General features: G+C 71.7%; 52 protein-coding genes and 2 tRNA genes (1 of these 54 only partly in view). 45 read left to right on the top strand and 9 right to left on the bottom strand.

From position 1 onward, the window contains the following. From ACIGXP_RS26130 to ACIGXP_RS26110, 5 genes are all read left to right on the top strand, one after another. Positions 1-92, top strand: partial view of a hypothetical protein gene (locus ACIGXP_RS26130; protein ID WP_363218440.1) — the 3' portion only. It extends 334 nt beyond the left edge of the window; the window shows 92 of its 426 coding nt (coding positions 335-426); its start codon lies off the left edge, out of view; its stop codon occupies positions 90-92. Between the two features lie 128 nt (positions 93-220). Further along, positions 221-1186 (top strand): teichoic acid biosynthesis protein C, encoded by a 966-nt coding sequence (locus ACIGXP_RS26125; protein WP_399772077.1) that lies wholly within the window; start codon positions 221-223, stop codon positions 1184-1186. Positions 1187-1314: 128 nt separating this feature from the next. Continuing rightward, positions 1315-2601 (top strand): glutamate-5-semialdehyde dehydrogenase, encoded by a 1287-nt coding sequence (locus ACIGXP_RS26120; RefSeq protein WP_363218438.1) that lies wholly within the window; start codon positions 1315-1317, stop codon positions 2599-2601. A gap of 72 nt (positions 2602-2673) precedes the next feature. Beyond that, positions 2674-3267, top strand: coding sequence for a hypothetical protein (locus tag ACIGXP_RS26115; protein ID WP_363218437.1), 594 nt, complete (start codon positions 2674-2676; stop codon positions 3265-3267). Between the two features lie 88 nt (positions 3268-3355). After that, positions 3356-4426 (top strand): hypothetical protein, encoded by a 1071-nt coding sequence (locus tag ACIGXP_RS26110; RefSeq protein ID WP_399772075.1) that lies wholly within the window; start codon positions 3356-3358, stop codon positions 4424-4426. Positions 4427-4524: 98 nt separating this feature from the next. On the opposite strand, the gene ACIGXP_RS26105 is transcribed toward ACIGXP_RS26110, so the two are convergent. Beyond that, entirely contained in the window at positions 4525-5607 is a 1083-nt protein-coding gene (locus ACIGXP_RS26105; protein WP_399772072.1) for a M48 family metallopeptidase, read from the bottom strand. A gap of 101 nt (positions 5608-5708) precedes the next feature. Between ACIGXP_RS26105 and ACIGXP_RS26100 the strand changes: the two genes are divergently transcribed. From ACIGXP_RS26100 to ACIGXP_RS26070, 7 genes are all read left to right on the top strand, one after another. Beyond that, positions 5709-5873, top strand: coding sequence for a hypothetical protein (locus ACIGXP_RS26100; protein WP_399772069.1), 165 nt, complete (start codon positions 5709-5711; stop codon positions 5871-5873). A 122-nt stretch (positions 5874-5995) separates the two neighbouring features. Next, entirely contained in the window at positions 5996-6160 is a 165-nt protein-coding gene (locus ACIGXP_RS26095) for a hypothetical protein (protein ID WP_363218433.1), read from the top strand. 56 nt (positions 6161-6216) lie between these two features. Further along, positions 6217-6903 carry a nicotinate-nucleotide adenylyltransferase gene (nadD, locus tag ACIGXP_RS26090; protein ID WP_363218432.1) on the top strand — a complete coding sequence of 229 codons (687 nt, stop codon included), beginning with the start codon at positions 6217-6219 and terminating at the stop codon, positions 6901-6903. Positions 6904-6919: 16 nt separating this feature from the next. Beyond that, on the top strand, positions 6920-8638 hold the full coding sequence (locus ACIGXP_RS26085; protein ID WP_399772065.1) for an LCP family protein: 1719 nt from the start codon (positions 6920-6922) through the stop codon (positions 8636-8638). Positions 8639-8736: 98 nt separating this feature from the next. After that, on the top strand, positions 8737-9180 hold the full coding sequence (gene rsfS / locus ACIGXP_RS26080) for a ribosome silencing factor (RefSeq protein WP_363218430.1): 444 nt from the start codon (positions 8737-8739) through the stop codon (positions 9178-9180). Next, the gene (locus ACIGXP_RS26075; RefSeq protein ID WP_363218429.1) at positions 9180-9848 is read left to right on the top strand and encodes a histidine phosphatase family protein; all 669 of its coding nucleotides are present in this window, start codon (positions 9180-9182) and stop codon (positions 9846-9848) included. Before rsfS ends, ACIGXP_RS26075 begins: the two co-directional genes overlap by 1 nt. Before the next feature lie 116 nt (positions 9849-9964). Continuing rightward, positions 9965-10037, top strand: a tRNA-Ala gene (locus tag ACIGXP_RS26070). Positions 10038-10088: 51 nt separating this feature from the next. Here ACIGXP_RS26070 and ACIGXP_RS26065 read toward each other — a convergent pair. Continuing rightward, positions 10089-11054: a helix-turn-helix transcriptional regulator gene (locus ACIGXP_RS26065; RefSeq protein ID WP_399772061.1), complete on the bottom strand. Its 966-nt coding sequence runs from the start codon at positions 11052-11054 to the stop codon at positions 10089-10091. Between the two features lie 265 nt (positions 11055-11319). Here ACIGXP_RS26065 and ACIGXP_RS26060 point away from each other — a divergent pair, with 265 nt between their 5' ends. The 3 genes from ACIGXP_RS26060 to ACIGXP_RS26050 all read left to right on the top strand — a co-directional run bounded on the left by ACIGXP_RS26060 (position 11320) and on the right by ACIGXP_RS26050 (position 13164). Continuing rightward, positions 11320-12684: an MFS transporter gene (locus ACIGXP_RS26060; RefSeq protein ID WP_399772125.1), complete on the top strand. Its 1365-nt coding sequence runs from the start codon at positions 11320-11322 to the stop codon at positions 12682-12684. Between the two features lie 69 nt (positions 12685-12753). Further along, the gene (locus ACIGXP_RS26055; RefSeq protein WP_014672673.1) at positions 12754-12927 is read left to right on the top strand and encodes a hypothetical protein; all 174 of its coding nucleotides are present in this window, start codon (positions 12754-12756) and stop codon (positions 12925-12927) included. Positions 12928-12930: 3 nt separating this feature from the next. Beyond that, on the top strand, positions 12931-13164 hold the full coding sequence (locus ACIGXP_RS26050) for a hypothetical protein (RefSeq protein WP_006136074.1): 234 nt from the start codon (positions 12931-12933) through the stop codon (positions 13162-13164). Here ACIGXP_RS26050 and ACIGXP_RS26045 read toward each other — a convergent pair. Beyond that, positions 13133-14374 carry a glycosyltransferase 87 family protein gene (locus ACIGXP_RS26045; RefSeq protein WP_363218428.1) on the bottom strand — a complete coding sequence of 414 codons (1242 nt, stop codon included), beginning with the start codon at positions 14372-14374 and terminating at the stop codon, positions 13133-13135. The two genes, ACIGXP_RS26050 and ACIGXP_RS26045, sit on opposite strands and share 32 nt — an antisense overlap. Before the next feature lie 103 nt (positions 14375-14477). Between ACIGXP_RS26045 and ACIGXP_RS26040 the strand changes: the two genes are divergently transcribed. After that, a tRNA-Ala gene (locus tag ACIGXP_RS26040) sits at positions 14478-14550 on the top strand. A 114-nt stretch (positions 14551-14664) separates the two neighbouring features. On the opposite strand, the gene ACIGXP_RS26035 is transcribed toward ACIGXP_RS26040, so the two are convergent. Both ACIGXP_RS26035 and ACIGXP_RS26030 read right to left on the bottom strand, forming a co-directional pair. After that, positions 14665-16275: an NADH-ubiquinone oxidoreductase-F iron-sulfur binding region domain-containing protein gene (locus tag ACIGXP_RS26035; RefSeq protein ID WP_399772058.1), complete on the bottom strand. Its 1611-nt coding sequence runs from the start codon at positions 16273-16275 to the stop codon at positions 14665-14667. Continuing rightward, positions 16272-17582 (bottom strand): cytochrome b/b6 domain-containing protein, encoded by a 1311-nt coding sequence (locus tag ACIGXP_RS26030; RefSeq protein WP_399772056.1) that lies wholly within the window; start codon positions 17580-17582, stop codon positions 16272-16274. The genes ACIGXP_RS26035 and ACIGXP_RS26030 overlap by 4 nt, the downstream gene beginning before the upstream one ends. Before the next feature lie 457 nt (positions 17583-18039). Here ACIGXP_RS26030 and leuS point away from each other — a divergent pair, with 457 nt between their 5' ends. From leuS to holA, 8 genes are all read left to right on the top strand, one after another. Beyond that, positions 18040-20910: a leucine--tRNA ligase gene (gene leuS, locus ACIGXP_RS26025; protein WP_363220074.1), complete on the top strand. Its 2871-nt coding sequence runs from the start codon at positions 18040-18042 to the stop codon at positions 20908-20910. Between the two features lie 173 nt (positions 20911-21083). Beyond that, positions 21084-21728, top strand: a complete 645-nt coding sequence (locus tag ACIGXP_RS26020) for a hypothetical protein (RefSeq protein ID WP_399772052.1) — start codon at positions 21084-21086, stop codon at positions 21726-21728. Positions 21729-21797: 69 nt separating this feature from the next. Continuing rightward, positions 21798-22643 carry a DegV family protein gene (locus tag ACIGXP_RS26015; RefSeq protein WP_399772049.1) on the top strand — a complete coding sequence of 282 codons (846 nt, stop codon included), beginning with the start codon at positions 21798-21800 and terminating at the stop codon, positions 22641-22643. A gap of 120 nt (positions 22644-22763) precedes the next feature. Then, complete coding sequence (locus ACIGXP_RS26010; protein ID WP_399772045.1) at positions 22764-23786, top strand: helix-hairpin-helix domain-containing protein; 1023 nt, start codon at positions 22764-22766, stop codon at positions 23784-23786. Then, on the top strand, positions 23783-26533 hold the full coding sequence (locus ACIGXP_RS26005) for a ComEC/Rec2 family competence protein (RefSeq protein WP_399772042.1): 2751 nt from the start codon (positions 23783-23785) through the stop codon (positions 26531-26533). The genes ACIGXP_RS26010 and ACIGXP_RS26005 overlap by 4 nt, the downstream gene beginning before the upstream one ends. Before the next feature lie 26 nt (positions 26534-26559). Further along, positions 26560-27396, top strand: coding sequence for an arylamine N-acetyltransferase (locus ACIGXP_RS26000; protein ID WP_399772040.1), 837 nt, complete (start codon positions 26560-26562; stop codon positions 27394-27396). 55 nt (positions 27397-27451) lie between these two features. Then, positions 27452-27697, top strand: coding sequence for a hypothetical protein (locus ACIGXP_RS25995; RefSeq protein ID WP_363217919.1), 246 nt, complete (start codon positions 27452-27454; stop codon positions 27695-27697). 88 nt (positions 27698-27785) lie between these two features. Next, positions 27786-28775: a DNA polymerase III subunit delta gene (gene holA, locus ACIGXP_RS25990; RefSeq protein WP_363217918.1), complete on the top strand. Its 990-nt coding sequence runs from the start codon at positions 27786-27788 to the stop codon at positions 28773-28775. Positions 28776-29120: 345 nt separating this feature from the next. Here holA and rpsT read toward each other — a convergent pair whose 3' ends face one another. Continuing rightward, positions 29121-29387, bottom strand: a complete 267-nt coding sequence (rpsT, locus tag ACIGXP_RS25985; protein WP_089106790.1) for a 30S ribosomal protein S20 — start codon at positions 29385-29387, stop codon at positions 29121-29123. Between the two features lie 226 nt (positions 29388-29613). Here rpsT and lepA point away from each other — a divergent pair, with 226 nt between their 5' ends. The 5 genes from lepA to ACIGXP_RS25960 all read left to right on the top strand — a co-directional run bounded on the left by lepA (position 29614) and on the right by ACIGXP_RS25960 (position 37247). Beyond that, positions 29614-31488: a translation elongation factor 4 gene (lepA, locus tag ACIGXP_RS25980; protein ID WP_399772037.1), complete on the top strand. Its 1875-nt coding sequence runs from the start codon at positions 29614-29616 to the stop codon at positions 31486-31488. Between the two features lie 271 nt (positions 31489-31759). Continuing rightward, positions 31760-33634, top strand: coding sequence for an AMP-dependent synthetase/ligase (locus ACIGXP_RS25975; RefSeq protein WP_399772033.1), 1875 nt, complete (start codon positions 31760-31762; stop codon positions 33632-33634). A 208-nt stretch (positions 33635-33842) separates the two neighbouring features. After that, positions 33843-35666, top strand: coding sequence for a SpoIIE family protein phosphatase (locus ACIGXP_RS25970; RefSeq protein ID WP_399772122.1), 1824 nt, complete (start codon positions 33843-33845; stop codon positions 35664-35666). A 27-nt stretch (positions 35667-35693) separates the two neighbouring features. Beyond that, positions 35694-36926, top strand: coding sequence for a radical SAM family heme chaperone HemW (gene hemW / locus ACIGXP_RS25965; RefSeq protein ID WP_399772031.1), 1233 nt, complete (start codon positions 35694-35696; stop codon positions 36924-36926). 99 nt (positions 36927-37025) lie between these two features. After that, on the top strand, positions 37026-37247 hold the full coding sequence (locus tag ACIGXP_RS25960) for a hypothetical protein (protein WP_399772029.1): 222 nt from the start codon (positions 37026-37028) through the stop codon (positions 37245-37247). On the opposite strand, the gene ACIGXP_RS25955 is transcribed toward ACIGXP_RS25960, so the two are convergent. Further along, positions 37225-38037, bottom strand: a complete 813-nt coding sequence (locus tag ACIGXP_RS25955) for a DUF3097 domain-containing protein (RefSeq protein WP_399772027.1) — start codon at positions 38035-38037, stop codon at positions 37225-37227. The two genes, ACIGXP_RS25960 and ACIGXP_RS25955, sit on opposite strands and share 23 nt — an antisense overlap. 34 nt (positions 38038-38071) lie before the next feature. After that, positions 38072-38794, bottom strand: a complete 723-nt coding sequence (locus ACIGXP_RS25950) for an MBL fold metallo-hydrolase (protein ID WP_399772025.1) — start codon at positions 38792-38794, stop codon at positions 38072-38074. 162 nt (positions 38795-38956) lie between these two features. Between ACIGXP_RS25950 and hrcA the strand changes: the two genes are divergently transcribed. The 10 genes from hrcA (at position 38957) to ACIGXP_RS25900 (ending at position 49867) form a co-directional block, all read left to right on the top strand. Further along, entirely contained in the window at positions 38957-39973 is a 1017-nt protein-coding gene (gene hrcA, locus ACIGXP_RS25945; RefSeq protein ID WP_363217912.1) for a heat-inducible transcriptional repressor HrcA, read from the top strand. Then, positions 39974-41110: a molecular chaperone DnaJ gene (dnaJ, locus tag ACIGXP_RS25940; protein WP_363217911.1), complete on the top strand. Its 1137-nt coding sequence runs from the start codon at positions 39974-39976 to the stop codon at positions 41108-41110. A gap of 212 nt (positions 41111-41322) precedes the next feature. Next, complete coding sequence (locus ACIGXP_RS25935; RefSeq protein WP_399772021.1) at positions 41323-42399, top strand: nitronate monooxygenase; 1077 nt, start codon at positions 41323-41325, stop codon at positions 42397-42399. Then, the gene (locus tag ACIGXP_RS25930; RefSeq protein ID WP_399772019.1) at positions 42396-43148 is read left to right on the top strand and encodes a 16S rRNA (uracil(1498)-N(3))-methyltransferase; all 753 of its coding nucleotides are present in this window, start codon (positions 42396-42398) and stop codon (positions 43146-43148) included. Before ACIGXP_RS25935 ends, ACIGXP_RS25930 begins: the two co-directional genes overlap by 4 nt. 17 nt (positions 43149-43165) lie before the next feature. Beyond that, complete coding sequence (locus ACIGXP_RS25925; RefSeq protein ID WP_399772017.1) at positions 43166-43567, top strand: VOC family protein; 402 nt, start codon at positions 43166-43168, stop codon at positions 43565-43567. A gap of 109 nt (positions 43568-43676) precedes the next feature. Beyond that, on the top strand, positions 43677-44216 hold the full coding sequence (locus tag ACIGXP_RS25920; protein ID WP_399772014.1) for a hypothetical protein: 540 nt from the start codon (positions 43677-43679) through the stop codon (positions 44214-44216). 97 nt (positions 44217-44313) lie between these two features. Then, entirely contained in the window at positions 44314-47457 is a 3144-nt protein-coding gene (locus ACIGXP_RS25915; protein WP_399772011.1) for a S41 family peptidase, read from the top strand. Between the two features lie 119 nt (positions 47458-47576). Next, positions 47577-47930, top strand: a complete 354-nt coding sequence (locus ACIGXP_RS25910; protein ID WP_399772008.1) for a histidine triad nucleotide-binding protein — start codon at positions 47577-47579, stop codon at positions 47928-47930. Positions 47931-47936: 6 nt separating this feature from the next. After that, positions 47937-48842 carry a ribonuclease Z gene (locus ACIGXP_RS25905; RefSeq protein ID WP_399772005.1) on the top strand — a complete coding sequence of 302 codons (906 nt, stop codon included), beginning with the start codon at positions 47937-47939 and terminating at the stop codon, positions 48840-48842. A gap of 20 nt (positions 48843-48862) precedes the next feature. Further along, positions 48863-49867: an adenosine deaminase gene (locus ACIGXP_RS25900; RefSeq protein ID WP_363217903.1), complete on the top strand. Its 1005-nt coding sequence runs from the start codon at positions 48863-48865 to the stop codon at positions 49865-49867. Here the strand turns inward: ACIGXP_RS25900 and ACIGXP_RS25895 are convergent. Further along, positions 49840-51060 carry an MFS transporter gene (locus tag ACIGXP_RS25895; RefSeq protein WP_399772001.1) on the bottom strand — a complete coding sequence of 407 codons (1221 nt, stop codon included), beginning with the start codon at positions 51058-51060 and terminating at the stop codon, positions 49840-49842. The genes ACIGXP_RS25900 and ACIGXP_RS25895 overlap by 28 nt on opposite strands. Before the next feature lie 242 nt (positions 51061-51302). Here ACIGXP_RS25895 and ACIGXP_RS25890 point away from each other — a divergent pair, with 242 nt between their 5' ends. From ACIGXP_RS25890 to ACIGXP_RS25865, 6 genes are all read left to right on the top strand, one after another. After that, the gene (locus tag ACIGXP_RS25890) at positions 51303-52592 is read left to right on the top strand and encodes a glucarate dehydratase family protein (protein WP_399771999.1); all 1290 of its coding nucleotides are present in this window, start codon (positions 51303-51305) and stop codon (positions 52590-52592) included. A 64-nt stretch (positions 52593-52656) separates the two neighbouring features. Beyond that, positions 52657-53814 carry a PfkB family carbohydrate kinase gene (locus ACIGXP_RS25885; RefSeq protein WP_363217899.1) on the top strand — a complete coding sequence of 386 codons (1158 nt, stop codon included), beginning with the start codon at positions 52657-52659 and terminating at the stop codon, positions 53812-53814. Between the two features lie 132 nt (positions 53815-53946). Then, entirely contained in the window at positions 53947-55023 is a 1077-nt protein-coding gene (locus ACIGXP_RS25880; protein ID WP_363217898.1) for a PhoH family protein, read from the top strand. Between the two features lie 12 nt (positions 55024-55035). Next, complete coding sequence (gene ybeY, locus ACIGXP_RS25875) at positions 55036-55533, top strand: rRNA maturation RNase YbeY (protein ID WP_363217897.1); 498 nt, start codon at positions 55036-55038, stop codon at positions 55531-55533. A gap of 9 nt (positions 55534-55542) precedes the next feature. Continuing rightward, positions 55543-56835, top strand: a complete 1293-nt coding sequence (locus ACIGXP_RS25870; protein WP_399771995.1) for a hemolysin family protein — start codon at positions 55543-55545, stop codon at positions 56833-56835. Then, entirely contained in the window at positions 56832-57191 is a 360-nt protein-coding gene (locus ACIGXP_RS25865; protein ID WP_363217895.1) for an MmcQ/YjbR family DNA-binding protein, read from the top strand. Before ACIGXP_RS25870 ends, ACIGXP_RS25865 begins: the two co-directional genes overlap by 4 nt. Positions 57192-57316: the final 125 nt, after the last annotated feature.

Genomic DNA, 57316 nt, shown 5'->3' with positions numbered 1-57316 from the left:
TGGAGGTCATCGACCGCGAGACCTACCACCAGCGCATCGCCGAGGGCTACGGCCCCGCCCCCGCCACACCCGTCGGCGTCCACCCCTTCTGAACCGGCCCTTCCGATCCCGCACCGGTGCCCTGGTCCCGCATACCGGCCCCCAGGGGCCGCCCGGTAGGTTCGGCGCGACGCATGTGGATCATGCGTCTCCGCTTACCCACCGCCACACAAGGGGGACCATGGAGCAGCACACCATCGGCCGTCGAGGGATCCTGCGGGCCGCGGGCGGTCTGGGGATCGCCGCGCTGGGTGTGGGGGCCGGCCGGGGCACGGCCTCCGCCGCGATCGCCGCCTCGCCACGCTTCGACCTCACCGCGCCGTCCTACGACCTGTTCCGCGGCCGGCAGCTGCACGACGACACCGTCCAGCAGGGCTTCGCCTTCGACAGCGTCAACAAGCGCCTCTTCGTCGCACAGCGACGCAACGGCAGCGGCGAGACGTCCGGCGACCTCTGCATCACCGAGCTGGACTTCGCCGGAAACCGCGTCTCGGCCATGCACCTGACGGGCTTCGGCCACGGCGTCGCCTTCGGCGTCGAGCCGCGGGGCCGCGACAGCTGGCTGTGGACGGAGGTGGACGCGAACACGAACGGCTACGGCACCCGCCTCGGCCGCTTCAAGTTCGTACGGGGCGGCTCGCTGTCCCACACCTCTTCCGCGATCCAGAAGTACCGCCCGGTGGCGAGCGGCGTGGAGTTCACCTGCTCCATCGACCAGGTGCACGGCATCATGGTCGTACGCCACCAGAAGAACGGCGCCAAGTACATCGCCGCCTACCGGATGAGCCAAGCCTCCGCGGGCAACTTCAGCAGCCCGGTGGCGTACTTCAAGCAGCCCTCGATCCCGGGCACCGCACAGGGCTACACCTCCTACGGCCAGTACCTGTACCACCTGACGGGCAACGCCTACTCCGCGAGCAACCCGCGGCCCGGGAACACCCGCATCACCTGCGTCGACCTCAATTCGGGGGCCGTCAAGCAGGGGCCGGTACTCACCAAGGCGGGCGAGAGCCTCTCCTACCGCGAGCCGGAGGGGCTGGCCGTCTACCGCACCGACTCCGGTCAGGCCCGCCTCTTCATCGGCTTCGCCTCCGGCACCGCGGGCGACCGCCGCTCGAACATCTTCTACAAGAAGGCGCTGATCTGATCCTGTGATCGTGCCCGTGCCCGTGCCGCCGGAGGCGCGGGCACGGGGCACACACGGCCCCGGGGGCTCGCCGTCTCGGCCCCCGGGACGGTTGCCGCCCCCGTCTGCAGGCGCACTACCCTGCGGGTATGACCACGCTCTCGCCGTACGACTCGATGTCCCCGGTCACCCAGGCCGCCTACCGGGCCAAGGCCGCCGCCGCCGACCTCGCGCCGCTCCCGCGCGCCGAGAAGGACGACGCGCTGCTCGCCATCGCCGACGCCCTGGAGGTCCGGACCAGCGAGATCGTCGAGGCCAACGCCAAGGACGTCGCCAAGGCCCGGGAGAACGGCACCAGCGAGGCCATCGTCGACCGGCTCACCCTCACCCCCGAGCGGGTCCGCGCCATCGCCTCCGACGTCCGGGACGTGGCGAAGCTGCCCGACCCGGTCGGCGAGGTCGTCCGTGGCTCCACCCTTCCCAACGGCATCGACCTGCGCCAGGTCCGCGTCCCGCTCGGCGTCGTCGGCATCATCTACGAGGCCCGCCCGAACGTCACCGTCGACGCCGCCGCCCTCTGCCTGAAGTCCGGTAACGCCGTCCTGCTGCGCGGCTCCGCCTCCGCCTACGAGTCCAACACCGCCCTCGTCCGGGTCATCCGCGACGCCGTCGGCGGCGCCGGGCTGCCCGCCGACGCCGTCCAGCTGGTGCCCGGGGAGAGCCGCGAGTCCGTCCGCGAGCTGATGCGCGCCCGCGGCCTGGTCGACGTCCTCATCCCGCGCGGCGGCGCCTCCCTGATCCAGACCGTGGTCAACGAGTCCACCGTCCCCGTGATCGAGACCGGCACGGGCAACTGCCACGTCTACGTCGACGCGGCGGCCGACATCGACATGGCGATCGACATCCTGATCAACTCCAAGGCTCAGCGGGTCAGCGTCTGCAACGCCGCCGAGACCCTCCTCGTCCACCAGGACATCGCCCCCGTGTTCCTGCCGCGCGCCCTCGACGCCCTCGCCGAGGCCGGCGTCACCGTGCACGCCGACGAGCGCGTGCTGGCCTACGCCAAGGACTCCAAGGCGACGGTCGTGGAGGCCGTGGCCGAGGACTGGGAGACCGAGTACCTCTCGTACGACATCGCCGCCGCCGTCGTCGACTCCCTCGACAAGGCCGTCGAGCACATCCGGCTGTGGACCTCCGGCCACACCGAGGCCATCGTCACCACCTCCCAGCAGGCCGCCCGCCGCTTCACCCAGCTGGTCGACTCCACCACCGTCGCCGTCAACACCTCCACCCGCTTCACCGACGGCGGCCAGTTCGGCTTCGGCGCGGAGATCGGCATCTCCACCCAGAAGCTGCACGCGCGCGGCCCGATGGGCCTCCCCGAGCTGACCAGCACCAAGTACATCGTCACCGGCGACGGCCACGTGCGCCCCTGAGACCCACCCGTTCGGCCGCACGTCCGAAACGCGTCTCATCAGGCGGATGAATTTCCATACCGTCTGCCCAAATTGACCCCCCAGGTCTACTCTGGATCCGTGCCGGAGGACGTGGGGGGCACGCCGTTCCCGGACGGCTGGGAGCCCGACGACGACCACGACCGCGGGGTGTCGGACGAAGAGTTCGCCTCCGTGGTCTTCGACGAGGCCTTCGTACAGGCGGCCACGGTCCATGAGCCGACCGCCGTCGAGCGCCTCCTGGCCGCCGCCCAGGCCAGAGCAGAGGCCTCCGAGGCGGAGGCCCGCCGCGCCCACGCCCGAGGCGAGCGCTACGACGACGCCTACGGCCCCGAGGGGACCGATTTCGGTCAAGATCCGGACGACGACGAGCCGGAGGACACCTACGTCCTCGGCGACCGCCACTTCGGTGGATACGGCAAGCAGGTCCGCTGGCACCGGCCCGTGGCCTGGGTGCTGGCCGTCGTGATGGGCATCGGCATGGTCGCCCTGGCCTTCGCCGCCGTCTACCGAGGCGGCTCCGCCACCACCCGTGACGGCATACCCGCACCCGCCTCCAGCGGCCTCGAACAGGGCGGCGCCGCCGCTCCCTCCGCCTCCGCCGAGACCTCCCAGCCGGCCGCCTCCGCCATCCCGCGCTCCCCCTGAACGCCCGCCCCACTCTTGGTGAGCACCTGTCAGAACTTGTCGTGTAGCAGGGCGTTTACCCGAGGCCCCCGAGACCTACTCTGAAAGTATGGGCGGGCCTGGAGACCCACCGGAGGGCACACCCGAGGGCGGCCCCGCAGGTGGAGAGGACGAGTACCGATCCGTCGTGTTCGACGAGTCGTTCGTCCGTGCTGCCCGCCTCCAGGAGTACTCCGCCCAGGAACGAATGGCCGACCACGCGCCCGCCGTACGCCGGCGCCCGCCGCTGCACCGCGGACTCACCCGGCAGGCCCTGATCCTGGTCCTGCTGATCGCCGTCGCCTTCGCCACCGCCATCTACATGGGCGTCCGCCACCCCTACAGCACCGCGCAGGCCCGGCGCACCGTCGAACCCCTGCGGATGACGGTGATCCCGCTCGCCCCGACGGCCGAGGTGCCCGGCGCCACCGACGCCGAGAGCCTGTACACGCACAGCCCCGCCGCCCCGTACGAGGTCGGCGCGGAGGGCATACCCCTGCCGGTCTCCCGCAGCACCGCTCACTTCTCCGACAGCCAGGTCGTGACCGCCCTCACCACCGCCAAGGACTACATCGTCCGCTCCTCGCTCTACCCCGAGGTGCTCACCGGCCGTCAGGTGCACCCCGCCCGGTCCCTCCTCGACGCCGACCAGCTCGACCAGTTCGACCAGAGCATCCAGCACCCGGCGGCGGACGGCCGGCACGCCGCCACCGGGTGGCTGGTCCGTCTCGACCCCTCCCGCGTCCGGCTCGCCGACGACAGGATCCGCGTCCAGGGCGACCTGCAGGCCACCGAGACCGACTCGGGCGCGCTGGAGGTCACCGCCGACCACACCTTCGTCTACGCCCTGCGCCCTGCCCGTGCCGCGGCGAACGCGGCCGTGTCCCTGTTCACCGTCCGCCGTGAGCTGACCTTCCGCTTCACCCGCGACGACCTGCGCACCCACCAGGTCCAGCTGGTCACGTCCTACGTCCAGGCGGGCCCTCTGGCCTGCGCCGAGGACTCCACCGCCTACCTCCGCCCCCTGCTGGCCGGCCAGACGGCCCGCACGGGTGGTCCCGCGGGCACCAATCCCTATGAGACGGACAGCCCTGCGGCCCTGTGCGGGACGCTGGCCGCCGGTGCTCAGCCGACGGTGTAGGCGGGGAACCTCTCCGGATCGGCGCGGGTGTGAGCGGGGGAGGGCAGGTCGAGCACGGCCGGACGCCGCTGCGGCGGAGGGGACAGCTCTGCTCGGCTCTACTCCGCGGCGTCCGCCGGGCCCTCCTTCGGCGGGGGCGGGGTCCGGAAGCCCTCGAAGCCTCGGCGGACCCGGCCGCCCAGGTCGCCCGCGCCGCCCGCGAGATCCGTGACCAGCTTCATCAGCGGGTCCTTGGAGGCCTTCACATCGCTCGCGTAGTGGGCCGCCGACTCGCGGAGGGAGTCGCTGACCGAGGCGTCCTTGTCCTCGTCACGCCGCGGGTAGTGGCCGTCCATGATCCGCTGGAAGTCGCGGGACTCGGCCCACTTCTTCAGCTCGGCGGCCCGCACGGTGGTGAACGGGTGCGAGCGCGGCAGCACGTTCAGGATCTTCAGCACCGAGTCGCGCAGATCGCCCCCGGAGTCGTACTCCTCGGCCTGCTCCAGGAACGCGTCCACGTTCATCTCGTGCAGGTGGTTGCCGCCCGCGATCTTCATCAGCCCGCGCATCGAGGCCCGGACGTCCTGCCCCACCAGCAGCCCCGCCCGGTCCGCGGACAGCTCCGACTTGCGGAACCACTCCCTGAGTGCCGTGATGATCCCCATGATCGCGAGGTTGCCCAGCGGAATCCAGGCCACCTTCAGCGCCAGGCTGGTCAGGAACAGCAGGATCGTGCGGTACACCGAGTGCCCGGACAGCGCATGTCCCACCTCGTGCCCGACGACGGCCCGCATCTCCTCCTCGTCGAGGAGCTCCACGAGCCCCGTGCTGACGACGATGATCGGCTCGTCCAGGCCGATGCACATCGCGTTGGGCTGCGGATCCTGCGTGACGTACATCGGCGGGACCTTCTCCAGGTCCAGGATGTAACAGGCGTCCAGCAGCATGTCGTGCAGGTGCTGGAACTGCCGCTCGGAAACCCGCACCGAGTCGGACAGGAACAGCAGTCTCAGGCTCCGCTCGGGCAGCAGCCCGCTGAGCGCCTTGAAGACGGTGTCGAATCCACTCAGCTTGCGCAGCGCGACCAGGGCCGAGCGGTCGGCCGGATGCTCGTAGGCACGCGAGGAGATCCCCGGGAAGCGCCTGCGCTGCCTGCTCGGCACGCGCTCGTGCCCCGTGGGCTGCTGGCCGTCGTCGGACATGTCTTCCCCCAAGTGCGTATGAGTGCCACTGTGCCCCCGAGGCGGGGCCCAGCCTAGGCGGAGATACCGTTGACGGGCAGTACAGCCGAAGGAGCCCACTCATGGATCACCACCCCGCAGCCGCCTGGCTGACCGAGGCCGCCGCGAGCGCTGTCCAGCAGCACGGGTCGGGGAATCTCCTCCGCCTCATCCTGATCGTGATGGTCCTGGGCTGCGTACTGACCGCCTGGTTCCTGCTGCGCGGCTACAAGCGGAAGGACGACTGACAGCCGCCGGAAGTTCCGGCCGGCCGTCCCCAACGGAGGAGTCGGCGTGATCGCCGCGCGGCCGCCCGCTTACGATGAGCCGACATCTTTATCCCGCCCACACGCGATAGGTCCTGCCGAAGATGAGCTTCCACAGCGCCGCAGCCCAGTTGGTCACCCTTGCCGCCGAGGGCGAGCCGCACGGCGGAAACCACGACAGCCTGAACCCCGCCGTCACCGGCGGCGGCGCCCTGATCATCCTGCTGCTCCTGCTGTGGATCACCACGCGCTTCAACCGCGACCGCTGAGCGGGGACCCCGTCCCCGGCCGGACACCCGAGACCGGGCCGGTAGGGTCTGCACGCATGGGAGAGCAGGACATGCCTACCGGTCCGGCGTACGAGTCCGCCGACGACACGGTGCAACACCCGCAGTACGGACCGGGCAGCGGCCCCGCCCACACGGGCAAGCGACGCCTCGGTGTCATGGGCGGAACGTTCGACCCGATCCACCACGGGCACCTCGTGGCGGCAAGCGAGGTCGCCGCGCAGTTCCAGCTGGACGAGGTGGTGTTCGTGCCCACCGGCCAGCCGTGGCAGAAGTCCCACCGCAAGGTCTCCCCGGCCGAGGACCGCTACCTGATGACGGTCATCGCCACCGCCGAGAACCCCCAGTTCTCCGTCAGCCGCATCGACATCGACCGCGGCGGCCCCACCTACACCGTGGACACCCTGCGCGACCTGCGCGCCCTCAATCCCGACACCGATCTGTTCTTCATCACCGGTGCCGACGCGCTCGCCCAGCTGCTGACCTGGCGGGACAGCGAGGAACTGTTCTCCCTCGCCCACTTCATCGGCGTCACCCGGCCCGGCCACCACCTGACCGACCCCGGGCTGCCGGAGGGCGGCGTCTCGCTCGTCGAGGTGCCGGCCATGGCCATCTCCTCCACGGACTGCCGTGCGAGAGTCGCCAAGGGCGACCCCATCTGGTACATGGTGCCCGACGGAGTCGTGCGCTACATCGCCAAGCGCCAGCTGTACCGCGGCGAGTGAGCCGAGAGGGGCACCGGTGAACGACCGATACGACACGGGCGACGGCGGCTACGGCGCCGGCCCGTACGAACTCGTCGGCTACGACGAGTACGGCCAGCCCGTGTACCGGCAGGTCCCGGCACAGCAGGCCCAGCAGGCGACCTACGACCCGTACACCCAGCAGCAGGGCTACGGATACGACCCCTACGCCACCGGTCAGCAGCCGTCGGCGCCCTCCTACGACACCGGCCGGCCCTCGCCGTCGTACGACGACCCGTACGCTTCCCACGCCCCCTACGACACGTACGGCACCGGCACCCAGCACGGCGCCGGCTACGACCCCTACGGACAGGCCGCGAGCAGCGGGCAGCAGCCCCGGGTCGCCGAGCAGACCGCGTACATCCCGCAGCAGGCCGGCCCGGTGGAGCAGCCGCACGCCCCGGCGCACCCCGGGGAACCGCGGGACGAGGGTGAACGGGACTACCACACCGAGCAGTTCGCGTTCGTCGAGGAGCCGGACGGCGACTCCGAGGACGTCATCGACTGGCTGAAGTTCACCGAGAACCGCACCGAGCGCCGAGAAGAGGCCCGCCGCCGCGCCCGCAGCCGGATCATCGCCCTCCTCGTGGTCCTCGCCCTCGTCGCCGTGGGCGGCGTCGGTTACCTCTGGTACGCCGGAAAACTGCCCGGCCTGTCCTCTGCCGGTTCCAAGCCCGGCGCGGCCACGCCCGTCAGCGCCCAGAAACGCGACGTGATCGTCGTCCACCTGCACAACACCGGCAAGGGCGGCACCTCCACGGCGCTGCTGGTCGACAACACCACCACCAAGCAGGGCAGCACCGTACTGCTGCCCAACTCGCTGGCCCTGAGCGGCGACGACGGGTCCACCACCACTCTCGCCAAGTCGGTGGACGACGACGGCGCCTCCGGCACCCGCGACCAGCTCGACACCGTCCTCGGCACCGACATCCAGGGCACCTGGCGCCTCGACACCCCCTACCTGCAGAACCTCGTCGACCTGGTCGGCAACATCGACCTCGACACCAACACGGACGTGCCCGACCCGGACGCCAAGAAGAAGGGCGCCGAGCCGCTCGTCCACAAGGGCAGCGCCCAGACCCTCAGCGGCAAGATGGCCGTCGCCTACGCCACCTACCGCGCCACCGGCGAGTCGGAAAACGCTCAGCTGGAGCGGTTCGGCCAGGTCATGCAGGGCGTGCTGCGCAAGCTGTCCTCCGACCCGGCGTCGGCGACGATCACCGTGCAGACCCTCGCGCAGATCCTCGACCCGCCGCTCACCGACAAGGACCTCGGCACCTTCCTCGCCAGGCTCGCCGACCTCGCCAAGAGCGGCGACTACAAGACCGCGCTGCTGCCCGTGCAGGCCGACGGCACCCTGAGCGCGAAGACCAGCGACAGTGTGGTGAAGGACATCCTCGGCGGCACCGCCAAGAGCCCCGACGCCGGCGCCGCGGTCCGGGTCTCCGTGCAGAACGCCACCGGTGTGAAGGACGACACCGAGAAGGCCCGCGTGGCGCTCCTCAACGGAGGCTTCACGTTCCTGGAGGGCGGCACGGCCTCCGGCGCCCAGACCGCCTCGAAGGTGGTCTACTCGGACGCCTCCCACAAGCCGGACGCCACCGAGGTCGCCAAGACCCTCGGCCTGCCCGCCGGCTCTGTGACCAAGGGAACCGTCTCCTCGGGCGCCGATGTCTCGGTCGTCCTCGGACGGAACTACCAGCCCGCCGCGTCCTGACCGGGGCCCCGCACCCCACGTGCCGCCGTAATCACGTGGGGTGCCCGGGGCGGTCCGTGAGACCCTTGAGGTCCTGACCGCCGACCGAAAGCTTCGTAGTGACCGCCACCGACCGTTCTCTTGAGCTCATCAACACCGCCGCCCAGGCGGCGGCCGACAAGCTCGCCCACGACGTCATCGCCTACGACGTCAGCGACGTGCTGTCGATCACGGACGCCTTCCTGCTGGCCTCCGCCCCGAACGACCGCCAGGTCAAGGCCATCGTCGACGAGATCGAGGAGCGCCTGCAGAAGGAACTCGGCGCCAAGCCGGTGCGCCGCGAGGGCGACCGCGAGTCCCGTTGGGTCCTGCTCGACTACGTGGACATCGTGGTCCACGTCCAGCACAGCGAGGAGCGGGTCTTCTACGCCCTGGAGCGGCTGTGGAAGGACTGCCCCGAGCTGGAGCTGCCCGCCGACGCCAAGGCCACCCGCGGCAAGGCCGAGGAGCACGCCAAGCTGCAGGCCGCCGAGGCCGAGCAGGAGCCGGGCGGGGAGTGGTGATGAGCGCCACCGGTGAGGTGACCGACCGCAAGGGCCGCGGCCGCCGCATCATCCTGTGGCGGCACGGCCAGACCGCCTGGAACGTCGAGCGCCGCTTCCAGGGCAGCACGGATGTCGCGCTGACCGAGACCGGCATCGGCCAGGCCCGCCGTGCCGCCCGGCTGCTGGCCTCCCTGGGGCCCGACGCGATCATCTCCTCGGACCTGCAGCGGGCGGCGCACACGGCCGCCGAGCTGGCCGCCCTCACCGGCCTCGACATCACCCGCGAGGAAGGCCTGCGCGAGACCTACGCGGGCGTCTGGCAGGGCCTGACGCACGACGAGATCATCGCCCGCTACAACGAGGAGTACGCCGCCTGGAAGCGCGGCGAGGCGGTCCGCCGCGGCGGGGGCGAGCTGGAGACCGAGGTCGCCGACCGAGCCGCGCCCGTCGTCCTGCGGCACGCCGAGAAGCTGCCCGAGGACGGCACCCTCGTCGTCGTCAGCCACGGCGGCACCATCCGCACCACCATCGGCCGGCTCCTCGGCCTGGAGGCCCAGCACTGGGAGAGCCTCGGCGGCCTCTCCAACTGCTGCTGGTCCGTGCTCGGCGAGGGCGCCCGCGGCTGGCGTCTGCTGGAGCACAACGCGGGCACCCTTCCGGAGCCCGTCCTCGGCGACGACGACTGACCTGCCGCAGGCTCCCGGACCCCGGATTTCACTTTCTGGCAGGTCACAGGCTAAAGTTCTTCTTGTTCGCCCCGCCGAGCGGAGCGAGAAGCCAGCGGCTCCGCCGCGTGGCGCAAGGGGCTATAGCTCAGTTGGTAGAGCGCCTGCATGGCATGCAGGAGGTCAGGAGTTCAATTCTCCTTAGCTCCACTCGACACTCTGTTGAGTTGTCAAAGATCGATGATGAAGGTCCCGTCCCCGTCAGGGGGCGGGATTTTCTGTTGTGTACGCCGGCGACCACAATCGCTGCCGTCGCTCCCGCAGCAGGGCGACCTTCTCGCGCGTCTCCTCGTCCTCCGGGGTGTAGACGACGATGCGGCACTCGGGCATCCCGTCGATGGACAGCGACTGCGAGCTCATCCGCATCTCGCCCACCGCGGCGTGCCGGAACCTCTTCACCCGCGGCCCCGGAAGCACCACCTCACCGCTCGCCCACAGCGCCGCGAACCAGGGGCTCTCCCCGCACAGCCCGCGTATGTAGTCCTCCCAGGCCGGCTCGCCCACATGTCTGCCGTAGGCCGATCGCAGCGTCGCCACCATCAGCGGCAGCTCCTGCTCCCGCTGCACCAGCGGGCAGGCGCCGTCCGGCAGCGTGAACAGCGTCCACAGCACATTCGGCACGTCGATGCCGGGGGTGTCCGGCACCACGAACAGGTCCCGGTAGGCCGCGTTGGTGGCCAGGACGTCGTAACGCGCGTTGTACACCACCGCGAGCAGAGGATCGAGGGCGTCCATGATGTCCTGCACATGCGGGCCCACACGCCGGGTCAGGACCTCCCGGTCGGGCTCGAACGGCACCTCCGCCAGCCGGTACAGATGCTCCCGCTCCGGCGAGTCCAGCCGCAGTGTGCGGGCGACCGCGTCCAGCACCTGCGGCGAGGCGTTGATCGGCCGGCCCTGCTCCAGCCATGTGTACCAGGTCACGCCCACACCGGAGAGCTGGGCGACCTCCTCCCGGCGCAGCCCCGGCGTGCGCCGCCGCAGGCCCGGTGGCATCCCCACGTCGGCCGGGGTCACCCGCGCCCGCCTGCTGCGCAGGAAAGCGGCCAGCTCCGGCCTGCGCCGCTGTGTACTCGGTGTCCGCGTCGCCTGCGTCGCCTGCGTCGCCTGCGTCGTCCTCGTCAGCTCCGTCACCATCGTCCAGCCCCCCGTCGTCCCCGTCTCCATCGTCGGCACCCGGGCCCGGCCCTGCCAGGTGCTGGCAGTACCAGCATCGCCGGGCACTCGGCACCGGTACCGGCCCGTCGGCAGGCTCGACGCCATGACGACGACATCCCGGACCGGGCCGGGCACCGAGCCCGTTCCGAACCCTGCGATCAGTGAAGCATCCGCCACTGACAGTGGCCCATCGGTCACCGGCAGTGCGAAATCCTCCGTCACGGACAGTGAAGCACCCGGCACTGACAACCGGCCCCGGCTGCTGCTCACGGTCCTGCTCGCCGCCCTGTTCATGGCGGCCCTCGACGTTTTCATCGTGAACGTCGCCGCCCCCACGATCGGTTCCGAACTCCATGCCTCGGGCGCCGATCTGCAGCTGGTCATCGCCGGCTACACCATCTCCTACTCGGTGCTGATGATCACCGGGGCCCGGCTCGGCGACCGGCTCGGCCACGGACGGGTGCATCTCGCCGGCGTCGCCCTGTTCACCGGGGCCTCGCTCGCCTGCGGCCTGGCGCAGGGGGCGACCGAACTGATCGTCTTCCGGCTGGTGCAGGGCGCCGGCGCGGCCTCGGCGATCCCGCAGGTGCTCAGCCTCATCCAGCGCACGTTCACCGGCGAGGCGCGGGCGCGGGCCCTCGGCGCCTATTCGGCGGTCCTCGCCGTCGGCGCGGCGGCCGGGCAGATCGCGGGCGGAGTGCTGGTCAGCGCCGATCTCCTCGGCACGAGCTGGCGGCCGGTGTTCCTGGTCAACGTGCCGGTGGGTGCCCTGCTGCTCGTACTGGGCCGCCGGGTCCTGCCGAGGGGCGGCGCGGCCGGGAAGGAGCGGGCCTGCGCGCTCGACCTGCCCGGACTGGTGCTGCTGGGCGCGGCCGTGTCGCTGCTGACGGTCCCGCTGGTGCTCGGGCAGGAGGAGGGCTGGCCGGTGTGGTCCTGGCTGTCGCTGGCCGCCGCCGCGGTGCTGTTCGGGTTGTTCTGCGGCTACGAGTCCCGGCTGGCCCGACGCGGCGGCGCCCCGCTGATCGCACCCCGGGTGCTGCGCCATCCCGGGATCGGCCTGGCCGTCCTCCGCATCCTCGGCGTGATGTCGGTCAACGCGGGTTTCCTCTTTGCCCTGACCCTGCATGTCCAGGGCGGCCTCGGATACAGCGCGCTGCGGGCCGGCCTGAGCTTCGCCCCGACCGCCGCCGTCTTCGGGGCCGTCAGCCTGACCTGGCAAAGGTGGCCCGCCGGCCTGCGGCGCGTCCTGACCCCGGCCGGTTTCGCGCTGACCGCGGTGTCCGTGGCCGTCGTGGGGCTGGCCTTCCACGCGGGCGGCGACGGGGGAGCGCTCCTGTATGCCGGATACGCGGGCGTGGGTGCCGGCCTGGCGCTCGCGTTCAGTCCCACGCTCACCGGAGCGCTCGCCACCGTACGGCCCGAGGACGCGGCGGACGCCAGCGGCCTGCTGGCGACGGTCGCCCAGCTCGGTCAGCTGATCGGTGTGGCGGCTTTCGGCACACTGTTCCTGAACCGGCTTGAGTCACTCGGCGTCGTGCGCTCGTATACCTCTGCGGAGGCGTTCTGGGTGTGCGCCTGGGCGCTGGCCGCGACGGCCGCGGCGGGAGCCGTGTCCGGACTGGTACTGAGGCGTCGCTGACCGTATTGCTCCGGCCGTGGCAGAATCAAACGGCCGGAAGGGGGCGCGGCCCGACGGGAGGGAGTAGCGATGCCTGCGAGCATCCTTGAGGAGGTCGGCCACCTCCTCGGTGCGGCGTTGATACGGGACACGACCACCCGGCTGAGCTGCCCTTCCTGCGGTTCCGCACATGTCGCCCAGGTTCTCGGCGACAACGGCGGAATCTCCTACGTGTGCACGGCCTGCGGCCACAGCTGGAGCTGATCGATGGGTGCACACAGGCGAAAGTGCGACTGGTGCGGCAGCGGTACGCCGATCGTCCGTGACATGGAGCCGATCAATCCCGACTACCAGTACTGGTGCGAGGAATGCGCGCGGGCGCTGATCATAAAAGGCGACCCGATCGAGACGTACCGGGAACTGGAGGGTGAGCCGATCTACGGCCGCCTCCTGGAGGAGCACTGCACACTCAAGCGGTTCTACTCCTTCGTGACCGCTTGACGCCGGACACGCCGCCGCGCCTCGGCAACGATGTCCGGGTCAGCACGAGGAAGCACGCGCCGGCACCTCCGTAGAGGGCCGAAAGCGTCAATTCCAGGGCACCCTGGTGGAGTTCGGGACGCCCGGTTCCGTGCGGCACCCACCAGGGGGCGTAGGAGCAGAAGACCAGCAGCATGCCCAGGGCCGCGGTCCGGGAGCCGTGCGACCACAGCAGCAGCACGAGTGGCAGGCACCACACCCAGTGGTGCGTCCACGACACCGGGCTGGTCAGGAGCGCGGTGACGGCGCAGGCGCACACCGCCCAGTCCCGCCGCCCGCGCAACTCCGCTGCCACGGCGGCCGCGAGGCCCAGGGCGGTCACGACAGCCGCGGAGGCGGCCCAGAGGGCTCCCGGGTCGGGTGTGTGCAGCAGGCGGGCCAGAACGCCGCGCAGGGCCTGGTTGGCGGTGTCCTCGGCATGCCCGACCCGCCCCGCGCGGAACACCAGGTCCGTCCAGAACCGCCGCGAGTCGTACGGCAGGACGGCAGCCGCCAGCAGCGTCGCCGCGCCGAACACGACGCCCGCCCCGCGCGCGTGCCGCAGCCACGGCCGTGCGTCCCCGCCCCGCGCATGCGCCACGACGCCCGTCACCAGCAGGAACACGGGGAACAGTGCGGGCGTCAGCTTGACCGCCGCGGCCAGTCCGAGCCCCGCCCCCGGCCAGGAGGCGTACCGGCCGCCGGGGCGGCGGGACAGGTCCCCCAGCACCAGGACGGCCAGCAGCAGGTTGACCTGGCCGTAGCGCAGGGTCGTCCACACCGGCTCGCACCACACGGCCGCTGCCGCGACCCACCAGACGGCATCCACGCGCGCGTGGCCGACGAGTTTCAGCGACAGCCGTACGAAGAGCACCAGGAGCGCGAGGTTCCCGGCCGTCGCCAGGGCGCGCAGGGACGCGGTGTCCAGCAGGGTCAGCGGGGTGAAGAGCAGGGCCGCGAACGGCGGGTAGGTGGCGGGCAGATGCGCGGCCGTCGCCCGCAGCGCGTACAGGTCGCCGCCGGCGCGCACGGTGGCGCCCTCGGCCCGGTACACCAACAGATCGATCATCGACACGTGCGCGGCCCGCTGCGCGGCCCAGAACGCCGCGAAGGACGCCAGGCACACCCCCGGCGCGACCGGCAGCCGACGGCGGGCTGCTGATGACGTGATCACGGGCACAAAAGGTGACATTAGCGGTCGTACCGGTGTGGAGGTGAAACCGATTTGGTGCTGCGCCCCCGGGCCTGTAATGTTTACGTCGTCGCCGGGGGAACCGGGCGGAACAACAAAACAAGGGGCTATAGCTCAGTTGGTAGAGCGCCTGCATGGCATGCAGGAGGTCAGGAGTTCAATTCTCCTTAGCTCCACAGAAATCGAAGGCGGACCATTCGAAGGATGGTCCGCCTTCGGCGTGTTGCGCGCGGACACGGTCGAACGCAGGGGCGGGTCACCCGGCTAGGGTGACCCGCCCCCACGTGTGCTCAGCGGCCGAGAGCGCGCCGGCCGCGGCCCTGGGAGACGACCGGCAGGTTCCGGGAGGGCGCCTGCCCGCGCGTGTCCTCCTCGATGCGCAGGGCGAGCGCCGGGCAGCGGCGCACCGCCCGCAGCGCCTTCGCCTCCGCGTAGCGCGGCACGTGCGCCTGGGCGACGGTCGGGAAACCGTCGGCACCGAGTTCGAACACCTCGGGGAGGATGTCGGCGCACAGTCCGTGGCCCCGGCACAGCGTCCAGTCGACGTAGATCTTCTGGCGGCTGCCGCCGGTCTCCTCGGGCTCTGTGCCGCCCGGGATGCCCGTAGGGGCCTTGCCTCCCTCGAAGAGCGGCAGAACGCCCTCCACGGGCCGTCCGCAGCCGTTTCCGAGGACATGCGCGGCCAGGTCGTCGGTGAACGCCTTGATGGTCGACTCCAGGAACATCGCCGAGCCGTCCGGGTGCGAACACGCGCCACGGCGCTTGACGTTCTTCGCGACCTGCTTCAGCGCCTCCAGGGCGGCCGGTCCGCCGCCGTTGAGGATGTCCTCCAGCCCGCGCGCCGCGGCCGGCAGTCCGAGGTAGCAGGGGCCGCACTGGCCGGCACTCTCCTCGGCCAGCCACTGCGCCACCCGCAGCGACTCGCCCAGCGGGCAGGTCTCCTGGCTGATCGGCAGGATCGCGCCGGCGCCCAGCGAACCGCCCACCGCGTCCAGCGAGTTGCGGGAGACGATCGCCTCGTTGACGGTCGCCGCGTCGATCCACTTGCCGTGGTAGCCGCCGGTCAGCACGCCCTGCGGCACCGGCGGGGCGCCCGCCAGCTGCAGCACGTAGCGCAGCGGCACGCCCGTGGGGACCTCGATCACCATCGGGCGGGCGACCGCACCGGAGACCGTGAGCATGACGGTGCCCGGCTCGTCGTACAGGCCGGTGTTGCCGTAGCGCTCGGGGCCGATGCGGGCGGCGATCGCCAGCTGCGCGAACGTCTCCGCGTTCGACAGCAGCGTGGGCGCGCCGCCGACCCCGCTCTGCGAGGCACTGATCTTGCGGCCGGGCGGGATCGCCGGGCCGCCGTCGACCGAGCGGATCAGCGAGGCGGCGGCCCCGGTGACCATCCGCACAGGATTGCGCTGCACCCACGCGCGCAGCGCCGATCTACGGCTGTTGCTCAGCCCGCGTTCGGCCAGCGCGGCCTCCATGGAGCGCTGTGTGGACTCACGCGTGACGCCGATCACGAGCGTTCGTGCGCCGAGCGCCTCGGCGCACAGCAGCGCGCCGTCCAGGATCAGGTGCGGGGCGCGGTTGATCAGCACCGTGTCCTTGCGGCAGGCCGGTTCGTCCTCGCTGCCGTTGACCACGACGACCGGCCGCACGCCGCGCTTGATCGCCGACTCGGCGACCGAGCGCAGCTTCTTGTGGAAGGGGAAGCCCGCGCCGCCGCGGCCCTTCAGATTGATGCGTTCGGCGAGCTGCGCGAGCTGCTCGCCGCCGAGCGGGTCGAGCGGCCCGTGCACCTTCAGGTGCATGGGCAGATCGAGTCGTTCCACAAGGTCGAAGCCCGACGTGAGCTGGGGAAGGCCGACCACGCGGACTTCGGGGACGTCGGGCAGGGCCTCGTTCACTTAAAGCCTCCGGACGGCATGTTCCAAGGTTCGCCCGAACCCGGTGCGTCGAACGCGCCGGGCAGCGTTTCGGTAGCGGGACCGCTGTTGTACGTGTCACTCGGGTTGTACGCGCCGTAGAAGCCGTTTGTCTCACGGGTGTCGTACATGTCACTTCCGCCGTAGCCGGCGGAGTCCGCATTGCCGTAGACCGGGATGGTCTGCCCGGTGTCCTGGAGCGGGTCGTACGCGGACGGCGGAGCCTCGCCGACCGGCGGCGGGGAGGGGATGGGCCAGCTGCCCGAGGTGCTGGAGGGGCCGTCCACGCGCGGGACGGCCCCCGTGGCCTGCAGGTCCAGCGGCAGGTCCATGCGGGCGGTCTGGCCGGCCGCGTACGGCTGCTGGGTGCGGCCCGGGGTGGAGACGGCGCGGTAGGCGGCGGCGAAGCCGGATGCGGGTTCCGCGGCGGGGGCGGCGGCGAAGCCCGATGCGGGTTCCGCGGCGGGGGTGGCCGGGGACTGGTACAGCGGCGCGGAGGGAGCGGCTGCCGCCCTGGGCTCGCGTCGGCCCTCGAAGCCCGCCGTCGCCGGCTCGGCCGCCCGGGCACGGCTGGCGTCCAGCCCTTCGAGCCCCGGCCGCTCCGAGCTGCCGAAGAGCGCCACCAGTCGGTCTGCGACCTTGCGCTTGACCGGGCGGGGGGCGGCGCGCAGCGCGAGGGCGCCCATCACACCGAGCAGGGAGAGGCTGTAGAGGATCACGAAGATCGGCTTGGCCGAGCGACCCGCGTAGAGGCCGTGGATCAGCGCCGCACACCAGGCCGGGTAGGCCAGCATGTGCATGGCGCGCCAGCGGGCGGCGACAGGGGCCGGGGCGGCGAAATTGCTGCGCAGGGCGCCGGTGACACCCACGAAGATCATCAGCAGGCCCGCCAGCGAGCCCAGTCCGATCAGGCCGCCGATTCCGGTGACGCCGAGCGAGAAGGGGATGATCGCGGCGATCACCTGGGTGTGGCCGAGCGCGACCTTCGTCGTGATGTGCAGCAGCAGGAACGCGATCGAGGCCACCGCCGTCGTGCGGTGCACCGCCTGGCCGACGATCCGCTGCCGTGTGTTCAGGAAGATCCGGTCCTGGGCGAACAGGCCCCAGATCACCGAGCAGCTGAGCGAGACGAGGGAGAGCACGCCCGCGCCGAAGTTCAGGAAGTCGCGGAACTGGTTGCCTCCGACCAGTACGACCACGGGTATGAGCAGCAGGACGGCAGCCGACGCCACCCCATAGGCCGAGCGGCCCGGTTTGGGAAGGGAGCTGGTACTACGACGAGGGTTCATGGGGGCAACTCCGAGCAGTTTCGGGAAAGCGGTCCCGCTGCCGAACTCTAAGTGGCGCCATACCGATCAGTACGGGGTTTGAGTTATTGCGTTGTTATCAACGGACGATGTGACTGGGGTGATGTCCCTTAGGGGACGGTACGCGAAGTAATCCTTGACCTTTGTTCAGTTCCGGCGGGGCTTCCTGGCATGTCCACAAGGGATACGGAAGCGCGTCGCGGCTTGCTCAAGCCGTCCCCGCCTCCCCGAGGTCGTCGCGGCCGGCTCGGGGCCTGCGGTACCCTAGCGCCATGCGTGCCGTACGCCTTCTGCTTAGCGGGCCGCGCTGATCAGTACCGACCCCCGGTCGAACCGCGAGGTCGGCATCGGCGCGGCGTCCCCTCCTGTGCGAGGGGTTTTTTCGTTTCTTTGAATGTCACAGCCGCAGGCAGAGACGATCGATGGAGCTTTGAGGATCATGAGCGAGACGAACCCCGCTGCCGCCGAGGTGGCGGCGCCGCACCGCTACACGGCCGCCATGGCTGCCGAGATCGAGGCACGCTGGCAGGACTTCTGGGACGCCGACGGCACCTACGCGGCGCCGAACCCCAAGGGCGACCTGGCCGGCGACGCCGAGCTGGCCGCCAAGCCCAAGAAGTTCATCATGGACATGTTCCCGTACCCCTCGGGTGCGGGCCTGCACGTCGGCCACCCCCTGGGCTACATCGCCACCGACGTCTTCGCCCGGTTCCAGCGCATGACCGGCCACAACGTCCTGCACACCCTGGGCTTCGACGCCTTCGGCCTGCCCGCCGAGCAGTACGCCGTGCAGACCGGCACGCACCCGCGCGTGTCCACCGAGGCCAACATCGAGAACATGAAGGCCCAGCTGCGCCGGCTGGGCCTGGGCCACGACAAGCGCCGCTCGTTCGCCACGATCGACCCGGACTACTACAAGTGGACCCAGTGGATCTTCCTGCAGATCTTCAACTCCTGGTACGACGAGGAGGCGCGGAAGGCCCGCCCGATCTCCGAGCTGATCAGCCAGTTCGAGTCCGGTGAGCGTGCGATTCCGGGCACCACGCGCGCGTGGAACGAGCTGAGCGCCACCGAGCGCGCCGACATCCTGGGCGAGTACCGCCTGGCCTACGCCTCCGACGCGCCCGTCAACTGGTGCCCGGGCCTGGGCACCGTGCTGGCCAACGAGGAGGTCACCGCCGACGGCCGCTCCGAGCGCGGCAACTACCCGGTCTTCAAGGCGAACCTGCGCCAGTGGAACATGCGTATCACCGCATACGCCGACCGGCTGCTGGAGGACCTGGAGGAGCTGGACTGGCCCGAGGCCATCAAGCTGCAGCAGCGCAACTGGATCGGCCGCAGCGAGGGCGCCCGCGTCGACTTCCCGATCGACGGCGAGCGCATCACGGTCTTCACCACCCGCCCGGACACCCTGTTCGGCGCGACCTACATGGTGCTGGCACCCGAGCACCCGCTGGTCGAGAAGTTCACCCCCGAGGCGTGGCCCGAGGGCACGCACGCGGTGTGGACCGGCGGCCACGCCACCCCGGCCGAGGCCGTCGCCGCGTACCGCGCGCAGGCCGCGTCCAAGTCCGACGTCGAGCGGCAGGCCGAGGCCAAGGACAAGACCGGTGTCTTCATCGGCGCGTACGCGACCAACCCGGTCAACGGCGAGCAGGTCCCCGTCTTCATCGCCGACTACGTCCTGATGGGCTACGGCACCGGCGCGATCATGGCCGTCCCGGCGGGCGACCAGCGCGACTTCGAGTTCGCGCGCGCCTTCGAGCTGCCGATCCACTGCATCGTCGAGCCGACCGACGGCCGTGGCACCGACACCTCGACGTGGGAGAACGCCTTCGCGTCGTACGACGCGAAGATCATCAACTCGTCCAACGACGACATCTCGCTGGACGGCCTGGGCGTCGCCGAGGCCAAGGCCCGCATCACCGCGTGGCTGCAGGACAAGGGCATCGGCGAGGGCACCGTCAACTTCCGCCTGCGCGACTGGCTGTTCAGCCGCCAGCGCTACTGGGGCGAGCCCTTCCCGATCGTCTACGACGAGGACGGCATCGCCCACGCGCTGCCCGAGTCGATGCTGCCGCTGGAGCTGCCCGAGGTCGAGGACTACAGCCCGCGCACCTTCGACCCGGACGACGCGAACACCCAGCCCGAGACCCCGCTGTCGCGCAACGAGGAGTGGGTCAACGTCACCCTGGACCTGGGCGACGGGCCGAAGAAGTACCGCCGCGAGACCAACACCATGCCCAACTGGGCGGGTTCCTGCTGGTACGAGTTCCGCTACCTGGACCCGCACAACGAGCGGCAGCTGGTCGACCCCGAGATCGAGCAGTACTGGATGGGCCCGCGCGAGGGCCTGCCGCACGGCGGTGTCGACCTGTACGTCGGCGGCGCCGAGCACGCCGTGCTGCACCTGCTGTACGCGCGCTTCTGGTCCAAGGTCCTGTACGACCTGGGCCACGTCTCGTCGGCCGAGCCGTTCCACAAGCTGTTCAACCAGGGCATGATCCAGGCCTACGTCTACCGCGACAGCCGCGGCATCGCGGTACCGGCCGCCGAGGTGGAGGAGCGCGACGGCGCCTACTACTACCAGGGTGAAAAGGTCAGCCGTCTGCTGGGCAAGATGGGCAAGTCCCTGAAGAACGCGGTGACCCCGGACGAGATCGCCGCCGAGTACGGCGCCGACACCCTGCGCCTGTACGAGATGGCCATGGGCCCGCTGGACGTCTCCCGCCCGTGGGACACGCGCGCGGTCGTCGGCCAGTTCCGGCTGCTGCAGCGGCTGTGGCGCAACATCGTCGACGAGACGACCGGCGAGGTCACCGTCACCGACGCCGAGCCGGACGAGGAGACCCTGCGTGCCCTGCACAAGGCGATCGACGGCGTCCGCCAGGACCTGGAGGGGCTGCGCTTCAACACCGCCATCGCCAAGGTCACCGAGCTGAACAACCACCTGACCAAGGCCGGCACCGCGGTGCCGCGGTCCGTGGCCGAGCCGCTGGTGCTGCTGGTCGCCCCGCTGGCGCCGCACATCGCCGAGGAACTGTGGCGCAAGCTGGGCCACACCGACTCGGTCGTCCACCAGGACTTCCCGGTCGCCGACCCGGACTACGTCGTGGACGAGACCGTGACCTGCGTCGTGCAGATCAAGGGCAAGGTCAAGGCACGTCTGGAGGTGCCGCCGGCCATCTCCGAGGAGGAGCTGGAGAAGGTGGCCCTGTCCGACGAGAAGGTCGTCGCGGCGCTGGGCGGCGCGGGCATCCGCAAGGTGATCGTCCGGGCGCCCAAGCTGGTGAACATCGTTCCGGCGTGACGCGCATCGGTACGGCGCAGTCAGGGTGCTGGTGACCGGACGCCGGGTACGACGGGCGTCAGGGTAGTCCCCTACGGGCAGGTTCGGGGTTCTTCCGGAACTCCGGGCCTGCCCGCTGCGTTTACTGTGGAAGGCGCAGCGGCGAGCGCCGCGCCGGCCGGAGGAGGAGCGTCGTGGAAGCAGTGATCGCCGTGTTCGCCCTGCTCTTTCTGCTCTTCATCGGCCTGGGCGTGTACGCCACGGTCAAGGCGGTCGGCGCCGCCAAGCGCGGGGTGGACCGGAGGATCGAGCAGGCCCGCCGCACGGTCGAGGACCACACGCTGCGCGCCAAGTCCTTCGTCCAGGTCGGCCCGGCCGCCGAGATCGCGCACCTGCGGCTCTCGCTGCGCACCTCCATGCGCGCAACCCAGGACGCCCTGCACGCGGGCGCGGCAGAGGACGAGTCCCTGAAGGAGTCCCTCGGCCTCTTCGAGCGCCTCAGCGCGCACGGGCACGAGCTGGACGCCGACCTCAGGCGCCTGGAGTCGGAGCCGGACCGGACCGAGGTCACCGCACGGCTGCCCGAGCTGCGCGGGCGCACCGAGCGCATCACCAAGTCGGCGGACTCACTGCGCTGGGCCGTCCGCGACCGCGCGCGCCGCTTCGTCGACGACGACCTGGGCGCGCTCAGCGACCAGATAGACATCGAGGCCGACGCCCTGCGCCACTGGACCCCCGCCGGCTCCGCCGAGGGGCAGCAGCCGGAGGCGATCGCCCCGTCGTCGCCCCGCCCCGCCCACCTCTGGCAGAAGAGGCCCCGCCCCGAGAGCACCACCTGAGCGGTCGTCCGGCCCGCACCCCAGGGGCCGGGCTGCCGCGTGCGCGCCACGGCAGGTAACCTCCAGCTCATGTCCCGCCATGTCGCGATCGTCACCGATTCAACGGCCTACCTGCCGCCGCGGACGATGGAGCGTCACGGCATCACAGCGGTGCCCCTGACCGTGGTCCTCGGCGACCAGGCACTCGAAGAGGGCACCGAGATCTCGACGCGCTCGCTCGCCCAGGCACTGCAGAAACGCCGCCCTGTCACGACCTCCCGACCGAGCCCCGAGGTGTTCGCGGAAACCTACCGCAGGGTCGCCGAGTCCGGCGCGAGCGGAATCGTCTCCCTGCATCTGTCCGCCGAGCTGTCGGGCACCTACGACGCGGCGGTCCTCGCGGCGCGCCAAGCGCCGGTGCCGGTACGGGTGGTGGACACCGGGATGGTCGCGATGGCCCTCGGCTTCTGCGCGCTCGCGGCGGCCGAGACCGCGGAGGCGGGCGGCACCGTGGACGAAGCCGTCACGGCCGCCGAGAAGCGGGCCGCGGGCACGTCCGCCTACTTCTACGTCGACACCCTCGACTATCTGCGCCGCGGCGGTCGCATCGGAGCCGCACAGGCCCTGCTCGGATCCGCGCTCGCCGTCAAACCCCTGCTCCAGCTGGACGGCGGCCGTATCGAACTGCTCGAGAAGGTCCGTACGGCGTCCAAGGCCATCGCCCGGCTGGAGGAGATCGCCGCCGAGCGGGCGGGCGGCGCCGAGGTCGACATCGCCGTCCACCATCTTGCGGCCCCCGACCGTGCCGCCGCGCTTGCCGACCGGCTGCGGGAACGGGTGCCGGGTCTGGCCGACCTGCATGTCAGCGAGGTCGGGGCGGTGATCGGGGCACACACCGGTCCCGGGCTGCTGGGAGCAGTGGTCTCCCCCCGCTGATCTTCGTTCGCAGGCTGACCGTTCACTCGTACGGGTGGCGGAGTTGTCCACAACCGGGCGGTCGTCCCCGGGAATTGACCAAGATCATCGCGTATCGGCGGGATGTTCCATCCTCGTCGCATGGCACTTCGATCACGTACACGCACAGCCACGGCGACCAGCGGCCCCGGCCGCGGTCCCGCCTCCGACGGTCGTACCCGTCACCGCCGCGGCGTCGACCACCGTCGCGCCCGCCACCGCCCGCCGGCGTCGGCCGAGGAACTGCGCCGCCGGGCGGAGCTCCTCTTCGGTGAACGAGCCGTGCGATGGCGGGAGTCGGGGAACGGACCCCCGGACGGGGAGAGCCCCGGGTGTCCGTCGACCGACACCGAGCCGGCGCCGGAACCCGAACCTGCCGGCACCACGCACGCGTTGCCGTCCCGGGAGCCCGTCGGCCCCGGTTGGCGGGAGCGGGCCGGGCTGGCGTTGCGGGAGCGGATGCCGGTCCGGTTGCAGGCGCGGTTCGCAGTGGAGCGGCGCGGAGTCGTGGCGCTCTCCGTGGTCCTCGTGGCCGCCGCGGTGTTCGCCGCCCAGCACTTCTGGGCCGGGCGGACGGAGTCCGTCAGCGCCCCTCAAGTGGTGCGTGCGCGGACTCCCTACGCCCAGAAGGAAGATGACGCGAAGGCCGGTGCGCGAGCGGGTGCGTCGCCGACACCCGGCGGACAGATCGTCGTGGACGTCAGCGGCAAGGTCCGCAAACCGGGGATCCGGCGATTGCCGGCCGGTTCCCGGGTGGCGGACGCGCTGCGGGCGGCCGGCGGTGTCCGTCCGGGCGTGAGTACCGACGGGCTCAACCGGGCCCGTTTCCTGGTCGACGGAGAACAGGTCGTCGTCGGCGCGCCCGTCGGGCCGGCACCGCCCCCCGGAGCAGCCCCCGGACCGGCCGCCGGGCCGGCGGCTGCGGGCCCGGCGGCACCCGTCTCCCTCAACACGGCCACGGCGGACCAGCTCGACACCTTGCCCGGGGTCGGCCCGGTGCTCGCCCGGCACATCATCGACTACCGCGCCCGGCACGGCGGTTTCCGCTCGGTGGACGAACTGCGCGAGGTCAACGGCATCGGCGACCGCCGCTTCGGCGATCTACGGAATCTGGTACGGCCATGAGCCGGGTGATCGACAGCGGGCCGGCGGGACGGGGGAGGCCCGGAGTGCTCGCGGATGCCGGGCCAGGAGGCCGACGGCCGGAGGACGGGGGATCCACGGATGCCGTGGTCCGTGACTCCGAGGGGAACGGGACCGTGCGCGGCGACCGGGCCGGGACCACGGACCTGCGCCTGGTACCGCCTGCGCTCGCGGCCTGGGCCACGGCGGCCCTGTCACTGGACGCACCGGCGGCCTGGACGGCCGGTATCGCGGTCGTCTGCCTGGTGGGCGGGATCGTTGTGCTGTCGGCGAACCGGCCCGCCCGGTCCGGACGGCTCGCACGGACCAGGCGGGGCGGATCGAGGACGCAGGGCGGACGGACGCTCCAGCGGTTCGTGTGGGCCCGTGCCTCGATCGCCGCCGTGCTGCTCTGCGTCGCCGCGGCAGCCGTCGCTGCCGGACTGCACGGGGCGGATGTCCGGCGCGGGCCGGTGCCCGAGCTGGCCCGCCGGTATGCGACCGTGACCGCCGAGGTCGAGGTGAGCGCCGATCCCTGGCTCAGCCGGCCACGGGTACGAGGTGATCACGCGGCGCCGGTGGCGGTACTGGCCCGGGCGGAGGTGCGGCGCGTCGAGCGGACCGACGGGACGAGCGTGCGGACGCGGACTCCGGTGCTGCTGGTCGTCGACGCGGACGTTCCGGCGCCGGAGGGTGCTGCCCGGAACGGCGGTCCGGCGGAGGAGGGCGCGGCGGGGGCCGGGATCCGCGGCACGCGGGGTGCGCGCGAGGCCTGGCTCCGGTTGTTGCCGTCCACGCGGTTGCGGGTGGGCGGACGGCTGGCGCCCGCGCTGACCGGCGGGGACCGGTCCGCGGCCGTGCTGCGGGTGCGTGGCCGGCCCGGGCCGCGGATCGTGGCGGGCCCCAGCGGACCGCAACGGCTCGCGGGACGGCTCAGAGCCGGGCTGCGGGAGGCGACCGGCGATCTGCGGGGGGACGCGCGGGCGCTCCTTCCCGGGCTGGTCGTCGGGGACACCTCACGGATCACGCCCGAGCTGGACGACGCGTTCAAGGAGACGGATCTGGCGCACACGCTCGCCGTGTCCGGCAGCAACCTCACCATCCTGCTCGCGCTGCTGATCGGGCCGCCGGGACTGGCCCAGCGCGTCGAGCGCCGCGGCCTGGCCCCGCGCCTGGGGCTCTCACTGCGGGGGACTGCGCTGCTCGCCGGAGCGCTCACGCTGGGCTTCGTGGTCGTGAGCCGGCCCGACCCCAGCGTGCTGCGCGCCGCCGCCTGTGGCGCGGTGGCACTGCTCGCCCTGGCCACCGGGCGCCGCAGATCCCTGGTCCCCGCACTGGCCACGGCCGTCCTGCTGCTGGTGCTCTACGGCCCCTGGCTGGCCCGCAGTTACGGCTTCCTGCTCTCCGTGCTGGCCACCGGCGCGCTGCTGGTGGTGGCACCGGGCTGGAGCGAGGCGCTGCGGCGGCGCCGGGTGCCGCCGAGGGTCGCGGAGGCGCTGGCGGCGGCCGCCGCGGCGCAGGCGGTGTGCGCCCCCGTCACGGCCGTGCTGTCGGCGCGGGTGAGCCTGGTGGCGGTGCCGTGCAACCTGCTGGCCGAGGTGGCGGTGGCACCGGCCACCGTGCTCGGGTTCGCGGCGCTCGTGACGGCGCCGCTGGCGATGGCACCGGCCAAGGCGCTGGCCTGGTGCGCGAGTTGGCCGGCCGGATGGATCGCCGAAGTGGCCCGGACAGGGGCGGCGCTGCCCGGAGCGGGAGTGGGCTGGCCGGGAGGCTGGCCGGGAGCGCTGGCGCTTACGGCGGTCACCGTGGCCGTCGTCCTGGCCGGCCGGCGATTGTTGCGGCACCCGTGGTGGACCGGGGTGCTCGCGGTGCTGCTGGTGCTGGTGGTGGTGCGGCCGGCCCCATTGACCCGGGTGATCACCGGCTGGCCGCCGCCGGGCTGGCGGTTCGCGATGTGCGATGTCGGACAGGGGGATGCGACCGTACTGGCGGCGGGCGAGGGAGCAGGGGTGGTCGTGGACGCCGGGCCCGATCCGGTGCTGGTCGACCACTGTCTGCGGCAGCTGGGCATCACGCGCGTCCCGTTGCTGGTGCTGACCCATTTCCATGCCGACCATGTGGCGGGGCTGCCCGGTGTCCTGCGGGGCCGTTCGGTGGCCGCGATCCAGACGACCGGCTTCGAGGAACCCGCCGACCAGGCCGAGTTCGTCAGAAGGGAGGCGGCGGCGCGGCACATTCCGGTGACGCGGGCCGTCGCGGGTGAGGAACGGCGTACCGGACCGCTCTCCTGGCAGGTCCTGTGGCCCCCGCCGAGCACCCGGCCGCCGTCCGACCCGCAGTACACGGCGTGGCCGGGCCCGCTGCCGGAGCCGGACGGACCGAACGACGCCAGCGTCGCGATGCTGGTCCGTTCGCGCGGACTGCGGCTGCTGTTGCTGGGCGACCTCGAACCGCCGGCCCAGCAGGCGTTGGCGCGGTCACCGGTGGCGGCCGAGCTGACCGGTGTGGACGTACTGAAGGTGGCCCACCACGGCTCGGCCTATCAGGACCCGGAGCTGATACGGCTGGCGGCTCCCCGGGTGGCGCTCATCAGCTGCGGTGCCGACAACCCGTACGGACATCCGGCTCCGGCGACCGTGGCCGGGCTGCGGGCGGGCGGCGCGCTGGTGCTGCGCACCGACCGGGACGGGGAGCTTGCCGTCGGCGGGACGGGAGGGACCGGTGGGGAAGTGCGGGTGGCCAGAGGCTGAGACCGGGGTTCGTCCAGACTGGGTCCATGGACTCACACCAGGTCGACGACTGTCTCCGCCGGATCGGGGCCGAGCGCCCGCAGCAGCCCACCGGGCGGGCCCTGCGTGAGCTGCACCTGCGGCATCTGCAGAGCGTTCCCTTCGAGAACCTGTCCATCCACCTCGACGAGGAGATCCTGCTGGAGGAGGAGTGGCTGCTGGACAAGGTGACAGGACGCGGGCGGGGAGGCTTCTGCTACGAACTGAACGGCCTGTTCGGCGAGTTGCTCACCGCTCTCGGCTACGGGGTGGAACTGCTCGCGGCCCGCGTGTACGACGACAAGGGGCGGCTCGGGATCCCGTACGACCATCTCGCCCTGCGGGTGCGGACGGTGGAGGGGGACACCTGGATCGCGGACGTCGGGTTCGGGGCGCACAGCCACTATCCGCTGAGCTATGCGGAACGGGCGGAGCAGGTCGACCCCGGCGGGGTGTTCCGGGTGGCGGAGGCCGGGCCGGACGCGGCCGGGGTGCCCGGCGGCGGCTCGGCGGGGGCCGGGGACCTGGACGTCCTGAGGGACGGCAGGCCGCAGTACCGGTTGGAGACCCGGCCCCGGGTGCTCGGGGACTTCGTGGCCGGGGCCTGGTGGCACAGGACCTCGCCGTTGTCGCACTTCACCCAGTCGCTGGTCTGCTCACGGGTCACCGAGGACGGAGGGAGGATCACGCTCAGCGGGCGTGTGCTGAAGACGACGGCGGCCGACGGGAAGCGGGAGACACGGGAGTTGGAGACGGACGAGGAGGTGCTGACCGTGTACCGGGAGCGGTTCGGGATCGAGCTGGACCGTGTGCCGACGGTACGGAACCGGAATCCGACCCCCTGAGCCGGTGCCGAGTCCCCGGCGGTTCGGTTCCCGTGCGGTGCCGGAGAATGGGCCCGTGAGCGATGTGAGACACGTGCTGGTGCTGCCCGACCGGGATGCTGCCGAGGAGGCGGCCGAGGCGCTGGGGGAGCGGTTCGGACTGGACGAGGAGCCGCAGCTCGTCCGGGACGCGCTGGCCGGCGAGGACGATGCCGAGGATGCGCAGTGGCTGCTGGTGCTGCGGGACGAGCGGGGCCGGCTGGATCCGGCGGCGCTGGATGCGTTCGCGGGGGAGTGGGACGGCTGGCGCGAGGAGCCGTGACCCAGCGCCGCCTGCCCGCAGCCGAGCGAGTACGGCTGTCCGCGCCTGTACGGGCCCGTTGTCAGTGTCTCGTGGGATGCTGTGCGTGATGGCCAGGAAGACTGCGAATGACGACCCTCTCGCCCCGGTGACGCTCGCCGTGGGCCAGGAGGACCTCCTGCTCGACCGTGCCGTGCAGGAGGTGGTGGCCGCCGCCAAGGCCGCCGACGCCGACACGGACGTACGCGACCTCACCCCGGACCAGTTGCAGCCCGGCACGCTCGCCGAGCTCACCAGTCCTTCGCTCTTCGCCGAGCGGAAAGTCGTGGTCGTACGCAATGCGCAGGACCTGTCCGCCGACACGGTCAAGGACGTGAAGGGGTATCTCGGGGCGCCCGCCGAGGAGATCACGCTCGTGTTGCTGCACGCGGGCGGGGCGAAGGGCAAGGGGCTGCTGGACGCCGCGCGCAAGGCCGGGGCCCGCGAGGTGGCCTGCCCGAAGATGACCAAGCCGGCGGACCGGCTGGCCTTTGTGCGCGGTGAGTTCCGGGCGGCGGGGCGGTCGGCGACGCCCGAGGCCTGTCAGGCACTGTGCGACGCCATCGGCAGCGATCTGCGGGAGCTGGCCTCGGCGGTGTCGCAGCTGGTCGCTGACGTGGAGGGGACCATCGACGAGGCCGTTGTCGGGCGGTACTACACCGGCCGGGCCGAGGCCTCCAGCTTCACGGTCGCCGACCGGGCCGTGGAGGGGCGTACGGCGGAGGCGCTGGAGGCGCTGCGGTGGTCGCTGGCGACGGGCGTGGCGCCGGTGATGATCACCAGTGCGCTGGCCCAGGGCGTACGGGCGATCGGGAAGCTGTCCTCCGCGCGCGGGGGGCGGCCGGCCGATCTGGCGCGGGAGCTGGGGATGCCGCCGTGGAAGATCGATCGGGTGCGGCAGCAGATGCGGGGGTGGACGCCGGACGGTGTCGCGGCGGCGCTTCGGGCCGTTGCGGAGGCGGACGCGGGGGTGAAGGGCGGCGGCGATGATCCCGAGTACGCGTTGGAGAAGGCGGTTGTGGTGATTGCCCGGGCCGCACGGTCCCGCGGGCGCGGGTAGCCGGTCCCGGGGTTCCGCCCCTTCGTCCCAGGCTGTTCCGGAGGTTCCGCCCGGACCGCGCCGGGGGCTTCGCCCGGGCCTAGCTGGAGGTTCCGCCCCGGACCGCGCCGGAGGCTTCGCCCCGGCCCCCGCAAGAGCTTCGCCCCAGGAGGCGCCTGGCCCTCGTATGACGAGAACCCCGGCGCCCGCCCTGGGGAAGGGAAGACGCCGGGGTTCTCGGTTCAAGCTGTCGAGCCCGTTCCCGCGTGGCGAACGCAGGCCGCGAACAGGCTCTGGGGTGCCGGTCGGGAGCGGATGAGAGAGGGCCCGCTCTGGGTCCTTCCGGCGGTCAGATCAGAAAGGGGTTCAGCCCTTGAGGGACGCGACCTTGGAAGCAAGCGCCGACTTCTTGTTGGCGGCCTGGTTCTTGTGGATGACGCCCTTCGAGACGGCCTTGTCGAGCGCACGCGCGGCAGCGCGCTGCAGCTCGGTGGCCTTCTCGACGTCACCCGCGGCAGCGGCCTCACGGGCCTTGCGGACCGCGGTCTTCAGGGAGGACTTGACGGCCTTGTTGCGCAGCCGAGCCTTCTCGTTGGTCTTGATCCGCTTGATCTGGGACTTGATGTTCGCCACGAAGGAGCCTTTTCAGGTTCTGGTGCGGGGCCGCGAAGGTCCCGTACCGGTGATCCAAAATTTCTCTGACGTGCCTCGCGCTGAGAGGGCATGAGGCACAGCCATCTACAGTACCAGTGGCCCTGCGAGCGGCCCAAAACGGTAGCCGGTCCCTTCGCGTGGGACCATGGAGACTACGTATCGATCCGACCCGAGGCATAAGGCGCCTCAAGAGACAGGACCCTGCGTGCCCGCGACCCCTAACCATGTGCCCGAGCCGAGCCGTACCGACCCGGCTCTGATCCGCAATTTCTGCATCATCGCGCACATCGACCACGGCAAGTCCACGCTCGCCGACCGGATGCTCCAGCTGACCGGGGTGGTCGAGCAGCGGCAGATGCGTGCTCAGTACCTCGACCGGATGGACATCGAGCGCGAGCGCGGCATCACGATCAAGTCCCAGGCGGTGCGTCTGCCCTGGGCCCCGACCGAGGGCCCCGACCAGGGCACGACCCACATCCTCAACATGATCGACACCCCGGGGCACGTCGACTTCACCTACGAGGTCTCGCGGTCGCTCGCCGCCTGTGAGGGGACCATCCTCCTCGTCGACGCCGCCCAGGGCATCGAGGCGCAGACCCTCGCCAACCTCTACCTGGCGATGGAGAACGACCTCACGATCATCCCCGTCCTCAACAAGATCGACCTTCCCGCGGCCCAGCCCGAGAAGTTCGCCGAGGAGCTCGCCAACCTGGTCGGCTGCGACCCGGAGGACGTGCTCAAGGTCTCCGCGAAGACCGGTCTCGGCGTGGACGCGCTGCTGAACAAGGTCGTCAAGGAGATCCCGGCGCCGGTCGGGGTGGCCGACGCGCCCGCCCGCGCGATGATCTTCGACTCCGTGTACGACTCGTACCGCGGTGTCGTGACGTACGTCCGTGTCATCGACGGCCAGCTCAACAAGCGCGAGCGCATCAGGATGATGTCCACCGGCGCCACGCACGAGCTGCTGGAGATCGGCGTCAACTCGCCCGAGATGCTCCCGGCCGACGGCCTCGGCGTCGGTGAGGTGGGCTACCTCATCACGGGTGTGAAGGACGTCCGCCAGTCCAAGGTCGGTGACACCGTCACCAGCCAGAGCAAGGGCGCCACGGAGGCCCTCGGCGGGTACAAGGACCCCAAGCCGATGGTCTTCTCCGGGCTGTATCCGCTCGACGGCTCCGACTACCCCGAGCTGCGCGAGGCGCTCGACAAGCTGCAGCTCAACGACGCCGCGCTGGTCTACGAGCCGGAGACCTCCGCCGCCCTCGGCTTCGGCTTCCGCGTCGGGTTCCTGGGGCTCCTCCACCTCGATGTCATCCGGGAGCGGCTGGAGCGCGAGTTCGGCCTCGACCTGATCGCCACCGCTCCCAACGTGGTCTACCGCGTGGTCATGGAGGACGGCAGCGAGCACACGGTCACCAACCCGAGCGAGTTCCCCGAAGGCAAGATCAACGAGGTCTTCGAGCCGGTCGTGCGGGCCACCATCCTCGCGCCCACCGAGTTCATCGGCTCGATCATGGAGCTGTGCCAGACCCGGCGCGGCACCCTGCTCGGCATGGACTACCTCTCCGAGGACCGTGTCGAGATCCGCTACACCCTCCCGCTCGCGGAGATCGTCTTCGACTTCTTCGACCAGCTGAAGTCCAAGACCCGCGGCTACGCCTCGCTGGACTACGAGCCCACCGGCGAGCAGACCAGCTCCCTGGTCAAGGTCGACATCCTGCTGCACGGCGACAAGGTGGACGCGTTCTCCGCGATCACCCACAAGGACCAGGCGTACGCGTACGGCGTGCGGCTCGTCGCCAAGCTCAAGGAGCTGATCCCGCGGCAGGCCTTCGAGGTGCCGGTGCAGGCCGCCATCGGCTCCCGGGTCATCGCCCGCGAGACCATCCGCGCCATCCGCAAGGACGTCCTCGCCAAGTGCTACGGCGGTGACATCTCCCGTAAGCGGAAGCTGCTGGAGAAGCAGAAGGAAGGCAAGAAGCGGATGAAGATGGTGGGTTCCGTGGAGGTTCCGCAGGAAGCCTTCATCGCCGTCCTGTCCAGCGATGACAGCGCGGGGTCGGCCAAGGGCAAGAAGTAACCGTCGGTAACAACCGGTGGCGTCCCTAAAAAGGGCACGCGGGGGCCTGTCGTACGAAAGTGCGGTGGGCCCCTACGCGTGCGTAGCGTCGCTCTGCGTGGAAAGTGACAGGCCGAAGCCCCTTACGCAGCGGCCGGTCGCGGCTTACTCTGATCCCTGCTCGATAGTTACTCGCGAGTTAAACAACAGCGAAGCAGCAGCACGAACCCCCACCGTGAGTTAACCCAGCCGCACCGAGTCAGCCGCACCGTCGCGGGCCCCGGAGGATGTCGTGAGCGACACACAGACCCTGATCGAGAACCGTCCGCCGTCCGTGGCGGCCCTCTTCCTGGAGCGCGTGGCGGCCACACCGGACGCCGAGGCCTACCGCTATCCGGTGCCCCCCGCGTCCGGCCAGGGCCCCGACGACTGGAAGTCGCTCAGCTGGGCGCAGGCCGCCGAGAGGGTGTACGCGATCGCGGCCGGCCTCATCGAGCTGGGCGTGCAGCCCGAGCAGCGCGTGGCGCTCGCCTCGTCGACCCGGGTCGAGTGGATCCTCGCCGACCTCGGCATCCTGTGTGCCGGCGGCGCGACGACCACCATCTACCCGCAGACCAACGCGGACGAATCGGCCTTCATCCTCTCCGACTCCGAGAGCCGGGTGCTGATCGCCGAGGACGCGGCCCAGGCCGCCAAGGCCGTCGAGAAGCGCGCCGAGCTGCCCGACCTCACCAAGGTCGTGGTCATCGACCCGGCCGGCGCCGAGACGAGCGACTGGGTGATCACCCTCGCCGAGCTGGAGCAGCGCGGCGTCGCCTACCTGGAGACGCACCCCGAGCTGATCAAGGAGCGGGTCGGCGCGATCACCAAGGACCAGCTCGCCACCCTCATCTACACCTCCGGCACCACCGGCCGCCCCAAGGGAGTCAGGCTCCCGCACGACAACTGGGCGTACATGGCGAAGGCGATCGCCGCGACCGGCCTGATCAGCGGCGAGGACGTGCAGTACCTGTGGCTGCCGCTCGCGCACGTCTTCGGCAAGGTGCTCACCTCCGGCCAGATCGAGGTCGGCCACGTCACCGCCGTCGACGGCCGGGTCGACAAGATCATCGAGAACCTGCCGGTGGTGCAGCCGACGTACATGGCGGCCGTGCCCCGCATCTTCGAGAAGGTCTACAACGGCGTCGCCGCCAAGGCCCGCGAGGGCGGCGCCGCCAAGTACAAGATCTTCCAGTGGGCCGCCGAGGTCGCCCGCGAGTACGCCAAGGTCAGCCAGGACAACTTCCGGCGCACCGGAACCCACGCCGTGCCGTTCGGCCTCGCGGCCAAGCACAAGGTCGCCGACGCCCTCGTCTACGGCAAGCTCCGCGACGCCTTCGGCGGCCGGCTGCGCGCCTGTGTCTCCGGCGCCTCGGCGCTCGCGCCCGAGATCGGCTACTTCTTCGCCGGCGCCGGCATCCACATCCTTGAGGGCTACGGCCTGACCGAGTCCTCCGCGGCCTCCTTCGTGAACCCCGGCGAGGCCTACCGCACCGGCACGGTCGGCAAGCCGCTGCCCGGCACGGAGGTGCGCATCGCCGACGACGGCGAGATCCTGCTGCGCGGCCCCGGCATCATGGAGGGCTACCACGGGCTGCCCGAGAAGACCACCGAGGTGCTGGAGTCCGACGGCTGGTTCCACACCGGTGACATCGGCGAGCTGTCGCCCGACGGCTACCTCCGCATCACCGACCGCAAGAAGGACCTCATCAAGACCTCCGGCGGCAAGTACGTCGCTCCGGCCGAGGTCGAGGGCCAGTTCAAGGGCGTGTGCCCGTACGTCTCCAACATCCTGGTGCACGGCGCAGACCGGAACTACTGCACGGCCCTCATCGCCCTGGACGAGATCGCGATCCTGGACTGGGCCAAGGAGAACGGGCTGGAGGGCCGGCCGTACGCCGAGATCGTCGCGGCGCCGCAGACCGTCGAGATGGTCGACGGGTATGTGCGGCAGCTCAACGCCGGGCTGCAGAAGTGGCAGACCATCAAGAAGTTCCGGCTGCTGCCGAGGGATCTCGATGTGGAGCACGGGGAGATCACGCCGAGCCTGAAGCTGAAGCGGCCCGTGGTGGAGCGGGAGTACAAGCACCTCATCGACGAGATGTACGCCGGGACGCGGGAGGCCTGACGCGGTCTCGAAGGGGTGGCTGGGGACTGCCGGCGGCTGCGGATGCGTCGTGGTTGTTCGCGCCCACGCGGCGGAGCCGCATATCGGGCAGAGCCCCGCGCCCCTGGGTAAGTTGAGCTCACCGGCGTTCGAAAGTGGTCGTCTTCTGCCCACTTCAGTGACTCAGCGCTTATAGGTGCCCCCTGTCTGTCACCCTGGCCGCATGGACATGGCGGCCATACCCACGCAGCGGGAGAGTGAGCCCAGGGCTCGGGAGGTGCACGGGCGTACCACGCTGCCCGGAAGTCCTCTCGCGCCCGGCTCGGCCCGTGCGCTGGTGCGGGCAGCGCTGGCCGAGGCGCCCGAGGTCTCGGCGCGGCTCGTCGACGACGCCATGGCCGTCGTCAGCGAACTGGTCACCAATGCCGTCGTGCACGCCGGTACGGACGTGGAGGTCGTCTGGCGGCTGGAGGAGAGCGGCGCGTTCACCGTGGAGGTGGGCGACCAGCATCCCTGCCGCGCCCCGCGCGACTCCCCGGGCGGCGAGGGGGCGTACGACACCCCCGAGTACGGGCGCGGCCTGCGGCTGGTCACCACGCTCGCCGAGTCCTGGGGCGTCACCTACCGCGCCGGCGCCAAGACGGTCTGGGCGCGGCTGCCCCCGGGCGGCGTGACGGACGCGGACACACCCGCGCCGGACGCGGCCCTGGAGGTGGCCGAGGACCTGGTCCCGCAGCCGCACCGCGCGGGCGGTGACCGGGACTGGCTCGGCCGGGGCGCGCTGTCCTTCCTCGCCGAGGCCTCCGACCTGCTCGCCGGTCAGCTGGACGAGAACCTGGTGACGGCCCTCACCGGCCAGCTCATCGTGCCCCGGCTCGCCGACTGGTGCGCGGTGTGGCTGGAGGACGAGGCGACCGTGCGCGGCGGCGTGGGCGGCGGCCCCGACCGGGTCTGGCACGCCAGCGAGAACCGCATCGAGGAACTGCGCTGTGCCCTGGAGAAGGAACCGCCCTGCCCGCGCGACGGGCTGCGCTCCGGCCCCGAGGCGTACCCGTGGCCCGGCCACGCGCTCGGCCCGCAGGGCACCGACGGCACGGCGCTGGCGTACCGGCTGATCGCGGGCGGCCGGCCGCTCGGCACGCTGGTCCTCGGCCGGTGCGGGCTGCTCGGCTTCCCCGACGAGGTCACCGGGCTCGTGGAGGACCTCAGCCGCCGGGTGGCCCTCGCCATCGGAGCGGCCCGCCAGTACGCCCGCCAGGCCACCATCAGCGCCGTCCTGCAGCGCGGCCTGCTGCCCGGCGCGGTCGCCGAGATCCCCGGCGTGAGCAGCGCGCTCGTCTACGAGCCCTGCGACAAGGGCGGTCCCAGCGGCGACTTCTACGACCTGTTCCCGGCCGGCGACGGCCGCTGGTGCTTCGCCGTAGGCGACGTCCAGGGCAAGGGTCCCGAGGCGGCGGTCGTGATCGGCCTCGCCCGCCCCTGGCTCCGCCTGCTCGCCCGCGAGGGCTACCGGGTCGCCGATGTCCTCGACCGGCTCAACCAGCTCCTCCTGGACGACGCCACCGAGGCCGCCGACGCCGCCGCCCGCGCCCTCGTCGCCGCAGGCGGACGGCCCGTGGCCCCCGGGGACGGCCCGCAGACCCGCTTCCTCTCCTTGCTCTACGGCGAGCTCACGCCGTACGAGGGCGGCGGCGTCCGCTGCACCCTCGCCTCCGCCGGCCACCCGCTCCCGCTCGTCCTGAGCCCCGACGGCACCGTACGCACCGCGGCCCGCCCGCAGACCCTGCTCGGCGTCGTCGAGGACGAGACCTACACCAGCGAGACCGTCGACCTGCGGCCCGGCGACAGCCTGCTGTGCGTCACCGACGGGGTGACCGAGCGGCGCTCCGGCTCCCGCCAGTTCGACGACGCCGACGGGCTCGCCCGCGCCCTGTCCGGCTGCGCCGGGCTCAGCGCCGCACTGATCGCGGAAAGGATCCGGCGGCTCGTCCACGACTTCGGGGGCGGGCAGCCGGAGGACGACCTGGCACTGCTGGTGCTGCAAGCGGAGTAACCGCGCCGGTGCTGGACAATGGAAGGCATGCCTTCCGCTCTCCCCGACGGCGAGCCCGTCCCCGCCGACGGCGCGCTGCCCGCGCACGCGCTCGCCGGGGCCGCCGCCCGCCCGCTCGGCTTCTACCTGCACGTCCCGTACTGCGCGACCCGCTGCGGCTACTGCGACTTCAACACCTACACCGCGACCGAGCTGCGCGGCACGGGCGGCGTGCTGGCGTTCCGCGACAACTACGCGGACACGCTGACGGACGAGATCCGGCTCGCCCGGAAGGTGCTCGGCGACGACCCGCGCGAGGTCCGTACGGTGTTCGTCGGGGGCGGTACGCCCACACTGCTGGCCGCCGACGATCTCGTACGGATGCTGGGGGCGATCCGCGACGAGTTCGGGCTGGCGCCGGACGCGGAGATCACGACGGAGGCGAACCCCGAGTCGGTGGACCCGGCGTACCTCGCCACGCTCCGGGAGGGCGGCTTCAACCGGATCTCCTTCGGCATGCAGAGCGCGCGGCAGCATGTGCTGCGCGTGCTCGACCGCACGCACACTCCCGGGCGTCCCGAGGCGTGTGTGGCCGAGGCGCGCGCGGCGGGCTTCGAGCACGTCAACCTCGACCTGATCTACGGCACCCCCGGCGAGAGCGACGACGACTGGCGGGCCTCGCTGGACGCGGCGATCGGCGCCGGTCCGGACCACGTCAGTGCGTACGCGCTCATCGTCGAGGAGGGCACGCAGCTCGCCCGCCGGATCCGCCGGGGCGAGGTCCCGATGACCGACGACGACGTGCACGCCGACCGCTATCTGATCGCCGAGGAGACCCTGTCCGCGGCGGGCTTCGACTGGTACGAGGTCTCCAACTGGGCCACCTCCGAGGCGGGCCGCTGCCTGCACAACGAGCTGTACTGGCGCGGCGCCGACTGGTGGGGGGCCGGTCCCGGGGCGCACTCGCACGTGGGCGGGGTGCGCTGGTGGAACGTGAAGCATCCGGGGGCGTACGCGGCGGCACTCGCCTCCGGCCGGTCACCGGGGGCGGGTCGTGAGCTGCTGTCGGAGGAGGACCGCCGGGTCGAGCGGATCCTGCTGGAGCTGAGGCTGTGGGAGGGGGTGCCGCTGTCCCTGCTGAAGGAGGAGGGGTTGGCGGCGTCCCGGCGGGCGCTGGGGGAGGGGCTGCTCCAGGAAGGTCCGTACGAGCAGGGGCGGGCCGTGCTGACGTTGCGGGGGCGGTTGCTGGCGGATGCGGTGGTCAGGGACCTGGTGGATTGATCACTCGGGCGGGTGAATCACAGCCGGACGCCGGTTCGGCCCCCAACCTGGTTCGTAGGCTGCCGCTGACAGTATGCGGCGAATGTAGAGGCCACGGAGATGACCGCTGTGGACGAACGTGGAGTCGCAGAGTTCTTCGAGGGTTTTGAGCCGCCTGACGGGCTCAAAGCGGAGCTTCTGCGGGGGGAAGGACGTGCCAACTACCGGGCGCAGTACATCGAGAAGTTCGGCCGGCCGCTGATGCTGGATGTCCTGGGTGTCGAGCTGAAAACCAGCGAGTTCGGAACCTTCCCCGACGTCAGGCCCCACCGCTACCCGTGACGAAGTCGATCAGCTCCTCCACCCTCCCCAGCAACTCCGGCTCCAGGTCCTTGTAGGACCCCACCCGCTTCAGGATCGCCTGCCACACCGCCCCGGTGTTCTCCGACGGCCAGCCCAGCGCCCGGCACACCCCCGTCTTCCAGTCCTGCCCCCGCGGGACCATGGGCCACGCCTCGATCCCCAGCGCGGCCGGCTTCACCGCCTGCCAGATGTCGATGTACGGGTGACCGACCACCAGCGCGTGCTCGCTGGTCACCGACTCCGCGATCCGCCATTCCTTCGTGCCCGGCACCAAGTGGTCCACGAGGACACCCAGGCGGGCGTCCGGACCCGGGGCGAAGGACGACACGATCGACGGCAGGTCGTCCACGCCCTCCAGGTACTCCACCACCACGCCCTCGATGCGCAGGTCGTCGCCCCACACCTTCTCGACCAGCTCGGCGTCGTGCCGGCCCTCGACGTAGATGCGGCCGGCGCGGGCCACGCGGGCGCGGGCGCCGGGGACGGCGACCGAACCGGAGGCCGTACGGGTGGGCCGTACCGGACCGCCGGAAGGCCTCACCAGCGTCACCACGCGCCCCTCCAGCAGGAAGCCCCGCGGCTCCAGCGGGAACACCCGGTGCTTGCCGAAGCGGTCCTCCAGCGTCACCGTGCCCGCCTCGCAGCGGATCACCGCCCCGCAGAACCCGGTACCGGGCTCCTCCACCACCAGGCCGGGCTCCGCCGGTACCTCCGGCACCGGCTTCTGCTTCTTCCAGGGCGGGGTCAGGTCGGCGGAGTACTGGCGCATTCGAGTGACGATAGGAGAAGCCGTACGGCCGCGCTCACGACACGCCGAAACGCGTGGCCAGCTCGTCGCGTTGCCGTCGCACGAACCCCGCGTCCACCACCGCTCCGTGACCGGGCACGTACAGCGCGTCCTCGCCGCCCAGGGACAGCAGGCGGTCCAGGGCGTCCGGCCAGCGGGACGGGACCGCGTCCGGGCCGGCCTGGGGTTCGCCGGACTCCTCGACGAGGTCGCCGCAGAAGACCACCTCCGGGTCCCCCGGCACCAGCACCACCAGATCGTGGGCCGTGTGCCCCGGGCCCACGTTGGCCAGCAGCGCCTGGCGGCCGTCGCCGAGGTCCAGCGTCCACTCGCCGGAGACCGGATGCCGGGGCGGGGCCAGCGCGTCCACCGCCTCGTCGGCGTCCGTGACCGGGAGGCCGTTCCTGATCGCGTCCAGGCGCAGTTCCTCCCGCTCGTACGCGAAGACCGCGTCCAGGCCCACCGCGCCGTACACCTCCGCCCCGGCGAACGCCGCCGCCCCGAAGACATGATCGAAGTGGGGGTGGGTCAGCGCGAGATGGGTCACACGGCCGCCGGTCAGTTCCTCGGCCTGTGCCCGCAGCCGCGCGCCCTCGGCCAGACTGGAACCGGCGTCCACCATCAGGGCCGTACCGGCCCCGAGGACCAGCCCGGCCGTGCAGTCCCAGCCCGCGAGGCGGCAGCGCCCGACCCCGGCGGCAAGCCGCTCCCACCCCAGCTCTTCCCAAGTCACCGTCATACCGCGACGCTAGCTGCACGGGCCGCCGCGACCGCACCGACCTTGCCCCGGGTGTACCCGACAGCCGTACACTGGGCCCGGGAACGCTGGCACTCGCGTGCGAAGAGTGCCAGGCGGACGAACCGCGGAACAGAGGGGACGACGTGCTGGAGGTGCGCGCGAATGCTGAGTGAACGCAGGCTTCAGGTACTGCGCGCCATCGTCCAGGACTACGTCGGCACCGAGGAGCCGGTCGGGTCGAAGGCCCTGACCGAGCGGCACAACCTCGGGGTCTCCCCGGCCACCGTCCGCAACGACATGGCGGCCCTGGAGGACGAGGGGTTCATCGCGCAGCCGCACACCAGCGCGGGGCGCATCCCCACCGACAAGGGCTACCGGCTGTTCGTGGACAAGCTCGCGGGCGTGAAGCCGATGACCGCGCCCGAGCGGCGGGCCATCCAGAACTTCCTGGAGGGCGCCGTCGACCTCGACGACGTCGTGGCGCGCACGGTACGGCTGCTCGCGCAGCTGACCCGGCAGGTCGCCGTCGTGCAGTACCCGTCCCTGACCCGGTCCACCGTCCGGCACGTGGAGCTGCTCTCGCTCGCTCCCGCGCGCGTGATGCTCGTGCTGATCACGGACACCGGACGGGTCGAGCAGCGGATGGTCGACTGCCCGGCGCCCTTCGGCGAGGCCTCGCTCGCCGATCTGCGCGCCCGGCTGAACAGCCGGGTCGCGGGCCGCCGGTTCACGGACGTGCCGAGGCTGGTCGAGGACCTTCCGGAGGCCTTCGAGGCCGAGGACCGCGGTACGGTCTCGACAGTGCTCTCCACTCTCCTGGAGACGCTCGTCGAGGAGAACGAGGAGCGGCTGATGATCGGCGGCACCGCCAATCTCACCCGCTTCGGGCATGACTTTCCCCTCACGATCCGACCCGTGCTGGAGGCCCTGGAGGAGCAGGTCGTGCTCCTCAAGCTCCTCGGCGAGGCGAAGGATCCGGGCGTGACCGTGCGCATCGGGCACGAGAACGCGCACGAGGGGCTCAACTCCACCTCGGTGGTGTCGGTGGGCTACGGTTCGGGCGGCGAGGCGGTTGCCAAGCTCGGCGTGGTCGGACCGACCCGCATGGACTACCCGGGAACGATGGGAGCGGTACGCGCAGTGGCACGGTACGTCGGACAGATCCTGGCGGAGTCGTAAGTGGCCACGGACTACTACGCCGTTCTCGGCGTGCGCCGCGACGCGTCGCAGGATGAGATCAAGAAGGCGTTCCGTCGGCTCGCGCGCGAGCTGCACCCGGACGTCAACCCGGATCCGAAGACCCAGGAGCGGTTCAAGGAGATCAACGCCGCTTACGAGGTGCTGTCGGACCCGCAGAAGAAGCAGGTCTACGACCTCGGCGGCGACCCGCTCTCGCAGTCCGGCGGTGCCGGTGCGGGCGGCTTCGGGGCCGGCGGCTTCGGCAACTTCTCCGACATCATGGACGCGTTCTTCGGTACGGCGTCGCAGCGCGGGCCGCGCTCGCGCACCCGGCGCGGCCAGGACGCGATGATCCGGATCGAGGTCGAGCTGGACGAGGCGGCCTTCGGGACCACCAAGGACATCCAGGTCGACACCGCGATCGTCTGCAACACCTGCAACGGCGAGGGCGCGGCACCCGGTACGACCGCCCAGACATGTGACATGTGCCGTGGCCGTGGCGAGGTCTCGCAGGTCACCCGGTCCTTCCTGGGCCAGGTCATGACGTCGCGTCCCTGCCCCCAGTGCCAGGGCTTCGGCACCGTGGTCCCGACCCCGTGCCCGGAGTGCGCCGGTGACGGCCGTGTCCGTTCCCGTCGCACGCTCACCGTCAAGATCCCGGCAGGTGTCGACAACGGCACACGGATCCAGCTCGCCGGTGAGGGCGAGGTCGGGCCCGGCGGCGGTCCGGCCGGTGATCTGTACGTCGAGATCCACGAGCTGCCGCACCCGACGTTCCAGCGGCGCGGTGACGACCTGCACTGCACGGTCACGATCCCGATGACGGCGGCGGCGCTCGGCACCAAGGTGCCGCTGGAGACCCTGGACGGCATGGAGGAGGTCGACATCCGGCCCGGCACCCAGTCCGGCCAGTCGATTCCGCTGCACAACCGGGGCGTCACGCATCTGCGCGGCGGCGGCCGGGGCGACCTGATCGTGCACGTCGAGGTGCAGACCCCGACCAAGCTGGACCCCGAGCAGGAGCGGCTGCTGCGCGAGCTGGCCAAGCTGCGCGGCGAGGAACGGCCGCAGGGCCAGTTCCAGCCGGGGCAGCAGGGGCTGTTCAGCCGGCTGAAGGACGCGTTCAACGGTCGCTGACGCGAGCTGCGGGGGTGGCCGGGGGTCCGGGGGTTGGCCCCCGGGCAAGCACAGTCAGCCGGGGCAGCAGGGGCTGTTCAGCCGGCTGAAGGACGCGTTCAACGGTCGCTGAGACAGGGCGTACGGGGTGCTTCGGCACCCCTTATGCCGCTGTCCTATGCCGGGGGACGCCCCGATTCGGACTTGTTCGAAGGACGTGACAACATGCGGTCATGTCCTCCGCGCTGACCGATCTCTTCCCCCACCCGATCGTGCAGGCCCCCATGGCGGGCGGAGTCTCCCTCCCGCAGCTCGTCGCCGCCGTCTCCGAGGCCGGAGGCCTCGGGTTCCTCGCCGCCGGATACAAGACCGCCGACGGCATGTACCAGGAGATCAAGCAGCTGCGGGGGCTCACGAGCCGCCCCTTCGGCGTGAATGTGTTCGTACCGCAGTCGGAGTACGCCGAGTCCGGCGCCGTCGAGGTCTACGCCCACCAGCTGGCCGGCGAGGCCGCCTGGTACGAGACCGAGCTGGGCGACCCGGACAGCGGCCGGGACGACGGCTACGACGCCAAGCTCGCCGTACTCCTCGACAACCCGGTGCCGGTCGTCTCCTTCCACTTCGGTGTGCCGAGCCGGGAAGTGCTCGACAGGCTGCGCCGGGCCGGCACTTACACCCTGGTCACCGCCACCACCGCCGAGGAGGCCCGCGCGGTCGAACAGGCCGGAGCGGACGCCGTGATCGCTCAGGGCGTGGAGGCCGGCGGTCACCAGGGCACCCACCGGGACCTCGCCGAGAACGACGGCTCCGGCATCGGGCTGCTCTCGCTGGTCGCGCAGATCCGGGAGGCCGTGCGCATCCCGATCGTCGCCGCCGGCGGCATCATGCGCGGCGGCCAGATCGCCGCCGTCCTCGCGGCCGGCGCGAGCGCGGCCCAGCTGGGCACCGCCTTTCTCGCCACGCCCGAGTCCGGCGCCCACGCCCTGCACAAGCAGGCGCTGACCAACCCCCTGTACGCGCGCACCGAGTTGACCCGCGCCTTCTCCGGCAGACCGGCCCGCGGACTGGTCAACCGGTTCCTGCGCGAGCACGGCCCGTACGCCCCCGCCGCCTACCCGGAGATCCACCACCTCACCTCGCCGCTGCGCAAGGCCGCCGCCAAGGCCGGGGACGCGCAGGGCATGGCGCTGTGGGCGGGCCAGGGCCACCGGATGGCCCGCGACCTGCCGGCCGGGCGGCTGGTGGAGGTGCTGGCCGAGGAACTCGACGCCGCCAGGACAGCGTTGTCGGCCAAGGGAGGCCTGCGATGACCGCGCCGGTGTTCGTCGTCGACTCGCTGGAAGGCGTGGGCCCCGGTTCGGTCGTCGACGTCACGGGTCCCGAGGGGCGGCACGCGGTCTCCGTACGGCGGCTGCAGCCCGGCGAGAACGTGGTGCTGACGGACGGCAAGGGCCGGGGCGCGGCCGGGGTCGTCGTCAGCGTGTCGGGCAAGGACCACCTGGTGGTCGAGCCGTTCGAGTTCCCGGTGGAGCCGGAGCCCAGCCCCCGGATCACCGTCGTCCAGGCGCTCCCGAAGGGTGACCGGGGCGAACTCGCCGTCGAGACCATGACGGAGACCGGCGTCGACGCGATCGTGCCCTGGCAGGCCGCCCGCTGCATCACCCAGTGGAAGGGCGACAGGGGTCAGAAGGCACTCGCCAAGTGGCGGGCCACCGCGCGCGAGGCCGGCAAGCAGTCCCGCCGGCTGCGTTTCCCCGAGGTCGCGGACGCGGCGAGCACCAAGCAGGTTGCCGCACTTCTCGCCGAGGCCGACTTCGCCGCCGTGCTGCACTCCGACTTCGAGCACGTCAGCGAGCCGCTGGCCACCGCCCAACTCCCCGCCGAAGGCCAGATCGTGCTGGTCGTCGGCCCCGAAGGGGGTGTCGCACGCGACGAGCTGGCGCTCTTCGAGGAGGCGGGTGCGAAGACATGCGTGCTCGGTCCTACCGTGTTGCGTACCTCCACCGCCGGCACCGCCGCCGTGGCCCTGCTCCTGGGCCGCACCGGCCGCTGGTCCTGACACCGTCTGGGGACACCGTGGAACTCGCTCAAGTCCGGCTTCTGGTCACCGACTTCGCCGCCTGCTACCGCTTCTACGCCGACGTCCTCGGCCTCAAGCCGCAGTCCGGGGCGGTCGAGGGGCCGTACGAGAAGTTCAGCCCGCACGCCGGCTCCGCGGGGATCGCGCTGCAGGACCGCTCGATGATGGCCGAGGTCCTTCGGGAGCTGGGCGAGACCGCCACCGGCCACCGCTCCCTGGTTGTCCTGCGCGTCGACGACCTGGACGCCTACTGCGCGGAGATCACCTCCCGCGGCGCCACGCTCGTGCACGGCCCGGCCCCCATGACCGACCGCATGCGCGTGGCCCACCTCAAGGACCCGGAGGGCAACCTGGTCGAGCTCCAGGAGTGGCTGCTCCTGGGCGCTCCGCTGGAGTGAGTGCCCGCACAGCCCCGCGCCCCTTTCGGGGCGCTGCCCCGCGACCCGGACGGGTGAGTGGCCGTATGCGGCCTTCCGCCTCGCCCGCGCCGGTGGCACGCTGCCCTGCATGGGGGTTTTGAGAGGGAAACGACGCGGGGTGCGGGTGGTGGCTGTCGCCGGGCTGGCTGTCGGGGCCGGAGCGGCCGTCGTGGCGTGTCAGCCCACCGATCTCGGTTCCGCCTCCGCCGCCTACACCACCGACACCACCGCCACCGCCAGGCTGGAGCAGCAGCACATCGACGTCCGTTGGCTCACCTGCACCGGGAACCACGGGGGCGGCTCGACGGGAAAGTCGCCCTCGCCGAGCGAGAGCACCGTCGTCTCCGTCGACTGCCGGGGCGAGACCAGGGACGGGCGGAAGATCAGCGTCACCGGGAAGGTGACCAAGGCTGTCGACGGGGCCTGTGTGCGCGGCGACCTGACCGCCGAGGTCGGTGGCAGACAGGTGTTCCACGTGAACGGGCTCGGCGACTGCAGCGCCAAGCCCGGACCGACGTACAAGCCGCCCACCTACCGTCCCGGCGGCCGTCCGACCGTGACCGTCACCGTCACCCGCACCCTCTGGTGCAAGGGCGACCCCACCTGCTGGCCCGTCGAGGGGAAGTGATCTGAACACCGGGCGAGGCGCACCCGTCACTGCGTACAGTGACGGAGTGACTCAGGGTGCCGCGTATCTCCGATTTCCACATGTACACGGCGACTTGGTGACCTTCGTCGCCGAGGACGACGTGTGGCTCGCGCCGCTCGACGGCGGCCGGGCCTGGCGCGTCAGCGCCGACAACAGGCCGGTGACCACGCCCCGGATATCCCCGGACGGCCGGTTCCTCGCCTGGACCTCCACCCGGGACGGCGCACCCGAGGTGCATGTCGCCCCCGTCGACGGCGGCCCCGCCGACCGTCTGACGTACTGGGGCAACCGCCGTACCGAGGTAAGGGGTTGGACCGCCGACGGACGGGTGCTCGCGCTCGGCGCGCACGGCCGCCACACCTTCCGGCACAGCTGGGCGCACGCCGTCCCGCTGGACGGCGGACCCGCCGAGACCCTGCCGTACGGCCCGGTCGGCGACGTGGCCTCCGGCCCGGCCACCGTGCTGCTGTCCGCGCCGATGGGCCGCGAGGCCGCCCACTGGAAGCGCTACCGGGGCGGCACCGCGGGCAAGTTGTGGATCGACCGGGAGGGCAGCGGGGAGTTCGTCCGGCTTCATGAGGACCTCGACGGGAACATCGAGTGCCCGGTGTGGGCGGGGGACCGGATCGCCTTCCTCTCCGACCACGAGGGCACCGGCGCCCTGTACTCCTCCCTCGCCGACGGCTCCGACCTGCGCCGCCACACCCCCCTCGACAGCTTCTACGCCCGGCACGCGTCCGGTGACGGCACCCGGATCGTCTACGCCTGCGCCGGTGAACTGTGGCTCCTCGACGACCTGGACGGCGCCGAGCCGCGCCGGCTGGACGTACGCCTCGGCGGGCCCCGGATCGATCTGCGCCCCCGCCCGGTGAACGCCTCCCGCTGGTTCGGCGAGGCGTCCCCCGACCACACCGCGCGCGGCAGCGCCGTCTGCGTGCGCGGCGGGATCCACTGGGTCACCCACCGCTCCGGACCCGCCCGTGCCCTCGCCGCCGCCCCCGGCGTCCGCGCCCGGATGCCGCGCGCCTTTCGCGCCGACGGCGAGGAGTGGGTGGTGTGGGTGACGGACGCGGAGGGCGACGACGCCCTGGAGTTCGCCCCGGCGACCGGCACCGTGCCCGGCGCGCCCCCGCGACGGCTCGCCGCCGGACAGCTCGGACGGGTCCTGGAGCTGGCCATGGCCCCGGACGGCAGCCGGGCCGCCGTGGCCGCGCACGACGGGCGGCTGCTGCTCGTCGAGCGCGAGACCGGCGAGGTCCGCGAGGTCGACCGCAGCGACGACGGCGAGGTCTCCGGCCTCGCCTTCTCACCCGACTCCGCCTGGCTGGCCTGGGCCCACCCCGGCCCGCGCCCGCTCTCCCAGCTGCGCATCGCCCACACCACCGACCTGTCGGTCACCGAGGCGACCCCGCTCCGTTTCCAGGACTACGCCCCCGCCTTCACCCTCGACGGCAAACACCTCGCCTTCCTCTCCAACCGCGCCTTCGACCCGGTCTACGACGAGCACGTCTTCGACCTCGCGTTCGTGGTCGGCGCCCGCCCGCACCTGATCACCCTGGCCGCCACCACCCCCTCGCCGTTCGGCCCGCAACGCCACGGCCGCCCCTTCGAGACCCCCGACAAGGACGAGACCCCCGACAGCGAGGGAACCCCGGCCACCCGCATCGACCCCGAGGGCCTCGCCGACCGCATCGTCCCCTTCCCGGTGGAGGCCGGCCGGTACTCCACGCTGCGCGCCGCCAAGGACGGCGTGCTCTGGCTGCGCCACCCCGTGCAGGGCGTCCTCGGCGCCGCCCGCGCCCACCCCGAGGACCCCGACCCGCACACCGAGCTGGAACGTTACGACCTCGGCCAGCGGCGCCTGGAGCACCTGGCCTCCGACGCCGACCACTTCGAGGTCAGCGGCGACGGCAAACGCGTGCTGCTGTGGACCGACGGCCGGCTCCGGGTCGTCCCCGGCGACCGCCGTACCGGCACCGACGACGACGGCGACACCAGCGTCTCCGTCGACCTCGCCCGGGTCCGGCAGACCCTCGACCCGGCCGCCGAGTGGCGGCAGATGTACGACGAGACCGGCCGCCTCATGCGCGACCACTTCTGGCGGCCCGACCTCGGCGGCGCCGACTGGACCGGCGTCCTCGCCCGCTACCGTCCCCTCCTGGCCCGCCTCGCCACCCACAGCGACCTGACCGACCTCCTGTGGGAGGTGCACGGCGAACTCGGCACCTCGCACGCCTACGTCATCCCCTCCGGCGGCTCCGGCGGCGGCCCCCGGCACGGTCTGCTCGGCGCCGACATCTCCCGCCACCCGGACGGAAGTTGGCGCATCGACCGCATCCTGCCCGCGGAGACCTCCGACCCGGACGCCCGCTCCCCGCTCGCCGCGCCGGGAGTCGCCGTCCGCCCCGGCGACGCGATCATCGCCGTCGCCGGCCACTCCGTCGACCCGGTGAGGGGGCCGGGTCCGCTGCTCGTCGGCACGGCGGGTCACCCGGTGGAACTGACCGTCTCCCCGGCGGGCGGCGGCGAACCCCGCCACACCGTCGTCATCCCGATCGCCGACGAGGAACCCCTGCGCTACCACGCCTGGGTGGCCGACCGCCGCGCCCACGTCCACGCGGCCTCCGACGGCCGCCTCGGCTACCTCCACGTCCCCGACATGCAGGCCCCCGGCTGGGCCCAGATCCATCGCGACCTGCGCGTGGAAGTCGCCCGGGACGGCCTGGTGGTCGACGTCCGTGAGAACCGCGGCGGCCACACCTCCCAGCTCGTCGTCGAGAAGCTGGCCCGCCGCATCATCGGCTGGGACCTCCCGCGCGGCATGCGCCCCACCAGCTACCCCCTCGACGCCCCGCGCGGCCCGGTCGTCGCCGTCGCCAACGAGTTCTCCGGCTCCGACGGCGACATCGTCAACGCGGCGATCAAGGCCCTCGGTATCGGCCCGGTCGTCGGCACCCGCACCTGGGGCGGCGTGATCGGCATCGACAGCCGCTACCGCCTGATCGACGGCACCCTGGTCACCCAGCCGAAGTACGCGATGTGGGTGGAGGGCGTGGGCTGGGACGTCGAGAACCACGGCGTGGACCCGGACGTGGAGGTCGTACAGCGGCCCCAGGACTGGGCGGAGGGCAGGGACACCCAGCTGGACACGGCGATCCGGCTCGCGTTGGAGGCACTGGAGGAACGGCCGGCCAAGACTCCGCCGGGAATGCCGACGTAAGGGGCGCGGGGCTGCGTCGACATGCGGCCGCCCCGCGTGGGCGCGCCCAGCCACATACGGCCCGCACCCGAACGACTACGATGCCCCCCGTATTGATCACCAGCGCGAGGAGGCACCGCATGGCAGGCGAACCCCAGGACGACTGCCTGTTCTGCAAGATCGTCGCGGGCCGGATCCCGGCGACGATCGTCCGCGAGACAGACACCACCGTGGCCTTCCGGGACATAAACCCCCAGGCCCCCACCCACATCCTGGTGATCCCCAAGGCCCACTACGAGAACGCCGCCACCCTCGGCGCCGAAGCACCGCAACTCGCCGCCGACGTGCTCGCCGAGACCCGGGCCGTGGCCGACGAGGAAAAGCTCGACAGCTACCGCATCGTCTTCAACACCGGCAGCGGCGCAGGCCAGACCGTGTGGCACGCCCACGCGCACGTCCTCGGCGGCCGGGGCCTCGAGTGGCCCCCCGGATAAGCCACCGTGTCCGTACGTGAATTGGTGATCCTCGGCACCGCCAGCCAGGTCCCCACCCGGCACCGCAACCACAACGGCTACCTGCTGAGGTGGGACGGCCAGGGCATCCTGTTCGACCCCGGCGAGGGCACACAGCGGCAGATGCTGCGCGCCGGGGTCGCCGCCCACGACCTGAACCGGATCTGCGTCACCCACTTCCACGGCGACCACTCCCTCGGCCTCGCCGGTGTCATCCAGCGGATCAACCTCGACCAGGTGCCGCACGAGGTCACCGCGCACTACCCGCGCTCCGGCCAGCGTTTCTTCGACCGTCTGCGCTACGCGACGGCCTACCGGGAGACGGTCCGCCTCACCGAGGAACCGGTCGCCGCCGACGGCATCCTCGCGGTGACCTCGTCGTACACGCTGGAGGCCCGCAGGCTCTCGCATCCGGTGGAGTCCTACGGCTACCGCCTGATCGAACCCGACGGCCACCGCATGCTGCCCGACCGGCTCGCCGCGCACGGGATCAAGGGCCCGGACGTCGGGCGGCTGCAGCGTGAGGGCCGGCTCGGGGACGTGACGCTGGAGGACGTCAGCGAGGTACGGCGCGGGCAGCGGTTCGCGTTCGTCATGGACACCCGGCTCTGCGACGGCGTGCACGCGCTCGCGGAGGGCTGCGACCTGCTCGTCATCGAGTCGACCTTCCTCGACGAGGACACACCGCTCGCCGTCGAGCACGGTCATCTGACGGCGGGCCAGGCAGCGGCGGTCGCCCGGGACGCGGGCGTACGGCACCTCGTCCTCACCCACTTCAGCCAGCGCTACACCGAACCGGAGGAGTTCGAGCGGCAGGCGCGCGCGGCCGGCTTCGAGGGTGAGCTGACCGTGGCGCACGACCTGCAGCGGGTGCCGGTTCCGAAACGGCGATGACACGCCCGTACGATGCTTTGATGCCCCTCCCGAAAGCAGAACTGCACCTCCACATCGAAGGCACTCTGGAACCCGAGCTGGCATTCGAGCTGGCCGCCCGCAACGGCGTCGAGCTGCCGTACGCCGACACGGAGGCGCTCCGCACGGCCTACCGGTTCGAGGACCTCCAGTCCTTCCTGAACCTGTACTACGAACTGATGGCCGTCCTGCGGACCGAGCAGGACTTCGCCGACCTGGCGAACGCCTACCTGGCTCGCGCCGCCGCGCAGGGCGTGCGGCACGCGGAGATCTTCTTCGACCCGCAGGCCCACCTCGCCCGGGGCGTGTCCATGGGGACGGTCGTGGAGGGGCTGTGGCGGGCGCTGGGCAGCAGCGAGCAGAACCACGGCATCTCCACCCGGCTCATCCTCTGCTTCCTGCGGGACGAGTCCGCCGAGTCGGCGCTGGAGACCCTGCGGGCCGCCGGGCCGTACCTGGACCGGATCACCGGCGTCGGCCTGGACTCGGCCGAGGTCGGGCACCCGCCGGTGAAGTTCCGGGAGGTCTACGAGGCCGCGGCCGGGCTCGGGCTGCGCCGCGTCGCGCACGCCGGTGAGGAGGGGCCGCCGGAGTACATCCGCGAGGCCCTGGACGTGCTCGGCGTGGAGCGCGTCGACCACGGGCTGCGCTGCATGGAGGACCCGGCGCTGGTCGAGCGGCTGGTGCGGGAGCGGATCCCGCTGACGCTGTGCCCGCTGTCCAACGTCCGCCTGCGGACCGTCGACACCCTCGCCGACCACCCCCTGCCCGCCATGCTCGACGCCGGGCTGCTGTGCACGGTCAACTCCGACGACCCGGCGTACTTCGGCGGGTACGCCGACGACAACTTCGCGGCCGTGCACCGGATTCTGGGCCTGTCCGAGGACCGGCTGCGCGAGCTGGCCCGCAACTCCTTCCTCGCCTCCTTCCTGGAGGACGACGAGGAGCGGCGGGCCCGTTACCTGGCCGAGGTGGCGGCCTACGAGTTCGGGGACGCGGTGTCGTAGGCGTGCCGGGCGGGCACGGCCGGCGTCTCCACGGGGACTTCCACCACGGGGAGTTCCAGCACCGGCAGGGGGTGCTTGCCCGCCCGCAGTGCCACCGCCGTCATCGGGACGGCGACCAGCAGCAGCCCGGCGCCGAGCACCTTCCCCATCACGGGGAAGCCCGCCCCCGCCGCCAACATGCTCCCCGTCAGCGGTCCCGCCGCCGTCCCCAGTGAGGACGCCGAGCCGACCAGGACCGCCCAGCGGCCGCGCGGGTCGAGGGCGGCGGCGAGGCCGATGACGTACGACAGGACGACCGGGTAGATCAGGTTCCACAGGATCTCGCCCGCCGCGAAGGTCGGCAGACCGGTCGCGGATGCGCTGAGCGCGATGCAGCCCGCGATCAGTGCGGTACCGGCGCCGATGGGCAGGACCTGGCCCAGCCGCTGCCCGAGTGCCCCCGCGCCGACGACCCCGACGAGTCCGGCGCCGAGTGCGACCGCGAACACCGCGCCTACGGTGACTTCGGAGAGACCGGCCTGGTCGAGTCCGATCCGGCCGCTGACCCCCCACAGGGCGTTCTGGGCGAGGGACCAGCAGAGCATGGCGGCGGCCAGCAGCAGCCCGGCGCGCAGGTGGGGGAGGCGGCCGTGGGCGACGGTCGTGCGGGCCGGTGGCGTACGAGCGGGCAGCCGGCCGGTGAGCGGCCAGACGGCGAGCGCGGTGAGCGCGATGGCGGCGAGGGGCAGACCGTGGCCGGGGCCGAGGTGCGGGAAGGTCAGGTAAAGGGCGCCGGCGAGGGCGGAGACGCCGAGCAGGCCGAGCGTGCTGACCCGGTGCGGATCGCGGTGGGCCGCGATGCCGCTCGCGGCGACCGCTGTGATGGTGCCTGATCCGAATCCGCCGACGACCGCGCCGACGACGACGGCCGGGACGAGCGTGCTGAGGGCGGCACCGCCGTAGCCGAGGACCGCGAGTGCGAGCCCGAGGCGGGCGAGCGTACGGGGACCGATCCGGTCGACGCGCGCGGCCAGCAGGAAGCCCGCCGTCGCCGAAGCCAGCAGCAGCGCACTGCCGATGGCCCCGGCCTGCGTCGGGTCGAGCGGAAGCCCGGAATCGAGTCGGCCGACGGTGGTCGGCAGCAGATACGGCGCGAGGTACCCGGCGGTGAAAAGGGCGACGAGGGGCCAGGGCAGGGTGCGGGGGGCGGACACGGGCGTTCCCAGGGCAGGCGAAAGGAAGGGCTCGGAACGGGGGATGGGGCGACGACCGTCGACGGACAGGAACGCGCGAGCAAGTTGTATCAAGCACGCGGTTCCGGATGAAGAACAGGGGGTGCGATCTGGATCACTTTTCGGTTTGCGAGGTGGGGGCCCGGGTATAAATGACTACGCTCGTTCTCATATATGGACGGTATTCATAATGGGGGATGACTCGACCTCGTGGGAGCCTCTCTGTGACCCGTGACCTGACCATCGCCGAGGTACGGCTGACGCCGATCCTGGTCGCCGACCCGCCCCTGCTCAACACCCAGGGCGTGCACCAGCCGTACACCCCGCGGCTGATCGTGGAGATCGTCACCGCCGACGGGATCACCGGCCTCGGTGAGACGTACGGCGACACCAGGTACCTGGCGCTGGCCCGCCCGCTGGCCGAACGGCTCACCGGACGGTCGGTCATGGATGTGAACGGCCTGTTCGGGATCGACCTCGGGGTGGACGAGTCGCTGGTCGAGGGGCGGGTGGACGCCGGCGGGCTGCGCGGGGTGCAGAGCGCCGACAAGCTGCGGCTGTCGGTGCTGTCCGCCTTCGAGGTGGCCTGCCTGGACGCCCAGGGCAAGGCACTCGGGCTGCCCGTGCACGCGTTGCTCGGCGGCAAGCTGCGGGACGACGTGGAGTACAGCGCCTATCTGTTCTACAAGTGGGCCGGCCATCCGGCGGGCGTGGCCTGCGAGCAGGACGACTGGGGGGCCGCCCTCGACCCGGCCGGGGTGGTGGCGCAGGCGCGGCTGTTCAAGGAGCGGTACGGGTTCACGTCGTTCAAGCTCAAGGGCGGCGTCTTTGCGCCCGAGGAGGAGATCGCCGCCGTACGGGCCCTCGCCGAGGCCTTCCCCGGGCATCCGCTGCGCCTCGACCCCAACGGCGCCTGGTCGGTCGCGACCTCGCTGAAGGTGGCGGCCGAACTCGGGGACGTCCTGGAGTACCTGGAGGACCCGACGCTGGGTACGGCCGCGATGGCCGAGGTGTCGGCGGGTACGGAGGTCCCGCTCGCCACCAACATGTGCGTGACCACCTTCGGGGAGATCAAGGAGGCGTTCACGCGCGACGCCGTGCAGGTCGTGCTCTGCGACCACCACTACTGGGGCGGGCTGCGCAACACCCGGCAACTCGCCGCGATCTGCGCCGCTTTCGGAGTCGGGGTCTCCATGCACTCCAACACCCACCTCGGCATCAGCCTCGCCGCGATGACCCAGGTCGCGGCCACGGTCCCCGGTCTGCACCATGCGTGCGACTCCCACTACCCCTGGCAGTCCGAGGACGTCCTCACCGACCGGCCCCGGTTCCGGGGCGGGCGGGTCGAGGTCTCCGACGCACCCGGTCTCGGCGTCGCACTGGACCGGGACGAGCTGGCCCGGCTGCACCGGCGGTGGGCCGAGGACGACGGCTCGCTGCGGGACCGTGACGACGCGGCGGCGATGCGGACGGCCGAACCGGGCTGGCGGCAACCGGTGATGCCCCGCTGGTAACCCCCTGCGCGGTGCGGCATGTGGTGCACACTGGCCAGATCCGCACCACGTCAGGGAGCGCACCGTGACCCCGTCGCACACTCTCACCGGAGAGGAACCGGAACACCTCACCCAGGCCGCGCGCTGTCAGGCTCAGGTCGACCCGCTCGCGGCGCTGCGCGCGCCCGGTGACCCGCCCTGGGACGTGTACCTGACGGGGACGGTCTTCCTCGACATCATCTTCACCGGCCTGGACTCGGCGCCCGTGCGCGGCACCGAGTCCTGGGCCCGGGGCATGGGCTCCAGTCCCGGCGGGGTCGCCAACATGGCCACGGCCCTGGCCCGGCTCGGACTGCGCACCTCCCTCGCCGCGGCCTTCGGGGACGACCACTACGGCGAGTACTGCTGGGACGCGCTCGAACAGGGCGAGGGCATCGATCTGTCGGCGTCGCGGACCGTACCCGGCTGGCACTCGCCGGTGACGGTGTCCATGGCGTACGAGGGTGAGCGGACGATGGTGTCCCACGGGCACGAGCCGCCGCCGGAGGCCGTGTTCGGGGCGGAGGGTGCCCCGGCGCGCCCGCCCCGCGCGCGTGCCGCCGTCGCCTCGCTGACGCCCGGTACGCGGGCGCCGTGGATCGCGCAGGCCGCACGGGAGGGGACCCGGATCTTCGCCGACGTCGGCTGGGACGAGACGGGGGCGTGGGATCTGGCCGGGCTCTCCGATCTGGAGCACTGCGAGGCGTTTCTGCCGAACGCGGAGGAGGCGAAGCGGTACACGGGGGCCGACTGTCCGCGGCTCGCCGCGCATGCCCTGACCGAGCATGTGCCGGTGGCGGTCGTGACGCTGGGGTCGGAGGGGGCGTACGCGGTGGACCGGCGGACGGGGGAGGCCGCGGAGGTGCCGGCGATCGCGGTGGAGGCGCTGGATCCGACAGGGGCGGGGGACGTCTTCGTCGCCGGGTTCGTGACGGGGTCGCTGGCGGGGTGGCCGCTGGCCGACCGGCTGGCGTTCGCCGGGCTGACGGCGGCCTTGTCGGTGCAGGAGTTCGGGGGGTCCTTGTCCGCGCCGGGGTGGTCGGAGATCGGGGCGTGGTGGCGGCGGGTGCAGGCCCTTCCGGGGCAGGAACCGATGGCGTTGCGGAGGTATGAGTTCCTGGAGGGGCTGGTGCCGGAGGAGCTGGACCGGCCCTGGCCGTTGCGGCGCGCGGTACCGACCATCGGCTTCCGCCAGTCCGGCTGACCGCCGGCCGGGGAGTCACCCGCGGAAAAGTCCTACGGGCTTGTCAGTGCCCCGTCGTACTCTGGAAGCGCGAGGCCGCCCTCAGCTACGCGGCCGTGAGAAGGAGGAAGCGCAGGCCTTCAGCGCCGGCCCATGACACAGACACCCACAGCTCACACCACCTCCGCGCAGGAGCAGGCGAGAGCGCAGTTCACCGTCCCCGCCCAGCACCCCATGGTGACCGTGCTGGGTTCCGGCGACTCCCTCCTGCGCGTGATCGAGAGGGCCTTCCCGGCGGCCGACATACACGTCCGGGGCAATGAGATCAGCGCGGTCGGCGACCCCCTCGACGTCGCCCTCATTGCGCGCGTGTTCGACGAGATGATGCTGGTGCTCCGCACCGGGCAGCCGATGACGGAGGACGCAGTGGAACGCTCGATCGCCATGCTCAAGGCGAGCGAGAACGGGACGAGCGACGGGCCGGAGACCCCGGCGCAGGTACTGACGCAGAACATCCTGTCCTCGCGCGGGCGCACCATCCGCCCGAAGACCCTCAACCAGAAGCGGTACGTCGACGCGATCGACAAGCACACGATCGTCTTCGGCATCGGGCCCGCCGGTACCGGCAAGACCTACCTGGCCATGGCCAAGGCCGTGCAGGCCCTGCAGTCCAAGCAGGTCAACCGGATCATTCTCACCCGCCCCGCCGTGGAGGCCGGTGAGCGGCTCGGCTTCCTGCCCGGCACGCTGTACGAGAAGATCGACCCCTACCTGCGCCCGCTGTACGACGCGCTGCACGACATGCTCGACCCGGACTCCATCCCACGGCTCATGGCCGCCGGGACCATCGAGGTCGCGCCGCTCGCCTACATGCGTGGCCGCACCCTCAACGACGCCTTCATCATCCTGGACGAGGCCCAGAACACGAGCCCCGAACAGATGAAGATGTTCCTCACCCGCCTCGGCTTCGACTCGAAGATCGTGATCACGGGTGACGTGACCCAGGTGGACCTCCCGGACGGCACCAAGAGCGGTCTGCGGCAGGTGCAGGAGATCCTGGAGGGCGTCGAGGACGTCCACTTCTCCCGGCTGTCGTCCCACGATGTCGTACGGCACAAGCTGGTGGGCCGTATCGTCGACGCGTACGAGAAGTACGACGACAAGCACGGCACCCAGAACGGCGCGCACAAGGTGCAGGGCCGGGGCAAGGCCGGACACAAGGGGAAGTAGACCAGCACGACCATGTCGATCGACGTCAACAACGAGTCCGGCACCGAGGTCGACGAGCAGGCGATCCTCGACATCGCCCGCTACGCACTCGCACGGATGCGCATCCACCCGCTCTCCGAGCTCTCGGTGATCGTCGTGGACGCCGACGCCATGGAGCAGCTCCACATCCAGTGGATGGATCTGCCGGGTCCCACCGATGTCATGTCGTTCCCGATGGACGAGCTCCGGCCGCCGTCCAAGGACGACGACGAGCCGCCGCAGGGGCTGCTCGGTGACATCGTGCTCTGCCCCGAGGTCGCCAAGAAGCAGGGCGAGGAAGCGCCGACCCGGCACTCCATGGACGAGGAGCTGCAGCTGCTCACCGTCCATGGAGTGCTGCACCTGCTCGGGTACGACCACGAGGAGCCCGACGAGAAGGCCGAGATGTTCGGGCTCCAGGCGGCCATCGTGGACGGGTGGCGGGCCGAGCGCGGGCTGACCGGGCCGTCCCCGGCGCCGACCGTCTCGTAAGCGGGCCGTATGTCTCCGCAGATCGTGGTCGGCGCGATCGCGCTGGTCGTCGTGGCCTGGCTCGCCGCCTGCGCGGAGGCGGGCATCGCCCGTGTCTCCAGCTTCCGCGCCGAGGAGGCGGTCAAGTCGGGGCGGCGCGGCAGCGCCAGGCTCGCCCAGGTCGCCGCCGACCCCACCCGCTATCTCAATGTGGCCCTGCTGGTCCGCGTCGCCTGCGAGATGGCGGCCGCGGCGCTGGTGACGTACGCCTGTCTGCAGGAGTTCGCCGCCACCTGGCAGGCCCTGCTGGTCGCCATCGGGGTGATGGTGCTGGTGTCGTACGTCGCCGTGGGCGTGTCACCGCGCACCATCGGCCGCCAGCACCCGCTGAACACGGCGACCGTGTCCGCGTACGTGCTGCTGCCGCTCGCCAGGATCATGGGTCCGATCCCGTCCCTGCTGATCCTCATCGGTAACGCGCTCACGCCCGGCAAGGGCTTCCGGCGCGGCCCCTTCGCCTCCGAGGCGGAGCTGCGTGCGCTGGTCGACCTCGCCGAGCAGGAGTCTCTGATCGAGGACGAGGAGCGCCGCATGGTGCACTCGGTCTTCGAGCTGGGGGACACGCTGGTGCGCGAGGTCATGGTGCCGCGTACCGACCTGGTCACCATCGAGCGCTTCAAGACCATCCGGCAGGCCCTCACCCTCGCCCTGCGCTCCGGTTTCTCCCGGATCCCGGTCACCGGCGAGAGCGAGGACGACATCGTCGGGATCGTGTATCTGAAGGACCTGGTCCGCAAGACGCACATCAGCCGTGACGCGGAGAGCGACCTGGTCTCGACCGCCATGCGGCCGGCCGTCTTCGTGCCCGACACCAAGAACGCCGGTGACCTGCTGCGCGAGATGCAGAAGGAACGCAACCACGTCGCCGTCGTCATCGACGAATACGGCGGCACCGCCGGCATCGTCACCATCGAGGACATCCTGGAGGAGATCGTCGGCGAGATCACCGACGAGTACGACCGCGAACTCCCGCCGGTCGAGGACCTCGGCGACGACCGCTTCCGGGTCACCGCCCGCCTGGACATCACCGATCTCGGCGAGCTGTACGGCCTGGAGGAGTACGACGACGAGGACGTGGAGACCGTCGGCGGACTGCTCGCCAAGGCCCTCGGCCGTGTCCCCATCGCGGGTGCGTCCGCCGAGGTCGAGCTGCCCGACGAGCGCCGGCTGAAGCTGACCGCGGAGGCCGCGGCCGGCCGCCGGAACAAGATCGTGACGGTCCTGGTCGAGCCCGCCGGGAAGGCCCGGGAGAAGCCCGAGTGACGCCCGAGGAACTGCGCGCGTTCTGCCTGTCCTTCAACGCGGCCGTGGAGGACTTCCCGTTCAACCCGCAGACGTCGGTCTTCAAGGTGCTGGGCAGGATGTTCGCCCTGACGAACCTGGGCGCGCGGCCCCTGACGGTCAATCTCAAGTGCGACCCGGAGGACGCGGTGCGGCTGCGCGGGGAGCACGAGGGGCTGATCATTCCCGGGTACCACATGAACAAGCGGCACTGGAACACCGTGACGGTCGACGGCACACTCCCCGAACGGCTGGTCAAGGAGTTGATCGAGGACTCGTACGACCTCGTCGTCGCCGGCCTGCCGAGGGCGGAGCGGCTGCGGCTGGACCGGCCGTGAAACCGGCGCGGGGGGGGGGGGGGGGGGGGGCGCCCCCCGCGCCGGCCCCCCCCGCCCCCCCCCCCCCCCCCCCCCCCCCCCCCCCCCCCCCCCCCCCCCCCCCGGGCCCCCCCCCCCCCCCCGCA

The sequence above is a fragment of the Streptomyces sp. NPDC053069 genome (assembly GCF_044546895.1).
GTDB lineage: Bacteria > Actinomycetota > Actinomycetes > Streptomycetales > Streptomycetaceae > Streptomyces.
This window is presented reverse-complemented; position numbering and strand designations above follow the sequence as displayed.

Excerpts from the sequence above, each read along its gene's own strand:
- ACIGXP_RS26065 (WP_399772061.1), bottom strand. The coding sequence starts at position 11,054 with ATGGAGACGGGGACGACGGGGGGCTGGACGATGGTGACGGAGCTGACG.
- ACIGXP_RS26045 (WP_363218428.1), bottom strand. The coding sequence starts at position 14,374 with ATGTCACCTTTTGTGCCCGTGATCACGTCATCAGCAGCCCGCCGTCGG.
- ACIGXP_RS25920 (WP_399772014.1), top strand. The coding sequence starts at position 43,677 with ATGGGGGTTTTGAGAGGGAAACGACGCGGGGTGCGGGTGGTGGCTGTC.
- leuS (WP_363220074.1), top strand. The coding sequence starts at position 18,040 with ATGAGCGAGACGAACCCCGCTGCCGCCGAGGTGGCGGCGCCGCACCGC.
- ACIGXP_RS26125 (WP_399772077.1), top strand. The coding sequence starts at position 221 with ATGGAGCAGCACACCATCGGCCGTCGAGGGATCCTGCGGGCCGCGGGC.
- ACIGXP_RS25880 (WP_363217898.1), top strand. The coding sequence starts at position 53,947 with ATGACACAGACACCCACAGCTCACACCACCTCCGCGCAGGAGCAGGCG.
- ACIGXP_RS26030 (WP_399772056.1), bottom strand. The coding sequence starts at position 17,582 with ATGAACCCTCGTCGTAGTACCAGCTCCCTTCCCAAACCGGGCCGCTCG.
- ACIGXP_RS26055 (WP_014672673.1), top strand. The coding sequence starts at position 12,754 with ATGCCTGCGAGCATCCTTGAGGAGGTCGGCCACCTCCTCGGTGCGGCG.
- ACIGXP_RS25950 (WP_399772025.1), bottom strand. The coding sequence starts at position 38,794 with ATGACGGTGACTTGGGAAGAGCTGGGGTGGGAGCGGCTTGCCGCCGGG.
- ACIGXP_RS25935 (WP_399772021.1), top strand. The coding sequence starts at position 41,323 with ATGTCCTCCGCGCTGACCGATCTCTTCCCCCACCCGATCGTGCAGGCC.
- holA (WP_363217918.1), top strand. The coding sequence starts at position 27,786 with ATGGCCAGGAAGACTGCGAATGACGACCCTCTCGCCCCGGTGACGCTC.
- ACIGXP_RS25960 (WP_399772029.1), top strand. The coding sequence starts at position 37,026 with ATGACCGCTGTGGACGAACGTGGAGTCGCAGAGTTCTTCGAGGGTTTT.
- ACIGXP_RS26000 (WP_399772040.1), top strand. The coding sequence starts at position 26,560 with ATGGACTCACACCAGGTCGACGACTGTCTCCGCCGGATCGGGGCCGAG.
- ACIGXP_RS25910 (WP_399772008.1), top strand. The coding sequence starts at position 47,577 with ATGGCAGGCGAACCCCAGGACGACTGCCTGTTCTGCAAGATCGTCGCG.
- hemW (WP_399772031.1), top strand. The coding sequence starts at position 35,694 with ATGCCTTCCGCTCTCCCCGACGGCGAGCCCGTCCCCGCCGACGGCGCG.
- ACIGXP_RS25900 (WP_363217903.1), top strand. The coding sequence starts at position 48,863 with ATGCCCCTCCCGAAAGCAGAACTGCACCTCCACATCGAAGGCACTCTG.
- ACIGXP_RS26095 (WP_363218433.1), top strand. The coding sequence starts at position 5,996 with ATGAGCTTCCACAGCGCCGCAGCCCAGTTGGTCACCCTTGCCGCCGAG.
- ACIGXP_RS26120 (WP_363218438.1), top strand. The coding sequence starts at position 1,315 with ATGACCACGCTCTCGCCGTACGACTCGATGTCCCCGGTCACCCAGGCC.
- ACIGXP_RS25955 (WP_399772027.1), bottom strand. The coding sequence starts at position 38,037 with ATGCGCCAGTACTCCGCCGACCTGACCCCGCCCTGGAAGAAGCAGAAG.
- nadD (WP_363218432.1), top strand. The coding sequence starts at position 6,217 with ATGGGAGAGCAGGACATGCCTACCGGTCCGGCGTACGAGTCCGCCGAC.
- ACIGXP_RS26075 (WP_363218429.1), top strand. The coding sequence starts at position 9,180 with ATGAGCGCCACCGGTGAGGTGACCGACCGCAAGGGCCGCGGCCGCCGC.
- ACIGXP_RS25870 (WP_399771995.1), top strand. The coding sequence starts at position 55,543 with ATGTCTCCGCAGATCGTGGTCGGCGCGATCGCGCTGGTCGTCGTGGCC.
- ACIGXP_RS26015 (WP_399772049.1), top strand. The coding sequence starts at position 21,798 with ATGTCCCGCCATGTCGCGATCGTCACCGATTCAACGGCCTACCTGCCG.
- ACIGXP_RS25970 (WP_399772122.1), top strand. The coding sequence starts at position 33,843 with ATGGCGGCCATACCCACGCAGCGGGAGAGTGAGCCCAGGGCTCGGGAG.
- ACIGXP_RS26050 (WP_006136074.1), top strand. The coding sequence starts at position 12,931 with ATGGGTGCACACAGGCGAAAGTGCGACTGGTGCGGCAGCGGTACGCCG.
- ACIGXP_RS26100 (WP_399772069.1), top strand. The coding sequence starts at position 5,709 with ATGGATCACCACCCCGCAGCCGCCTGGCTGACCGAGGCCGCCGCGAGC.
- ybeY (WP_363217897.1), top strand. The coding sequence starts at position 55,036 with ATGTCGATCGACGTCAACAACGAGTCCGGCACCGAGGTCGACGAGCAG.
- ACIGXP_RS26005 (WP_399772042.1), top strand. The coding sequence starts at position 23,783 with ATGAGCCGGGTGATCGACAGCGGGCCGGCGGGACGGGGGAGGCCCGGA.
- ACIGXP_RS26010 (WP_399772045.1), top strand. The coding sequence starts at position 22,764 with ATGGCACTTCGATCACGTACACGCACAGCCACGGCGACCAGCGGCCCC.
- ACIGXP_RS26110 (WP_399772075.1), top strand. The coding sequence starts at position 3,356 with ATGGGCGGGCCTGGAGACCCACCGGAGGGCACACCCGAGGGCGGCCCC.
- ACIGXP_RS25930 (WP_399772019.1), top strand. The coding sequence starts at position 42,396 with ATGACCGCGCCGGTGTTCGTCGTCGACTCGCTGGAAGGCGTGGGCCCC.
- ACIGXP_RS26105 (WP_399772072.1), bottom strand. The coding sequence starts at position 5,607 with ATGTCCGACGACGGCCAGCAGCCCACGGGGCACGAGCGCGTGCCGAGC.
- hrcA (WP_363217912.1), top strand. The coding sequence starts at position 38,957 with ATGCTGAGTGAACGCAGGCTTCAGGTACTGCGCGCCATCGTCCAGGAC.